Annotated in this window: 51 protein-coding genes, 1 tRNA gene and 1 other annotated feature (1 of these 53 running past the window's edge); of the genes, 36 read left to right on the top strand and 16 right to left on the bottom strand. The window is 48.2% G+C overall.

Annotation, left to right across the window (positions count from 1 at the left end; genetic code table 11):
- The 8 genes from P9B68_RS07895 to rplL all read left to right on the top strand — a co-directional run.
- Nucleotides 1–613, top strand: partial view of a DUF7674 family protein gene (locus P9B68_RS07895; protein ID WP_407932272.1) — the 3' portion only. The gene continues 188 nt to the left of window position 1, outside the view; the window shows 613 of its 801 coding nt (coding positions 189–801); its start codon lies beyond the left edge, outside the window; its stop codon occupies nucleotides 611–613.
- 187 nt (nucleotides 614–800) lie between these two features.
- Nucleotides 801–950, top strand: coding sequence for a 50S ribosomal protein L33 (gene rpmG, locus P9B68_RS07890; protein WP_054332001.1), 150 nt, complete (start codon nucleotides 801–803; stop codon nucleotides 948–950).
- Between the two features lie 20 nt (nucleotides 951–970).
- Nucleotides 971–1,207, top strand: a complete 237-nt coding sequence (gene secE, locus P9B68_RS07885; RefSeq protein ID WP_135660484.1) for a preprotein translocase subunit SecE — start codon at nucleotides 971–973, stop codon at nucleotides 1,205–1,207.
- Between the two features lie 20 nt (nucleotides 1,208–1,227).
- The gene (gene nusG / locus P9B68_RS07880) at nucleotides 1,228–1,749 is read left to right on the top strand and encodes a transcription termination/antitermination protein NusG (RefSeq protein WP_135660486.1); all 522 of its coding nucleotides are present in this window, start codon (nucleotides 1,228–1,230) and stop codon (nucleotides 1,747–1,749) included.
- A 118-nt stretch (nucleotides 1,750–1,867) separates the two neighbouring features.
- On the top strand, nucleotides 1,868–2,293 hold the full coding sequence (gene rplK / locus P9B68_RS07875) for a 50S ribosomal protein L11 (protein WP_135660488.1): 426 nt from the start codon (nucleotides 1,868–1,870) through the stop codon (nucleotides 2,291–2,293).
- Between the two features lie 60 nt (nucleotides 2,294–2,353).
- Complete coding sequence (gene rplA, locus P9B68_RS07870; RefSeq protein WP_135660490.1) at nucleotides 2,354–3,046, top strand: 50S ribosomal protein L1; 693 nt, start codon at nucleotides 2,354–2,356, stop codon at nucleotides 3,044–3,046.
- A 41-nt stretch (nucleotides 3,047–3,087) separates the two neighbouring features.
- Nucleotides 3,088–3,229: a sequence feature (ribosomal protein L10 leader region), on the top strand.
- A gap of 20 nt (nucleotides 3,230–3,249) precedes the next feature.
- Entirely contained in the window at nucleotides 3,250–3,786 is a 537-nt protein-coding gene (gene rplJ / locus P9B68_RS07865; RefSeq protein WP_135660492.1) for a 50S ribosomal protein L10, read from the top strand.
- Nucleotides 3,787–3,835: 49 nt separating this feature from the next.
- A complete protein-coding gene (rplL, locus tag P9B68_RS07860) occupies nucleotides 3,836–4,210 on the top strand; it encodes a 50S ribosomal protein L7/L12 (RefSeq protein ID WP_135660494.1) in 375 nt (124 codons plus the stop codon).
- Between the two features lie 322 nt (nucleotides 4,211–4,532).
- On the opposite strand, the gene P9B68_RS07855 is transcribed toward rplL, so the two are convergent.
- Nucleotides 4,533–5,888, bottom strand: coding sequence for a D-alanyl-D-alanine carboxypeptidase family protein (locus tag P9B68_RS07855; RefSeq protein WP_135660496.1), 1,356 nt, complete (start codon nucleotides 5,886–5,888; stop codon nucleotides 4,533–4,535).
- A gap of 152 nt (nucleotides 5,889–6,040) precedes the next feature.
- On the opposite strand from P9B68_RS07855, the gene P9B68_RS07850 reads away from it, so the two are divergent.
- The gene (locus P9B68_RS07850; protein ID WP_135660497.1) at nucleotides 6,041–6,730 is read left to right on the top strand and encodes a metallophosphoesterase family protein; all 690 of its coding nucleotides are present in this window, start codon (nucleotides 6,041–6,043) and stop codon (nucleotides 6,728–6,730) included.
- A 103-nt stretch (nucleotides 6,731–6,833) separates the two neighbouring features.
- Here P9B68_RS07850 and recG read toward each other — a convergent pair whose 3' ends face one another.
- The 5 genes from recG to rny form a co-directional block, all read right to left on the bottom strand.
- Nucleotides 6,834–8,858, bottom strand: a complete 2,025-nt coding sequence (gene recG, locus P9B68_RS07845; protein WP_277668813.1) for an ATP-dependent DNA helicase RecG — start codon at nucleotides 8,856–8,858, stop codon at nucleotides 6,834–6,836.
- Nucleotides 8,858–10,525: a DAK2 domain-containing protein gene (locus P9B68_RS07840; protein ID WP_135660545.1), complete on the bottom strand. Its 1,668-nt coding sequence runs from the start codon at nucleotides 10,523–10,525 to the stop codon at nucleotides 8,858–8,860. Before P9B68_RS07840 ends, recG begins: the two co-directional genes overlap by 1 nt.
- Nucleotides 10,526–10,700: 175 nt before the next feature.
- The gene (locus P9B68_RS07835) at nucleotides 10,701–10,961 is read right to left on the bottom strand and encodes a stage V sporulation protein S (protein WP_135660501.1); all 261 of its coding nucleotides are present in this window, start codon (nucleotides 10,959–10,961) and stop codon (nucleotides 10,701–10,703) included.
- A 125-nt stretch (nucleotides 10,962–11,086) separates the two neighbouring features.
- Nucleotides 11,087–11,854: a TIGR00282 family metallophosphoesterase gene (locus P9B68_RS07830; RefSeq protein WP_135660503.1), complete on the bottom strand. Its 768-nt coding sequence runs from the start codon at nucleotides 11,852–11,854 to the stop codon at nucleotides 11,087–11,089.
- Between the two features lie 327 nt (nucleotides 11,855–12,181).
- A complete protein-coding gene (gene rny / locus P9B68_RS07825; protein WP_167875219.1) occupies nucleotides 12,182–13,744 on the bottom strand; it encodes a ribonuclease Y in 1,563 nt (520 codons plus the stop codon).
- Nucleotides 13,745–14,343: 599 nt separating this feature from the next.
- Here rny and thrS point away from each other — a divergent pair.
- The 3 genes from thrS (at nucleotide 14,344) to P9B68_RS07810 (ending at nucleotide 17,330) form a co-directional block, all read left to right on the top strand.
- A complete protein-coding gene (gene thrS / locus P9B68_RS07820) occupies nucleotides 14,344–16,284 on the top strand; it encodes a threonine--tRNA ligase (RefSeq protein WP_135660505.1) in 1,941 nt (646 codons plus the stop codon).
- Between the two features lie 416 nt (nucleotides 16,285–16,700).
- Nucleotides 16,701–17,210, top strand: coding sequence for a DUF4358 domain-containing protein (locus tag P9B68_RS07815; RefSeq protein WP_167875220.1), 510 nt, complete (start codon nucleotides 16,701–16,703; stop codon nucleotides 17,208–17,210).
- Between the two features lie 46 nt (nucleotides 17,211–17,256).
- Nucleotides 17,257–17,330, top strand: a tRNA-Gly gene (locus tag P9B68_RS07810).
- 218 nt (nucleotides 17,331–17,548) lie between these two features.
- Here the strand turns inward: P9B68_RS07810 and P9B68_RS07805 are convergent.
- From P9B68_RS07805 to P9B68_RS07785, 6 genes are all read right to left on the bottom strand, one after another.
- Nucleotides 17,549–17,977 carry a hypothetical protein gene (locus P9B68_RS07805; protein ID WP_135656427.1) on the bottom strand — a complete coding sequence of 143 codons (429 nt, stop codon included), beginning with the start codon at nucleotides 17,975–17,977 and terminating at the stop codon, nucleotides 17,549–17,551.
- A gap of 196 nt (nucleotides 17,978–18,173) precedes the next feature.
- Nucleotides 18,174–18,416, bottom strand: coding sequence for a LexA family protein (locus P9B68_RS11730; RefSeq protein WP_135656430.1), 243 nt, complete (start codon nucleotides 18,414–18,416; stop codon nucleotides 18,174–18,176).
- A 52-nt stretch (nucleotides 18,417–18,468) separates the two neighbouring features.
- Nucleotides 18,469–18,723 carry a helix-turn-helix domain-containing protein gene (locus tag P9B68_RS07800; RefSeq protein WP_277668812.1) on the bottom strand — a complete coding sequence of 85 codons (255 nt, stop codon included), beginning with the start codon at nucleotides 18,721–18,723 and terminating at the stop codon, nucleotides 18,469–18,471.
- 183 nt (nucleotides 18,724–18,906) lie between these two features.
- Nucleotides 18,907–19,302, bottom strand: a complete 396-nt coding sequence (locus P9B68_RS07795; protein ID WP_277668811.1) for a glycosyl hydrolase family 18 protein — start codon at nucleotides 19,300–19,302, stop codon at nucleotides 18,907–18,909.
- 104 nt (nucleotides 19,303–19,406) lie between these two features.
- Nucleotides 19,407–19,745, bottom strand: a complete 339-nt coding sequence (locus tag P9B68_RS07790; protein ID WP_277668810.1) for a LysM peptidoglycan-binding domain-containing protein — start codon at nucleotides 19,743–19,745, stop codon at nucleotides 19,407–19,409.
- Nucleotides 19,746–19,974: 229 nt separating this feature from the next.
- Complete coding sequence (locus P9B68_RS07785) at nucleotides 19,975–20,676, bottom strand: FadR/GntR family transcriptional regulator (RefSeq protein ID WP_277668809.1); 702 nt, start codon at nucleotides 20,674–20,676, stop codon at nucleotides 19,975–19,977.
- 236 nt (nucleotides 20,677–20,912) lie between these two features.
- On the opposite strand from P9B68_RS07785, the gene hypB reads away from it, so the two are divergent.
- The 6 genes from hypB to ileS all read left to right on the top strand — a co-directional run bounded on the left by hypB (nucleotide 20,913) and on the right by ileS (nucleotide 30,140).
- On the top strand, nucleotides 20,913–21,584 hold the full coding sequence (hypB, locus tag P9B68_RS07780) for a hydrogenase nickel incorporation protein HypB (protein ID WP_135656436.1): 672 nt from the start codon (nucleotides 20,913–20,915) through the stop codon (nucleotides 21,582–21,584).
- 37 nt (nucleotides 21,585–21,621) lie between these two features.
- Complete coding sequence (locus tag P9B68_RS07775; protein WP_135656437.1) at nucleotides 21,622–24,306, top strand: FAD-dependent oxidoreductase; 2,685 nt, start codon at nucleotides 21,622–21,624, stop codon at nucleotides 24,304–24,306.
- Between the two features lie 4 nt (nucleotides 24,307–24,310).
- Entirely contained in the window at nucleotides 24,311–24,652 is a 342-nt protein-coding gene (locus P9B68_RS07770) for a hydrogenase maturation nickel metallochaperone HypA/HybF (protein WP_135656439.1), read from the top strand.
- Nucleotides 24,653–24,693: 41 nt separating this feature from the next.
- Nucleotides 24,694–25,746 (top strand): DUF5692 family protein, encoded by a 1,053-nt coding sequence (locus tag P9B68_RS07765; RefSeq protein ID WP_135656441.1) that lies wholly within the window; start codon nucleotides 24,694–24,696, stop codon nucleotides 25,744–25,746.
- A gap of 156 nt (nucleotides 25,747–25,902) precedes the next feature.
- Nucleotides 25,903–26,625: an MBL fold metallo-hydrolase gene (locus P9B68_RS07760; protein WP_135656443.1), complete on the top strand. Its 723-nt coding sequence runs from the start codon at nucleotides 25,903–25,905 to the stop codon at nucleotides 26,623–26,625.
- A gap of 392 nt (nucleotides 26,626–27,017) precedes the next feature.
- The gene (gene ileS / locus P9B68_RS07755) at nucleotides 27,018–30,140 is read left to right on the top strand and encodes an isoleucine--tRNA ligase (protein ID WP_135656445.1); all 3,123 of its coding nucleotides are present in this window, start codon (nucleotides 27,018–27,020) and stop codon (nucleotides 30,138–30,140) included.
- A 382-nt stretch (nucleotides 30,141–30,522) separates the two neighbouring features.
- On the opposite strand, the gene P9B68_RS07750 is transcribed toward ileS, so the two are convergent.
- The 3 genes from P9B68_RS07750 to P9B68_RS07740 all read right to left on the bottom strand — a co-directional run bounded on the left by P9B68_RS07750 (nucleotide 30,523) and on the right by P9B68_RS07740 (nucleotide 34,317).
- Nucleotides 30,523–31,689: an MFS transporter gene (locus tag P9B68_RS07750; protein ID WP_135656447.1), complete on the bottom strand. Its 1,167-nt coding sequence runs from the start codon at nucleotides 31,687–31,689 to the stop codon at nucleotides 30,523–30,525.
- Nucleotides 31,690–31,831: 142 nt separating this feature from the next.
- Complete coding sequence (locus P9B68_RS07745) at nucleotides 31,832–33,343, bottom strand: CoA-acylating methylmalonate-semialdehyde dehydrogenase (RefSeq protein WP_135656449.1); 1,512 nt, start codon at nucleotides 33,341–33,343, stop codon at nucleotides 31,832–31,834.
- Between the two features lie 176 nt (nucleotides 33,344–33,519).
- Nucleotides 33,520–34,317 (bottom strand): DeoR/GlpR family DNA-binding transcription regulator, encoded by a 798-nt coding sequence (locus tag P9B68_RS07740; RefSeq protein WP_277668808.1) that lies wholly within the window; start codon nucleotides 34,315–34,317, stop codon nucleotides 33,520–33,522.
- Between the two features lie 375 nt (nucleotides 34,318–34,692).
- Here P9B68_RS07740 and P9B68_RS07735 point away from each other — a divergent pair, with 375 nt between their 5' ends.
- The 18 genes from P9B68_RS07735 to P9B68_RS07650 all read left to right on the top strand — a co-directional run bounded on the left by P9B68_RS07735 (nucleotide 34,693) and on the right by P9B68_RS07650 (nucleotide 56,524).
- Nucleotides 34,693–35,556 carry a class II fructose-bisphosphate aldolase gene (locus P9B68_RS07735; RefSeq protein WP_135656454.1) on the top strand — a complete coding sequence of 288 codons (864 nt, stop codon included), beginning with the start codon at nucleotides 34,693–34,695 and terminating at the stop codon, nucleotides 35,554–35,556.
- Nucleotides 35,557–35,573: 17 nt separating this feature from the next.
- Nucleotides 35,574–36,590, top strand: a complete 1,017-nt coding sequence (gene iolC / locus P9B68_RS07730; RefSeq protein ID WP_135656456.1) for a 5-dehydro-2-deoxygluconokinase — start codon at nucleotides 35,574–35,576, stop codon at nucleotides 36,588–36,590.
- Between the two features lie 24 nt (nucleotides 36,591–36,614).
- Nucleotides 36,615–38,543 carry a 3D-(3,5/4)-trihydroxycyclohexane-1,2-dione acylhydrolase (decyclizing) gene (gene iolD, locus P9B68_RS07725; RefSeq protein WP_277668807.1) on the top strand — a complete coding sequence of 643 codons (1,929 nt, stop codon included), beginning with the start codon at nucleotides 36,615–36,617 and terminating at the stop codon, nucleotides 38,541–38,543.
- An 18-nt stretch (nucleotides 38,544–38,561) separates the two neighbouring features.
- Entirely contained in the window at nucleotides 38,562–39,458 is an 897-nt protein-coding gene (gene iolE / locus P9B68_RS07720; protein WP_135656460.1) for a myo-inosose-2 dehydratase, read from the top strand.
- A gap of 77 nt (nucleotides 39,459–39,535) precedes the next feature.
- Nucleotides 39,536–40,549, top strand: a complete 1,014-nt coding sequence (gene iolG, locus P9B68_RS07715) for an inositol 2-dehydrogenase (protein ID WP_135656462.1) — start codon at nucleotides 39,536–39,538, stop codon at nucleotides 40,547–40,549.
- Between the two features lie 167 nt (nucleotides 40,550–40,716).
- Nucleotides 40,717–41,736, top strand: coding sequence for a sugar ABC transporter substrate-binding protein (locus P9B68_RS07710; RefSeq protein WP_135656464.1), 1,020 nt, complete (start codon nucleotides 40,717–40,719; stop codon nucleotides 41,734–41,736).
- Nucleotides 41,737–42,003: 267 nt separating this feature from the next.
- The gene (locus tag P9B68_RS07705) at nucleotides 42,004–43,509 is read left to right on the top strand and encodes a sugar ABC transporter ATP-binding protein (RefSeq protein WP_135656466.1); all 1,506 of its coding nucleotides are present in this window, start codon (nucleotides 42,004–42,006) and stop codon (nucleotides 43,507–43,509) included.
- Nucleotides 43,506–44,513, top strand: a complete 1,008-nt coding sequence (locus tag P9B68_RS07700) for an ABC transporter permease (RefSeq protein WP_135656468.1) — start codon at nucleotides 43,506–43,508, stop codon at nucleotides 44,511–44,513. The genes P9B68_RS07705 and P9B68_RS07700 overlap by 4 nt, the downstream gene beginning before the upstream one ends.
- Before the next feature lie 20 nt (nucleotides 44,514–44,533).
- The gene (gene iolG / locus P9B68_RS07695; protein WP_135656470.1) at nucleotides 44,534–45,544 is read left to right on the top strand and encodes an inositol 2-dehydrogenase; all 1,011 of its coding nucleotides are present in this window, start codon (nucleotides 44,534–44,536) and stop codon (nucleotides 45,542–45,544) included.
- Between the two features lie 84 nt (nucleotides 45,545–45,628).
- Nucleotides 45,629–46,405, top strand: coding sequence for a 5-deoxy-glucuronate isomerase (locus tag P9B68_RS07690; RefSeq protein ID WP_135656472.1), 777 nt, complete (start codon nucleotides 45,629–45,631; stop codon nucleotides 46,403–46,405).
- A 195-nt stretch (nucleotides 46,406–46,600) separates the two neighbouring features.
- Nucleotides 46,601–47,770 carry an iron-containing alcohol dehydrogenase gene (locus P9B68_RS07685; protein ID WP_135656475.1) on the top strand — a complete coding sequence of 390 codons (1,170 nt, stop codon included), beginning with the start codon at nucleotides 46,601–46,603 and terminating at the stop codon, nucleotides 47,768–47,770.
- A gap of 452 nt (nucleotides 47,771–48,222) precedes the next feature.
- Complete coding sequence (locus P9B68_RS07680; RefSeq protein WP_277668806.1) at nucleotides 48,223–51,954, top strand: vWA domain-containing protein; 3,732 nt, start codon at nucleotides 48,223–48,225, stop codon at nucleotides 51,952–51,954.
- Nucleotides 51,955–51,997: 43 nt separating this feature from the next.
- Nucleotides 51,998–52,537, top strand: coding sequence for a signal peptidase I (locus P9B68_RS07675; protein ID WP_167875109.1), 540 nt, complete (start codon nucleotides 51,998–52,000; stop codon nucleotides 52,535–52,537).
- A 2-nt stretch (nucleotides 52,538–52,539) separates the two neighbouring features.
- On the top strand, nucleotides 52,540–53,118 hold the full coding sequence (locus P9B68_RS07670) for a hypothetical protein (protein WP_135656481.1): 579 nt from the start codon (nucleotides 52,540–52,542) through the stop codon (nucleotides 53,116–53,118).
- A gap of 66 nt (nucleotides 53,119–53,184) precedes the next feature.
- Complete coding sequence (locus P9B68_RS07665; RefSeq protein WP_135656483.1) at nucleotides 53,185–53,871, top strand: hypothetical protein; 687 nt, start codon at nucleotides 53,185–53,187, stop codon at nucleotides 53,869–53,871.
- 58 nt (nucleotides 53,872–53,929) lie between these two features.
- Complete coding sequence (locus tag P9B68_RS07660) at nucleotides 53,930–54,598, top strand: SipW-dependent-type signal peptide-containing protein (protein WP_135656485.1); 669 nt, start codon at nucleotides 53,930–53,932, stop codon at nucleotides 54,596–54,598.
- Between the two features lie 63 nt (nucleotides 54,599–54,661).
- Nucleotides 54,662–55,549 carry an LPXTG cell wall anchor domain-containing protein gene (locus P9B68_RS07655; protein WP_135656487.1) on the top strand — a complete coding sequence of 296 codons (888 nt, stop codon included), beginning with the start codon at nucleotides 54,662–54,664 and terminating at the stop codon, nucleotides 55,547–55,549.
- Nucleotides 55,550–56,101: 552 nt separating this feature from the next.
- Nucleotides 56,102–56,524 carry an Hsp20/alpha crystallin family protein gene (locus tag P9B68_RS07650; protein WP_135656489.1) on the top strand — a complete coding sequence of 141 codons (423 nt, stop codon included), beginning with the start codon at nucleotides 56,102–56,104 and terminating at the stop codon, nucleotides 56,522–56,524.
- A gap of 94 nt (nucleotides 56,525–56,618) precedes the next feature.
- Here P9B68_RS07650 and P9B68_RS07645 read toward each other — a convergent pair whose 3' ends face one another.
- Nucleotides 56,619–57,497, bottom strand: a complete 879-nt coding sequence (locus P9B68_RS07645) for a diacylglycerol/lipid kinase family protein (protein WP_135656491.1) — start codon at nucleotides 57,495–57,497, stop codon at nucleotides 56,619–56,621.
- Nucleotides 57,498–57,671 lie beyond the last annotated feature (174 nt).

Raw genomic sequence — 57,671 nt, 5'->3', positions numbered from 1 at the left:
AAGCTGCGGTGTGGAAGACGGTGAGCCGGATAAGAAGTGGAGATCGGTCTCCATCTGGCTTTACGATCCGGAGGTTGACGATATTGTCTCGGCGGAAAGCATCGTAAACGATTTTGTGGAAAGCGTCAGCGCGCCAAAACCCGTGGCCGTAAAACCGAAGAAAAAAAGAAAGAAAGACGAAGAAGATACAAACGACCCGATCTTTTTCTTTAACCGCTTTGTTGGCATTTTCCCGGAGCTGCGGGAAGAACTGAATACGGAAAGGGAAGAATACGGCGATGTGCGCGTTGTCACATTTGCGAAGGAGCATCTTGTTTCCAGAATTGAAACGCTGTGCGCGCAATCTGCAAAGCAGGATGCGATCAAGCGCTGCTGCGAATTGCTGAATGATATGTATGCCAACGGCGACATGGACGTACGTTCCATCATCACGATTGTGATACTGAACGGAATTGAAAATCCCGCCGCGATTGAAAATATGAGGTCGCTTTTCAGCGACGATTTGAAAAAGAGTTATGCGGCCGGTTTGAAATTCAAGGGAAAAACCGTAAAGCCCGAGAAAAAGAAAAAAGAAAAAGGGTTTATAGCTGACAACCTGAATAATTTGAAATAAATTAACCGGAAACGGGCAGGGGTGTCGCTCCCGTCCGTTTCCTTACAGAAAAAACTTGACATTATGATAAATCCTGTGTTATGATGAGAATACCTCATAAAGGGGTTATTTTTTTGCGCCCTTTTAAGAGGGAGGCTGGGGCCGGTTAATGGCCTAAATATTTTTCCGTATAACGGGAGGTGCCGTCATGAGAGTTAAAATTACATTAGCCTGCACAGAGTGCAAACAGCGCAACTACAACACGATGAAGAACAAGAAAAATGATCCGGACAGGCTTGAAATGAACAAGTACTGCAGATTCTGTAGGAAACACACTCTTCACAGAGAGACGAAGTAATCCGGACGGAGGGACGAAAAATGCCAGAGACGACTGAAAAGAAAGAGAATATTTTTGCGAAAAAAAGCAAGGATATCTCAAAGTTCTTCCGCGACTGTAAAAACGAGGTTAAAAAGATCATTTGGCCGACACCGCAGGCGGTTTTTAAAAACACCGGTGTCGTTTTGGCAACAATATTCATTATTGGCTTGTTTATTTTTTGTTTGGACACAGTACTCATGAACTTGCTCGGTTTGATTATGAATATTGCAAAGTAGGATAAGCGGAGGAATTTACTATGCCTGAAGACGCAAAGTGGTATGTTGTTCATACCTATTCCGGGTATGAAAACAAGGTTGCCTCCAATCTTGAAAAAACCGTGGAAAACCGCCAGCTCCATGATTTGATTCAGGAAGTCCGCGTACCGACGGAGACTGTTACCGAAGTGAAGGATAACAAACGGCGTGACGTAGAGCGAAAAATTTTTCCCGGTTATGTTCTGGTGAAGATGATTCTTACCGATGAGTCTTGGTATGTTGTCCGCAATATTCGGGGCTGTACGGGTTTTGTAGGCCCTTCCTCAAAACCGATTCCGCTTACGGATGAAGAAGTGGCGAAACTGGGAGTTGAGCAGAAAAAGGTTGAGGTGTCCTATGGCGTTGGGGATTCCGTACACATTATCGACGGCCCGCTCGAAGGGTTCGTTGGTATCGTTGAGGAAATTGACGCCGACAAGAACCGCATTCGCGTAACAGTATCTATGTTTGGGCGCGAAACACCGGTTGAGCTTGAATTGGATCAGGCTGAAGCGGTGGAATAAGAATCTATGGTAATATGCGGGAAACCGCTTATTATGAGGGGCATTGCCCCTGTGGGAGGAACGGATAAATTTTTTCGTCCGCTCCGCCATCTACCACGAATTTTGGAGGTGCAAAAAAATGGCTCAAAAGGTTACGGGCTTTATTAAGCTCCAGATACCTGCTGGCAAAGCAACCCCGGCGCCGCCTGTTGGACCGGCTCTCGGTCAGCACGGTGTCAACATCATGGCTTTTACAAAAGAATTCAACGAACGCACAAAGAATGACGTAGGACTGGTTATTCCGGTTATCATTACAGTTTATGCGGATCGTTCGTTTACTTTTGTTACAAAGACCCCGCCGGCTGCCGTCTTGATTAAGAAGGCCTGCGGAATTGAAACTGCTTCGGGTGAACCGAACAAGAAAAAGGTTGCAAAGATTACCCGCGAGCAGGTTAAGAAAATTGCTGAAACAAAAATGCCCGATTTGAACGCGGCTTCTATTGAATCCGCTATGAGCATGGTTGCCGGTACGGCACGCAGCATGGGCATTGAAGTCGTAGATTGATCACCCGGGTGGGAGGAACTTTTCTACTCCGATTTTACCACTCAATAGGGAGGAAAACCAATGAAACACGGTAAAAAATATGTTGACAGCTTAAAGCTGGTCGACCGTACAAAACTTTATGATGCAAACGAAGCGCTTGATCTTTGCGTAAAGACCGGGACATCAAAATTTGATGAAACTGTTGAAGTTCACATCAAATTGGGCGTAGACAGCCGCCATGCTGACCAACAGGTTCGCGGCGCAATTGTTCTGCCGCACGGTACCGGTAAAAAAGTCCGTGTACTTGCTATCTGCAAGGGCGACGCTGCGAAGGAAGCGGAAGCTGCCGGAGCGGAGTTTGTCGGCGCAGAGGAAATGATCCAGAAGATCCAGAATGAAAACTGGATGGATTTCGATATTTTGATTACAACCCCGGATATGATGGGTCTGGTTGGTCGTTTAGGTAAAGTCCTCGGTCCCCGCGGTTTAATGCCGAACCCGAAGGCCGGTACGGTAACACGTGAGATCGGCAAGGCAATTACAGACGCGAAAGCCGGTAAGATCGAATACCGTCTCGACAAGACTAACATCATCCACTGCTCCATCGGCAAGGTGTCTTTCGGCGGCCAGAAGCTGCTAGAAAACTTTGACGCTCTGCTTGGTGCGATTGTTAAGGCAAAGCCGGCCGCTTCCAAAGGCCAGTATATCAAGAGCTGCGTTGTTGCTTCAACAATGGGTCCCGGTATCAGAATCAACCCGAACAAGGTTGGCTGATAACAAAAAGCTTGACAGGTACCTGTGCCTGTGCTAGTATAATACTGCTGTTCTTTATTCCAAAGACAGCAGGCGCGTTCGCTTAATGGGTTTTTCCCAGCCTGCCGAGGAGAGAGCTGTTTTTACACGTTGTGTATTTACGCCCTTCCCGCGGTATGTGGGAAGGGCTTTTTATGTGATTCCAGTTGTGGAGGTGAATACATTTGCCAAGTGAAAAAATCTTAGAGAAAAAGAAACAAGCCGTGTCCGCTTTGACGGAGAGCCTGAAGAATGCATGTGCAGGCGTTATCGTTGATTATAAAGGCGTAACCGTTGCACAGGATACAAAGCTCCGTAAGGATCTGCGCGAGGCTGGCAGCAATTACATGGTTGTTAAGAACACATTGCTCCGTCTTGCTTTGAAAGAGGCGGGGATTGAGGGCCTGGACAATGTCCTAGAAGGTACGACCGCAATCGCACTCAATGCGGAAGATCATGTAGCCAGCGCGAGAATTCTGTCGAAGTTTGCTGAAAACAATAAAACCTTTAAAATCAAAGCAGGTTTCATTGATGGCGCCGCGATTGACACAAAAGCAATTAAGGAGTTAGCGGAACTGCCTTCCAAAGAGGTTTTGGTTGCAAAGGCTCTGGGCGGGCTCAATGCTCCGATTACCGGTTTCGTCACCGTGCTGAACGGCACAATGAAGGGTTTGGTTGTTGCTCTGAACGCTATTGCAGAGAAACAGGCTGCCAATGCATAAGGATCCCGATCCTATCTATAAATTTTTAAATTATTGGAGGTAACTAACAATGTCTGATAAAGTTGTAAAATTAATTGAAGATGTAAAATCCCTTACTGTTCTTGAGCTTTCCGAGCTCGTAAAGGCTCTGGAAGAAGAGTTTGGCGTTTCCGCTGCTGCTCCGGTTGCTGTTGCCGCTGCTGCTGCTCCGGCTGCTGCCGCTGCTGAAGAGAAGACAGAATTTGACGTTATTCTCAAGGCTGCTGGCGCAAACAAGATCCAGGTCATCAAGGTTGTTCGCGAAATCACAGGCCTTGGTCTTAAGGAAGCAAAAGAAGTTGTTGACGGTGCTCCGAAGCCTGTTAAAGAAGGCGTTTCCAAGGACGATGCAGAAGCAATTAAGGCGAAGCTTACTGAGGCTGGCGCAGAAGTCGAAGTCAAATAATTTGATTTTTCATGTTCAAAGCCCCTGCTGCCGAAAGGCAGCAGGGGCTTTTTTGATATAACAAGCCTAAAGTTAAGTTGCGGGTGCTTCAGCATAGCTTTAGCGGTGAATGCGCGTAAATCGGCCTCATTTCCGCTTCTGGCCCGAATTTTGCCATTGTCTTTTGTGTTTTTGTGTATTGAAAATGGAGTAGGGGGAGAGAGAAGCGGCAGCCGTAAGAAAAGCGCCAAGCGCCTTGGGTAACATCCGAAAAAATTGCTCACGCACATGCCCCCTCGGTTGTTCCGGGGGGCCGCTTATGATTTATTCGATGGCCTAAAGTTTACATATTTCTGTATTTTTTTACCCGGCGGAGATTCTTCTTTTTACGGTTATAAATCAAAGCCAAAATAATATAAATGATAACAAGCAGGACAATGATGCTTGCGACGACAATGAACCAAACCGATGTGAGAATGGATTTTACCGTATTCGCGGAGTGTAGAAGCTCGCTTCGTTCCACGCTTTCAGCAGCAACAAGATTAATCGTGGTGAGGGGCTGGTTGGCGTAGCTGAGGGTTGCCGTACCGATAACCTGCCCTTTTTTAACCGGAGCGCTGATTGTATCGGGTATATTCTTCGTGATAATGACACTGCTGGCCGAAACATTGCTCGGAAGCATTGCGGAGTAATTCTTTTCCGCGACAAGCAGCAGTTTGTCTTTATTCCATGCGTCTTTCAGCTTTACTTCACCAACCGAATCGCCGGTGCTCAGGATGCTTTTCAGTTCCAGATTGCGGAAGGCCCAGCGGAACAGCGCCGCCGTATCAAGCATTTCGCCGCGTGTTTTAATCTCCTTGCCGCTTGCGGTCACATCTGGGGCTCCTAACGCCACACAGAGGTAGGTATAGCCGTCCGCCGTCGCGGTCGAAACAAGGCAGTAACCGGATTGGTCGTGATGCCCCGTCTTAATTCCGCGGGCATAACGGTAGTAGTATTGTCCTCCTAGTGCGTTACGGTCAATTAAATAGTTGGTAGTAGAAAGCGTGCGCGCTTTGTCCGCATTCGGGCCGCCAACCGGTTTATAAGTGTAACGCGTTTGCGAAGTGATCTCGGTGAAATGAGGAAGGCTCATGGCATATTTTGTGATTTTGTATAAGTCGCGCGCTGTGGTATAATGGTTCTCATCATGAAGTCCGTGCGGGTTTGCAAAATGCGTTCCGGTGCAGCCGAGTGCCTTTGCCTTTTGATTCATTAGGTCCACAAAGGCGTCAACGTCGCCCTTTCCCACATAGTCCGCCAGTACGAGCGCCGCGTCATTTCCGCTGGGAACCAGCATACAGTTCAAAAGCTGGAACGCGGTGAGCTGATCGTCTTCCTTGATTCCGGAAAGCGAGCTTCCCGTCCCCAGCAGCTTATCGACGACCTCTTTGCTAACCGTTATTTTTGTGCCGTCAAGATCCTTGATTTGTTCGCTGACGACAATGAACGTCATAATTTTGGTAAGGGAAGCCGGTTCCCGGCGCATATCCGGGTTCTTTTCGTAAACGGCAGTATCTGTATCCAAATTGACCAGTTCAATTGCCTCGCAATTTGTTTTGAATCCAATATTAAACGTTGCGGCATGGGCCGTGACCGGCGTTAATAAAAGCAAGAAAGTCAGGAGACAAGCAGACGCTTTAAGCAGCTTTTTTTTCATGGAACTTTTTCCTCCGATGTGCTATTATATGTTTAAAGTTCAAGAAAAAATTCAATACGTGAACATGAATTAGTATAACAGCAATTCTGCAAAAGATAAAGTGCAGTTTGGAATTGTTAATAATATTGTAAGATTTTACTGGAGGTTTGAAAGTGATTTACATAACAGGGGACACACACGGGGAGATGTGCCGCTTTGAGTCTCGTGCCGTAAAAAAATTAAAAAAAGGGGATACGCTTATTGTTTGCGGGGACTTCGGCTTTCTATGGGACGGAGGCGCAAAGGAAGAGAAAAACCTGCGGAAATTGGGAAAGAAAAAATACAACCTTCTTTTTTTAGACGGTTCGCATGAGAATTTTGACCTCCTTGACAAATATCCCATAACCGAATGGAACGGAGGTCTTGTACAGAATATCAGCGGAAATTTATACCATTTGATGCGCGGGCAGGTGTATACGATCGAGGGGAAAAAGATTTTTACATTCGGCGGCGGGGAAAGCACGGAAAAGCGAATACGCATTGCCGCAGGAAAATGGTGGGAACGCGAGATGCCAAGCATGGAGGAAATGGCAGCCGGTGTGAAAAATCTTTCAGCGGTCGGTATGGCGGTAGATTATATTATTACGCATGAACCGGCGCCCCGCGTTATGACCAATACGGTGAACCCGCCGGAAAACACCAATCAGCTCGAAGCCTATTTCGAGCAGCTTGCCAAACAGGTGAAATTTGAAAAATGGTTTTTCGGCTCTCTGCATATCGACCGGAAAATAACATACCGGAATTATGCCGTTTTTGAGGAAGTCTTACCTGTGGAAGAAATACAGAAGAAAAGATACCGGTAATTTTAATTAACCCAGTCCTGGAATCCGTTGTGATTCCGAGACTGGGTTTGTTGTGTGGCAAAAAAAGCTTATGAAATTGTGTAGCGATTTTGGGCAGCAGATTTTAATCCGTTTTATTTTTAAAAAGCTGGCGTACCTCGGCACGAAGCCCGCGGTGGGCGGGGGAGCTTAACTCTGCGTCCTCACGAAGAATTTCCCGGGCTACGGCCTGCGCCTGCTTTAAAACATTCACATCCTGCGTCATGTCGGCGATTTTCAATTCCGGGAGGCCGTGTTGGCGGTGGCCGAAGAAATCGCCGGGGCCGCGCAGCTTTAAATCCTGTTCGGCAATGCGGAATCCATCGTTCGTAAGGCACATGGTTTTTAAGCGCGCAACGGTGTCTTCATTCTGTGCGTCGGAAATTAATATACAGATGGATTTATGGGCCCCACGCCCGACGCGTCCCCGGAGCTGATGCAGCTGGGACAACCCGTAGCGCTCGGCGTTTTCAATCATCATAACGGTGGCGTTTGGCACATCCATGCCGACTTCTACCACAGTAGTGGAAATTAGCACGGAGATTTTTCCTTTGGAAAAGTCCTCCATTACGGATTCCTTTTCCTTTGCCTTCATCTTGCCGTTTAGCACACCGATTTTGCAGCCGGGAAGCCATTCTTCCCGCGCTTTCTGCGCGTATTCGTTTACGCTGGCCATATCGTTCTGCCCTTCTTCGATCATCGGACAGATGATGTAGCATTGTCGGCCCGCATCGATCTGCTTCTTAATAAAGCGGAAAGCCCGCAGGCGTTTGTCCCCGGAAATGGCATAGGTGTCGACTGTCTGCCTGCCGGGCGGCATTTCGTCCAAAACCGAAATATCCAAATCCCCGTAAATCATCAAGGCAAGCGTGCGGGGTATGGGGGTTGCGCTCATGACCAGCGTGTGCGGATGGTCGCCTTTCGAGGCAAGCGCGGCGCGCTGTGCCACACCGAAGCGGTGCTGTTCGTCGGTAATGACTAGGCCCAGCCGCTGAAAAGCAATGTCCTCGGAAAGAAGTGCGTGTGTGCCGATGATAAGCTGGATTTCGCCGGATTGCAGCCCTTTTGTGATCGCCCGTTTTTTGGCTGCGGTGAGCGAGCCGGTCAGAAGTTCGGTATGCACGCCTTTTAAGAGGGAAGACAGAGTGTCATAGTGCTGCCGAGCGAGGATTTCCGTGGGAGCCATGAGTGCCGCCTGCATGCCGCCGCGGGCGGCACAGTAGCAAAGTGCCGCCGCAACCGCGGTTTTGCCGGAACCGACGTCCCCCTGAATCAGGCGGTTCATCGGATGGCTGCCCATCATATCGGCTACCGCTTCTTTTACGGCCCTCCGCTGGGCTTCTGTGGGCTTAAACGGAAGCAGGCGAAAGTATCCGTCCGAATCATCTCGAAGAAGCCTGAGGCGGTTTTCGGTGCGGCTGCGGCCTTTTAAGCGGAGAAGCCCCAGCTGGAGTATTAGAAGCTCTTCAAAGACCAGACGCCGCCGGGCAATTTCCATATCTTTCATTGCGCGGGGGCAGTGAATGTTTTCCAAGGCGTAGCGCAGGTGGCAAAGCCCGTATTTCATACGAATGGCTTCCGGAATGGGATCCTGCATCGCGTCGGGCAGCAATTCCAGCGCATTTTGCACTACGGATTCAATAATGCGGCTGGAGAGCCCCTGCGTCAGCGGATAAATCGGATGGACGCCGGGCCCCTTCGCGGCGTCGGCGAATTCGGGTGCCGTCATTTCCCGCTTTGAGAAATTTGCTTTCACCTTACCGTAAAAAATATATTGCTTTCCCTCTTTTAACATTAAGGGGATATACCGGTTATTAAAATACGTAAGCTCCATGTCGCTTTCGCCATCGCTTACTTTGACCTTGTAAAGGGTCATGCCGCCGCGTATGCGGGCTTCCGAAGGGCGCTGCAAAACGGTGGCGCGTATGGCGCAAGGGACGTCCAGGGGAGCCTGCCGGATCGACAGCGGCTCGCTCCAATCCTCGTAAGCGCGCGGATAATAACGCAGCAAAGCGCCGACGGTCGGCACGCCAAGCTTTGCAAACAGCTTGGCGCGCTTCTCGCCGACGCCTTTTAATTCCTCTATTTTTATCGAAAATAACGAACGCATTACTCTATTGAAACAATGAAATAGTAAATCGGCTGTCCGCCGTTGACAAGCGTAACCTCGGTTTCATTCGAAACCTTGCTCTTAATCCGGTTATAGGCTTCGTTTGCCTGCTTTTCGGTTACATCCGCACCGTAAATGATCGTGATAAACGAGGTGCTGCGGTTTACCATGGAGCGGGTCAGCTTCACGCAGGTGTGTACGATATCCTTTTCGATTAACTCAAGTTTTCCGTTGTTCAGCCCAAGAATATCCCCGGCTTTGATTTTATGTCCGCCGAACTCGGAATCGCGCGCGGCGAACGTAACGGTAGCGGTTTGTACGTTTCCGGCAGCTTCCATCATGTTGATGGTATTCGATTCGGTTGAGGCGTCGGGATCATAAGCCAGCATAGCGGACAGGCCCTGTGGAATGGTGCGTGTGGGCAAGATGATGACCTTGCGATCCTTTACTAGCGGAATGGTTTGTTCGGCAGCCATGATAATATTTTTATTATTGGGCAGTACCAGAACCGTTTTTGCTGGCGTCGCTTTTACCGCTGCAAGTATATCGTTGGTACTGGGGTTCATTGTTTGCCCGCCGCTGACGACATGTGTGCAGCCCAGATCGGTAAAGAGGGTTTTTAAGCCTTCCCCGGCTGCGACTGCGACAAACCCGATTTCCTCCACAGGATCAGCGGGCGTTAAAGGGGCGGAAGCCGCCTTTGCCTTGGCCTGCTCATTCGCCTCGGCCGCCTTACGGTGCTGCTCCTTCATGTTTTCGATCTTTACCGTCAGAAGCTGACCAAACTCCAGAGCCGCCTGCAGCGCGTTGCCCGGCTCTTCGGTGTGAACATGAACCTTTATGATTTTCTCATCGTCAACGACCACAACGCAGTCGCCGATGGTTTCCAAATAAGAACGCAGCTCCTGCGGGGCTTTTTTACAGTCCTCATCGCGCCCTACAATAAACTCGGTGCAATAGGTGAAACGGATATCCTGATCGAATTCCGCCGCCGCGTTGCGGAAAAAGTCGCTTTCCAGAGACGTTTCCTCCTGCGAGCCGGTTTCATTTTCAATCACTGTGCCGTCGCGGAAAACACTCAGCATCCCGTCGAAGATACAGCACAGCCCCTTTCCGCCGGCGTCCACCACACCTGCTTTTTTCAGTACGGGGAGAAGCTCCGGTGTTTTTTCAAGCGCCTCTGCGGCGCCCTTGCAGATTGCACTCCATACGTATACGGCGTCGTCATCAATTGCCGCTGCGGCTCTCCCTTTTTCGCAGGCAACACGGGAGACGGTAAGAATGGTTCCCTCCGTTGGTTTCATAACGGCCTTATAAGCGGCCTCCACGCCGACTCCAAGAGCGTTGGCAAGATCCGAGCCGCCGATTTCCTCCATACCCTCAATTCCTTTTGCAAAGCCGCGAAATAAAAGGGACAGGATAACGCCGGAATTGCCCCTTGCGCCGTGGAGCATGGCTGAAGCTGCCCGCTGGGCGACTTCGGCTGCTGTACCGCTCCCGTTTATTGTAAGCTCTTTTGCGGCAGAACTCATTGTCATAGACATATTGGTACCGGTGTCGCCATCAGGAACAGGGAAAATGTTCAATTCATCAACGGCTGTTTTATGTTTTACAATATTATTAGCACCTGAAATGATAGCGTTGCACAGGTCAGTTCCATTTATCACCATTCAGCACTCCCTAAAATTCACATATTTGCCTACTGTATATTTCATCCTAATATTATAACATAGAGCAGTTTCAGATTCAATCTTTAAATTTTAGTCGAAAAATAGGGAGAAATGTTGAAACTCTCCAAAAAAAATATCCTCACAGACGTGAGGATATGATAAGGGATCCATATTATCTTGGTTCTACAATCAGCTTAATTGCAGTACGTTCTTCATCGCCAATCACGACACTAGCAAAGGCAGGGATACAGACAATGTCAATCCCTGACGGGGCTAAGTATCCGCGCGCAATTGCAATGGCCTTGATAGCCTGATTGGCTGCACCGGCGCCGACGGCTTGCAGCTCGACGGATCCCTCTTCGCGAATGACTCCTGCAACTGCACCTGCGACGGAATTGGGGGCTGATTTTGATGATACTTTTAAGATTTCCATAGGCATCCTCCAGACTATAGCAAAATCGATAGTACCATCATAGAACGAAATGAGAAGATTTGCAAGTATTATTTACTAAAAACAATTAAATTCCTAAAATAAAACTGTAGAAACCAACGAAGCGTCTATTGAATCTGAATCCGTTCTACCGACAGGGTTTTCCCGCTTTTGTCATCGATATGAAATAAAGCGCAGTCCATCCTGCAATCTCCTTCAGCAAGCGCAAAACGGACGGGCATTTTTGTCCGCATTTTTTCAATCACCAGCTCCGGCTTTACGCCGAGGACCGATTGAATCGGGCCCGTCATGCCAAGGTCGGAAATATATCCGGTTCCATTGGGAAGAATGCATTCGTCCGCAGTTTGAACATGGGTGTGCGTGCCGAAAACAGCGGAGACGCGCCCGTCCATATAGTAGCCGAAGGAACGTTTTTCTCCTGTAGCCTCTGCATGGAAGTCAATCAAAGTAATCGGGGGAAGCTCTTTTGCAAGAAGGCGATCCGCCTCGTCAAAGGGAGAATCCAGCCCGTCCATGTAAATCGTGCCCATCAGATTGATTACACAGATCTGTGTCCTGCCCATATCTACAATACAAAGGCCCTTGCCCGGGGCGCTGGGAGGAAAGTTGGCGGGGCGCAGAAGGTATTCGCACGAATCGTACAATTCGTAGCTTTCTTTTCTCCGGAAGCTGTGATTGCCCGCCGTGATAACGTCGACGCCGCTGTCGAACAGAAACTGAACCGATGCGGGGGTAAGGCCGTTTCCGTCTGCTGAGTTTTCCCCGTTGGCTATCACCAGGTCAATTCCTTTCAATTTCTTTAAGTGGGGGAGATGTGCGCGAAGAAAACGGGAGCCAATACTGCCCACCACATCGCCGATCGCAAGAATATTCATAATGATAAGCCTACTTTCTGTACAAATGCCTGATATCACGGGCGTTTGCAGTCTTATAGAATATTGTAACAGTTTATTTTTTACAAGTAAATCCTAGAAATGCATAATCTTGATTTTGCAGGATCCTTATTTTGATAATTCATAAAATGCGTGCTGCTATGGTTGCTTAAAATGCAATCGGATAAAGTTTTTGGGTTGCCCGACCTTTAAAATACGCGGATAAATTTGTAATGGCAAAAGCCAAAGGGCTTCTCTGCATAATTTTAGGGGAACAGCCCAGTACTGTCCCCCTAAAATACTACTCCCCATAAAAGCGTGATTGAAATACTATTTCGCGTATTCAATCGCGCGGCTTTCGCGAATTATGTTTACCTTAATCTGGCCCGGATACTCAAGATCACTTTCAATTTTGTTGCAAATATCACGTGCCAAAAGTGCCATTTTATCATCGGTAATCATCTCGGGCTTAACAATTACGCGAATTTCGCGTCCTGCCTGAATCGCGAAGCACCGTTCGACGCCCTCAAACGAAGAAGCAACTTCTTCCAGCTTTTCAAGCCGTTTGATATAGTTTTCCAGATTTTCGCGTCTTGCACCCGGCCTTGCGGCGGAAATCGCGTCGGCTGCCTGAACAATGCAGGCGATAACGGTTTTCGCTTCCACGTCGCCGTGATGCGCCTGAATCGCGTGAATAACGGTTTCGCTTTCCTTGTATTTGCGAGCCACGTCAACGCCAATGTCAACATGGGAACCTTCGATTTCATGATCAAGTGATTTGCCGATATCATGCAATAGACCTGCCCGGCGTGCGATTGCCGGATCCAAACCGAGTTCGGAAGCCATCACACCAGATAAGAAAGAAACTTCCAGCGAATGGTTTAATACATTTTGTCCGTAACTGGTACGGTAACGCAACCGTCCCAGCAGTTTGATCAGTTCGGGGTGGATTCCATTCACTCCGGATTCAATAACAGCACGCTCGCCTTCCTGCTTAATGGTGGCATCCACCTCGCGGCGTGCCTTCTCGATTGTTTCCTCAATCCTTGCAGGATGAATTCTGCCGTCTGCAATCAAATGCTCAAGCGCTATGCGGGCCACCTCGCGGCGCACCGGTTCGAAACAGGAAAGGGTAATTGCCTCAGGCGTATCGTCAATGATCAGGTCAACTCCGGTAAGCGTTTCAATCGCCCGGATATTCCGACCTTCACGTCCGATAATGCGGCCCTTCATTTCATCGTTTGGCAGCGGTACAACGGAAATGGTGGCCTCCGCCACATGATCTGCGGCGCATCTCTGAATTGCCATTGAAATAATTTCCCTTGCGGTCTTCTCCGCTTCCTCGCGGGTCTGCTGTTCGAATTCCATGAGTTTGACGGCTTTTTCATGTATAAGCTCGTCTTCCAGGTTCTTTAGTAAATAGTCTTTTGCTTGATCAACCGTAAAACCGGATATGCGTTCCAGCATATCAAACTGGCTCTTCTTTACAGCTTCGGCTTCTGCAAGCCGTTCATCAGCTTGTTTATTCTTATTCGTTAGGATTTCGTCCTTGGCTTCCAGACTTTCCATCTTTTTGTCAAGGGTTTCCTCTTTTTGCTGTATGCGGCGTTCCTGACGCTGTACTTCCTTGCGGCGTTCGTTCAGTTCACGCTCGGCCTCGGTTCTTAGGCGGTGGATTTCATCTTTACCTTCCAGAACGGCTTCCTTTTTTTTCGCTTCGGCTGTTTTTATCGCGTCGCTGACAATTCTTTTCGCTTCCTGCTCAGCGGAACCGATCGTGAACTCAGCTTGCTTTTTCCGATGGCTGATACCGCCCAGAAATGCAGCTATGCCGGTAATCAACGCGCAAACAAGCGCGATGATAATACATGTCGTTAAGCTAACTGTGGTCAATCATTGGCACCTCCTTGTCTTTTTTCTTTCATATTTTTTGTTTTAATCATTTCGGATGGGTGCGTTAAGCCCATAAATGCATATTCGTGCATTATACACATAATTGTATTACGTCCAATACCCGAATGTCAAGAAATATTGATTATTATCAGAAGAATTGTCTATATAATTTCCTTATCAAGTTTTGTTGAAGATCATCATGGGAACCAAGTATAATGTCGAAAATGATAAAATTTCCAAATTGTTTCTATTGACAAGTTTGTTAACCGGTGCTAATATACAGAATACATAGAAAAATATGTTTAATGCGTTGAAGAGGAAGTCTAATTTCGAAAAATTGCACCAGAGAGCGGGCGCGTATGCTGTAAGCACCCGCAGCAATTGAAATCGGGCCACCACCTCCGAGTGCGTGCCGAAAGCGTTTGGCGTAAGGCATGCCGGTTGGCGCCGTTATCCGCCGCCACGAGGACGGGTTTCTTTGTTTTTATATTTTAAGTTAGAAGTCCGTTGAAATTGGGTGGAACCGCAAACAATCGCTTTGCCCCATGCTGTGGGGTGAAGCTTTTTTATTTTGGTAATTCATCTAAGGAGTGAAAGATATGGTAAAGGTAAGTTTGAAAGGCGAAGTAAAAGAGTTTGAAAGCGGCATTACCGTTGCTGAAATAGCGAAATCCATTGGAATGGGGCTGTACAAAGCCGCTTGTGTCGGAAAAATTGACGGTAAGGTCGTTGATCTCCGCACGCCGATTACAGCGGACTGCGAGGTGGAGATTCTGACCTTTGAGCATCCGGAGGGGAAAAAGGCGTATTGGCATACAACCGCCCACATCATGGCACAGGCGGTAAAGCATCTGTTCCCAAACGCTGCCTTTGCAATCGGTCCGGCGGTTGAAAACGGCTTCTATTACGATATTGATTTGGACCGCTCCCTTACTCCGGAGGACTTGCCGAAAATTGAAGCGGAAATGAAGAAAATCATTAAGGAAAATATTCCGATCGAACGCTTTGAGCTGGCTTCCGACGAAGCACGGGCGTTAATGGAAAAGGAGCACCAGATTTACAAGCTAGAGCTGATTGACGAACACGCCGGAAAAGGGGAGAAGATTTCGTTCTATCAGCAGGGTGATTATACGGATCTTTGCGCCGGGCCGCACCTGATAAGCACGGGCTGTGTCAAAGCCGTAAAACTGACGGCGAATACGGCCGCTTACTGGCGCGGGGACTCCAAGAACAAAATGCTCCAGCGCCTTTACGGCATTTCCTTCCCGAAGGCGAGTGAACTGGAAGAATACCTTGCAAAGGTGGAGGAAGCCAAAAAGCGCGACCATAATGTATTGGGCCGCCAGTTAGGGTATTTTACAACCTGCGACCTGATCGGGCAGGGACTGCCGATTTTGCTTCCGAACGGCGCGCGCGTAATTCAGATTTTGCAGCGCTTTGTTGAAGACGAGGAGCAAAAGCGCGGCTGGCAGCTGACAAAAACGCCGTATATGGCGAAGAGCGATCTTTATAAGCTGTCCGGGCACTGGGATCATTATAAGGACGGCATGTTTGTCCTTGGGGATGAGGAAAAGGACAGCGAAGTTTTCGCATTGCGCCCGATGACCTGCCCCTTCCAATATCAGGCCTATTTGAACAAAAACCGTTCATATCGCGACCTGCCACTCCGGTATAACGAAACGTCCACTCTTTTCCGCAACGAGGCGTCCGGCGAAATGCACGGATTGATCCGCGTGCGGCAGTTCACAATATCCGAAGGCCATTTGATGTGCACGCCCGAGCAACTGGAAAGTGAATTCCAAGGTTGTTTGGAGCTCGCAATCTTTATGCTGAAAACGCTCGGTCTGTATGAAGACGTTTCCTACCGCTTCTCCATGTGGGATCCGAACGACCGTACGAAATATATCGGTACGGAGGAACAGTGGAACGAGGCCCAGGGTATCATGCGCAAGATCCTGAACCATCTGAATATTCCGTTTGTGGAAGGCATTGGCGAGGCGGCGTTCTACGGTCCGAAGCTGGATATTCAGATTAAGAACGTATTCGGTAAAGAGGATACCTTAATTACGATTCAGATCGACCAGATGTTGGCCGAGAAATTCGGTATGGAATATGTGGATGCAGATGGCAAGAAAAAGAACCCCTATATCATTCATCGTACTTCCATCGGCTGTTACGAGCGCACACTCGCGTTGCTGATTGAAAAATATGCCGGTGCGCTTCCAATGTGGCTGATGCCGGAGCAGATCAGGGTGTTGCCGATCAGCGAGCGTTTGCATACGGATGCCGATAAAGTTGTTAAAAAGCTGCAAGCGGCCGGATTTCGGGTAACCTGCGATACCCGCAATGAGAAAATCGGGTATAAGATTCGCGAAGCCCAGCTTCAGAAGATCCCGTATATGCTCATAATTGGGGATAAGGAAGCACAGGAGAACACGGTTTCCGTGCGCAGCCGCAAGGATGGCGATATCGGGTCCATGCCGATTGATGCGTTTTTGGCAAAAGCGACGGAACAAGTAGCAACAAAAGCGATTGACTAATAATAGTAGCAAAGAAACCGGATGGATTTTCTATCCGGTTTTTGTTTACCTTTTTACCAAACCGGTTATTCTGTAATTATGTTAACTAATAGAACCGCATTTTTTTCAACCGTTTTTTTTCAACCGCCGGTCTCATAAGTTGAAAATCGGGAAAAGTTTCGAATATACCTATGTTTAATTGTTGAAAACTCTGTTGAAAATGTTGAAAAAATGAAATTCTTCGATCTCATATTCTGAAAATAATCAGTTTTATGTAAAGTAGACGCTAAAAAAACGGCATGGATGCTTTCTATAAAAATTTTTTCGTTAATTTTAAGATAATGGCTATATTTGTGGATTTTCTATGCTATAATTACTTGGATAAGTTTTTACTGTTTTTCTATGGTGCAATATACATAAATCAAGGGGGCGAGAATTTGAATAAAATCGTAATGGATAGAAAAAAATGGATGATTTTTTCGGTTCTCGTTCTAGCAGTTGCCATTGCGGTTTTCGTCAGTGTGTTTATTGTGTTTAAAAATAGAAAGGAAAATGCGAAAGGCCCCGCGCCGTCCAGGATTACGGAAAGTATTATCAGCGAAATGCATTATACCGATCTGGTTGAAGTTAGCCCGAACCAGCTTTACAGGCATTACAGTATTCCTGATGGTGTGATTTCCGACAGTTCGCTTTATATGAGCAAGTCTTCCGATAGTGCAGCAGAGCTTGCGTGTTTTTTGCTGCAGGATAAAAGTAAGTTTGAAGAGTTAAAGGATGCTGTGACGGATCACATCAATTCCAAGGCGGCGGGCTTTAAGGGATTGAATCCGACACAATACAATTTCTTGAAAAATTATGTAATTGTACAAAAGGGAAGATATGTTCTTGTCAGCGTCGGAAGTAATGCGTCGGCAGACGGGAAATTTTTTAATGATTTGTTCAAGTAAATTAATACTTGATTCTGCCGTCGGTTTATGGTAAAATAAGAAGCACGCGGAAGTGGTTCAATGGTAGAACATCAGCTTCCCAAGCTGATGACGGGGGTTCGATTCCCCTCTCCCGCTCCAATCAAAAATCCGCACCAGGTAGCCATTTTTCGGCTGTTTGGTGCGGTTTTATTTTTTTCTCTTTAAAATACGATTTTACCCGTTTAACCCGCCGACCGCTCGGCGGGCTTTTATCTTGCAGATTTAGTGCTTACCGATTCTGTTGCCGGAAACAAACGCTGGTTGTGATTTTCGTTATTCCGGATCGAAGCGGAAATAGGGATTTTCAAAATTACCCATTATCCGCATACTTTGCAGAGCCTGCTATGTCCGGCACGGTTTGCCTGCTTTATGGTTCCGTTATGTATTGCTTTTGATTTTCTTAGCGTTCTACAGTTCTTTGAGGAATGATATATATTTGTATGATCTACCCAATAAACCGTTTGGGACTGAGCAGGCGCGCTTGCTTTTTGCGCAACCGTTTTATTTTTAACAGCGGGCCTTTTGACAGTTTTTGTAGCGTTTTTTTTACCGGTAGACTTTTTGGTGACCTTTTTGACGGAAGCTTTTTTCGTTGTTTTAACTGGTTTCTTTATGGCTTTTTTAACGGTTGCCGAGGATGTGGTTTTTGGATGATAAGTAGCGCGTTTTGCCGCATAGCCCGTATTGGGCACGAAAGAAAAGCACATGATGAGACATAGAAGCAGACTAACCAATCTTGTTTTCATTTTCTTTTCCTCCAAGTAATTGATATATCGGAACGATATGCTACAATGTATTTGAGGAATTCTCTGACAGAATTTCTCTTATTGCCGCCTTTCCCTATCGCAAGTAGGGAAGGGCGACTTTTCTATTTCAAATCGGTTATGACTTGCTTTGCAATGCCGATAATCTCAGCATATCCGTTCTCAAAATCAGAGCATTTTACGACGATCGGCTGAAAATCAGGATTCTCCGGCATGAGTACGACGGTATCTCCAATTTTTTAAAACGCTTAAGCGTTGCTCCATCGCCATTAATCCGGCAAGCGACAATTTGCCCATTTTCAGCGCATGGCTGTTGATGAATCAGCGCAAGCGACCCGTCCGGGATACCTGCGTTTATCATGCTTTTTCCATGGACGCGCAAAGCAAAATATTCTTCTGGGTTTTTAACCAAGGGAGGCATATAACCTCAATATTTTCTGTAGCTAGAACAGGGGTCCCGGCAGGAATAGTGCCTACGATTGGACCATTCCAGTAATGGGGAGGATGTTATGATCATTTTCTTTATCCCAACCCATCAGGTCGGACGGAGAACATCCGAGAGCGCTGGCCATTTTTTCAATTTTATCGGACGGAATATTGCTGATAACTCCGCTTTCGTATCGCTGTATGGTTTGCCGGTTTACGCCAACTTGCTTTCCCAGGTCATCGAGAGTCAATCCTTTTTCTTTTCTTTTTCTACGGATATTGTCCCCTATCGTTCTTATCACCTGCTCTTGTTTTCTATAATAGCAAAAATCACTTATTTTGCAACATGTTTTTCAGATTAAAAAGTTACTTGACAAGGGAAGTTACGCGCACTATTGTTTGTTACGCGATAAGTTACAAAATTGGAGGCGAGAGATTGATAGCGGTTAATGAGAGTTAAACTCGGTGGGAAGGGCATCATTTCCTTATACTGGCGAAATCGCCTGCGGCGGGCCTTTCCGGTATCCCCATTCATAGGTTATCAGAATCACGAAATCGGCGATTCGGCCGTGCGCTGGATAATCGTGGGCTTCGTACAAAAGCCCCGACTGCTCCGGTTCGATTTCCGGTGCAACGGCGGTGGGAAGGAAATAACCGTTGGCGTGCATCCGCGCCGCAGCTTGCTTCAAAAAGCGATTATAGGCCATACGGTCATTCGGAAGTACGTTTTCAAAATCGATGTTCAGGCCTTTATACCCTTTTTGCCGCATGATATCGATGATATTATCCAAAAACTGTCCGGTTTTTTCAGGGTTGTTCAATAGAATCGACGCCAGATTCTCGCCTCTTGAGGTTGCGGTAAAGTTTGTGACGGCCATCATCGGAACGCCCATCTGCGATACCGCAGCTTGAAGGGCCGGGCCGTTGTCAATGACCTGCAGGCTTGCGTCCTCCTTTATTAAATGGGTAAACGGGCTAAGGTAAGTCAGATAACCGCCGTCCTTACGGACATCGGAACGGCAGCCCGCCCGAGCATGTAGATGTGCCCGTTCACGCGGATGACCGGCCTCGTCTTACTCGGAATGATGAGCAGCATGCCAGGGGCTATCCTGTTCGGGTCGTCGATTCGGTTTACCTGTATCAGGTTCTGCAGGGGGATATTATAACGCTGCCCAATCAGCCACAGCGTTTCCCCCGGCTGCACGATGTAAACGACACCTTCCAACGGGATGACCAGCGTTTCGTCCACGACCAGCACATCCGGATTATAAATCCCGTTGGCGGATATGATGGACTCCCATCGGGACGTTGTAGCTATTCGCAATCTGCCATAATAGCATAAAAAAACCAGAATATTCCTTGCAATTTATGCCCGCAGCCCCAATATGCCTACGGAAATAAAATTCCTGTGGTCTTCTTTCTTTAGGGCAGCAGGAATCAGGCGATTTAGAAGCGTACGCCAAGGGTGGTTCATGATTCTGATTTTCCGGGAAAGCATCCGCATACAGTTTGCTCTTCTTAATTTAATTTACGGGCGGCATATAATGGTATACTCAGTATATTTGTCTGTTTCCGTAAATGCAGTTGTCAAGCTGCTCATCCGTACAGCGGCGTGCAGCCTCGCGGTCGCGGGCAATAACGCATTCCGCAAGGGCACGCGTGCTGTCGGAAAGCGAATCCGCACCATAGCGGCGGCAGTACCGCAGCCAGAGCTGGGAAACAACGGGCTTAAAGGATATATAAATCAGCGGCAGGATACTGTTGCTGCCTACCACGGCCAGCTCGTGGTGGAAAGCAAAGGCCGCCTCAATCGTCTGGTTGATTGAACCGGCGGCTTCCACATTCGCGGCAAGGCGTTCAAGGCAATCCATATCCTCTGCGCTGGCGTTTTCGATTGCGGCATCCGTCGCCAGATGTTCCAGCGCGCGGCGAACCTCCAGTATGGAACGAATCTCGGCCCGGCCGAGCGTTTCGCTGTGGTATTCCATAATGGCGTTCAGCGTGCTGATATTGCCGTTCCTGCCGTAATCCGCCACGAACACGCCCTGGCGCGGGCGTATTTCAAGAAATCCCTGATGTTCAAGCTCCGTAAGGCCGCTGTTTACCACCGCGCGGCTGACCTGCATCTGCAGCGCGAGCTCCCGCTCCGGCGGCAGCCGCGTGCCGACCGAAACCTGCCCGGACAAAATGCTTTCTCGGATTTGGCGGATAAACAATTCCTTAAGGCTTGGCGCACTAAGTTTTTGAAATTCCATGGAAAAGCCTCCTTTGTGGGCAGTGGTATGACCAAGACCAAGGCGATTTTACCATACAATACAACTGGATTCAAGGAATTATAATTGTATAAAATGTTGAAATTATAACAAAATTATTGTGATTTTTTTATATTTATTATACTATCTACATATGCATAAATGGTTAGATGATTATCTGGTAAAGCCACAGCTTAGCTTTACGTCAGATCGTATTCATTCAAAAGGAGCGTGAAAGAATGAACGGATTTAAAGTTCTGCAGGTCAGGCAGAGTGTTTTTGCGGACAATGATCGTCGGGCCGAGGAGCTGAGGCAGGAGTTAAAAAAACAAAAGGTCTTTCTACTGAACCTGATGTCAAGCCCCGGCGCGGGAAAAACCACCCTTCTGTCCCGAACCATTGAAGCATTGGACGGAAAGCTGAAGGTGGGTGTGATGGAAGCGGATATTGATTCGGATGTGGACGCCAAAACCATCGAAAGCTTCGGCGCGAAAGTGATTCAGCTGCATACGGGCGGTATGTGCCACCTTGACGCAGACATGACCCGGCAGGGGCTTGAAGCACTTGGGACCGACGACGTGGAACTTGCGATTTTGGAAAATGTGGGGAATCTCGTCTGTCCGGCGGAGTTCGATACCGGCGCGGTGAAAAACGCAATGATCCTCTCCGTGCCGGAAGGGGACGACAAACCGCTGAAATACCCCTTGATTTTTTCTGTGTGCGATGTCGTAATCATCAATAAAACAGACGTCCTTCCATACTTTGATTTTGATATGGAAAAATGCAGCGCGAATATCCGGATGCGCAACCCGAAGGCAAAAATCATCCCGGTATGCGCGCGTACGGGAGAGGGAATAGACAAGTGGATCGACTGGCTGTGCAATGAGGTAACGGCATGGAGGAGCCCGTAAACGATACCGGTAACATTCTGAATGGAGGGAAGCAACAATGGCAGAATTAAGACCGAAGATTGTAAAGCTTGCGAAAATGGTGGGCGGCATTGCAGGGGCGATGAATAAGATAGACGAAAACACCCCCGAATATTATTCACTCAATGCTGTGGTAACGGATGACATGGCTGATGTGGCGCTGGCAATCGGGCTGCGTAAGCCGCGTACGTTCGAGTATGTCGTTGAAAAATGCGGCAAGTCCCGCGAAGAGACACAGAAGCTGCTGGATAAACTGGCGGAAACCGGTGTTTGTAAGGTTTGGACGGAGAAGGACGGCAAGGACCGTTACTTTGTGAATATTTTCGCGCCCGGCATGCTTGAGATGATGGTAAATAACCGCGAGCAGCTCGCAGCTCATCCGGAAATCGGCAAGGCGTTTGAGGAATACACCCGCAGGCGGCTCGCGCCGATGGCACCGCTCTTTCCGGAAGGACTTGCCATGATGCGCGTAATCCCCGTTGAAAGCGCAATCAAGGACATTCCCGATACGGAGCCGTGGGAACACCTTTCCTATTACCTTGACAAATATGATACATATAGTGTTTCGGACTGCTCTTGCCGGCAGTCCCGCCGGGTGCTGAACGAAGGTTGCGGTCATCTCGAAAAAGAAATCTGCATCCAGATGGGGACCGGCGCGGAGTATTATATTCGTACCGGGCGCGGGCGGCAGGTCAGCCGTAAAGAAGTCGAAGAAATCCTCAAATTTGCCGAGGACAACGGTTTGATGCACGAGATGCCTCATACGGACGGACTCGGCGAATCTGCGGCAATCTGCAACTGCTGCGGCTGCGCCTGCTTTTCCATGCGCTTAGCAACGCTCTTTAATACGCCGGATGGGATCCGCTCCAACTTCACCGCCGTATCCGACCCGGAAAAGTGCGTTGCCTGCGGCCAGTGCGTGGAAAACTGTCCCACCAATGCGCTCCGGCTAGGGCAGCGTTTATGTGCGAAAAATCCCGCGCCTGAACATAAGGTTCATACGGCGCGGAACCATGTCTGGCGCGAAACGAACTGGAACAAGGACTACCGCGAAAACCGCAAGGATGTTGCGGAGGAGGGAACAGCTCCCTGTAAAACAGCCTGCCCTGCCCATATTGCCGTTCAGGGATATATTAAGCTGGCGGCGCAGGGCCGTTATAGAGAAGCCCTGGAACTGATCAAGAAAGAAAATCCTTTCCCGGCTGTTTGCGGCCGTATCTGCCCGCACGCTTGTGAAAGCGAATGCACCCGTGGCAACATAGATGAGCCGATCGCCATCGATGAAATCAAGAAGTTCATTGCGGATAAGGAGCTTGAGAGCTCCTCGCGTTACATACCGCCCATGCGCTATCATCTGGGCAATAAAGTTGCAATTGTAGGCGCCGGCCCGGCGGGCCTTTCCTGCGCCTATTACCTTGCAATTGACGGTTACCGCGTTACCGTCTTTGAAAAGCAGGAAAAACTGGGCGGTATGCTCGCACTAGGAATCCCCTCTTTCCGTCTGGAAAAAGATGTGCTGAACGCGGAGATCAGCGTTTTGCGTGACATGGGTGTAGAGTTTAAAACGGGCGTCGAGGTCGGCCGCGACATCACGCTTGACGAGCTTCGACGCGAAGGCTACGAAGCGTTTTACCTCGCCATCGGCGCGCAGGGAGGAAGAAAGCTCGGTGTTGAGGGCGAAGACGCACAGGGCGTGATTTCCGGCGTCGATTTCCTGCGCGAAGTCAACCTTGGGCACGAAGCAAAGCTTTCGGGCAAGGTTGTGGTCATCGGCGGCGGCAACGTGGCGGTTGACGTGGCGCGCACCGCTGTGCGCGAAGGGGCGGACTCCGTGTCCATGTACTGCTTGGAAAGCCGCGAGGAAATGCCCGCGCTTGACGACGAAAAAGAGGAAGCGGAACGTGACGGCGTTGTGTTTCACAATAGCTGGGGGCCGAAACGTATCCTTACAAAAGACGGGAAAGTAACCGGTGTGGAATTCAAGCGCTGTGTTTCTGTTTTTGACAAAGATCACCGTTTTGCCCCGCAGTACGACGAAAAAGACACAATTACTGTCGAGGCGGATACGGTGCTACTTTCCATCGGCCAGTCCATTCAGTGGGGCGGCCTGTTGGAAGGCAGCAAGGTGAAGCTTGGAAGGGGAAACACCGCGCAGGCGGACGGCCTTACCTTCCAGACGGACGAACCGGATATTTTTGTGGGCGGAGATTGCTACACGGGGCCGAAATTCGCGATTCACGCGATTGCGGCCGGAAAAGAGGGCGCGATTTCCATTCACCGCTTTGTGCAGCCCGGGCAGACGCTGACGCTTGGGCGTGACAGGAAAGAGTACCATGCCTTTGATAAATCGAATATTGACCTGTCGAATATCAGCTATGACATGACGCCGCGCCAGCGTGCCGGACATTCCCCTGTAAAAAAAGATAAATTTGCAGATGACAGGCTGACCTTTACAGAGGAACAGCTGAAAAAGGAAACGGAGCGCTGCCTTGGCTGCGGCGCGGTGCAGGTGGATAGCTATATGTGCGTTGGATGCGGCATGTGCACGACAAAATGCAAATTCGACGCCATCCACCTTGAAAAAACCCGCCATACCGTGCCCGGCTTTTACGAAAAGCTGCCCGTTAAAATTGCGGGCAACGCCATTCGCCGCAGCGGAAAAATCGTTGCCACAGCGGTAAAGGAAAGGCTCGGAAAGGACTGATTTCATGCATGAACTCGGGATCATCAGTGCGCTTGTCCATACTGTGGAGGGAATTGTGCGGGAAGAAGGGCTGACCGAAGTCGAAAAGATCGTGATCGAGGTCGGAGAGCTTTCCGGTATTGTCCCTAGCTATTTGGAGCAGTGCTATCCCGCCGCCGTTTACAAAACCTTTATGGAGAATACGAAACTGGAGCTTGTTGTTGTGCCGGGCATTGTTAAATGCCGCGGGTGCGGACGGATTTTCAACGCCGCGGCGAATGATCTGCAATGCCCCGGATGCGGCGGCCAGGATCTGGAGATTCTTGAGGGCAATGACATGATCGTCAGAGAAATCGTCTGCCGCTAAAAACAGATGGTATATTTTATTTTATAAAGGAGGAGTTTGCTATGTTTGTGTTTTATGAAGGTGTTCCGACCATATTGGTGCTTTTAGTCTGGCTTTGTGTTTTCGTAAGCCTCTTTGCGCTCAATGAGGTGACCCGCCGATACAAATGGGTCGGTTTCAGTTTCTTTGTGATACTGCCAATTGTGCTTACGGTAATGTGGCTGACAGTTTTCCGCGACAGCGCATATATGGACTGGTTCCATCTGGCGAAAGTCTATTCCGCAACGGCCGGCAGCATCGGTTTCTGGTGTATCCGCCATGTGAAAGGGCTTTCTCAAAACAAGGCTGCCCTTTGCTTCCCTCCGCTCATTCTCGCGATCAATATCTGCGAAGCGGTAACGCGCGACTTTCAGGTCGGCCGTTACACTACCCCAGTTGTTGAATATGCCAACAATCAGATTCAGTATTACATCGGCGGTTCATGGAACTATATGAACGGAATCGCCGGAATTCTGAATATCATTACCATTACCGGCTGGTTTGGAATCTGCATCCGTCAGGAGACTGAAAAAGATAAGAGCCGCGATATGCTTTGGCCCGATATGCTCTGGTTCTGGATTATCGCCTATGACGTATGGAACTTTGCCTATACGTACAACTGCCTGCCGACACATGCATGGTACTGCGGCTTTGCGTTGCTTCTTGCGCCGACGCTTTGCGCATTCACAGTCGGAAAAGGCGCATGGCTCCAACATCGCGCGCAGACGCTGGCCCTTTGGTGTATGTTTGCCCAGACCTTCCCTTCTTTCCAGGACGCCAGCAAGTGGATGGTGCAGTCTACTGCAAGCCATGACATCGCGCAGGCCGCTATGCAAGAGGGGCTCCTTGCGGCGGACGGCTACACAATGCAGGCGGCGCCCGGCATCTACACGGTTGCTTCCGCTTCGCCGGACACGACGGCACTCTTTATCTGGAGCCTGATGGCGTTGCTCATCAATGTGGCGGTCTTTGTTTACATGATAGCCCATGTAATCAAGACAAAACGCAATCCGTATACCTCGGAGCTTTACACAGACCTTACGGCATACAGCAATATTAAAGACCTTGCCGCTTAAATGCTAACCGTAAAAAGCGCGGGAAGTCCGGATTTCCGGGCTTCCCGCGCTGCAATGAAAACCGGGAGAATTTTGGATTGACATTGCTGCCTCTTGATGATAGAGTTAATTTCAATGGAATTTTGTTGTGGAAATCATTTGGAGGGTAAAGGTTATATGCTTAAAAAGCTGACAGAAAGGATATACTTTCTTCCGGGGGAAAAAAGGACGGACAGGCCTTATTTGTATTATATAAACGGGGATACGATGAGTCTGGCGGTTGATGCGGGAAATTCAAAATGGCATGTGGAAAAATTCTATCATGAATTAAAGGAGCATGGTTTTCGGAAACCGGCGTATACCGTTCTTACACATTGGCATTGGGACCATACGTTTGGAATGCATGCAGTCACCGGGAAAACAATCGCATCTGTTTTAACAAACCAAAAGCTCAGGGAAGTCCAAAATTGGGAATGGACGGAACAGAAAATGCGGGAGCGGGAAGAACGCGGCGAAGACATTGCTTTTTGTAATCAATGTATTTTGTGCGAATATGAAAATCTGGGGGACATCACCGTTATTCCGGCGGACATTGAATTAAAAGAAAAAGTGGAGATTAACCTCGGGGGGATACATTGCGTGCTGGAACCGCATGATTCCACACATTCCAGGGATTCGCTCTTTCTTTATATCCCGGAAGAAAAAGTTCTTGTTGTCGGCGATTCGGACTGTGAGGATTATTATGGCGACGGCAAGTATGACCGGGATCGATTACTGGATTTGATCGCCTATATTAAATCATTCGATTTTACAACCTATTTAATCGGACATGATGTGCCCCGGAGCCGGAAAGAAGCGATGGACTTTTTGCATTCACAGCTTGAAATGGTGTCGGTATAGAACGGGCGCATCCGGAAAGACCAGCATATGCGCGAAAAGAAGATGATAGTTGACAATTTCCTATTCTATGCTATTATAAATAATGACAAAAGAATAGATGGAAAAACATTGACAGAGACAGTAGGCTTTCATTAAAAATCACAGCGAACCGGGGGGAGTGCAAGCCCGGCATGAGTAGATGAATTCGGAAAATCCCTCTGGAGTTGCAAGCTGAAAGGCACAGCCGAGTAAGTGAAGCCGGCTTTCCGCCGTTATCGGGAAAACATATGGTGGTATGTAAATAGGTGGTATAACAAAGTTTCGTCTTTGTCCTGTGAATACGGGGCAAAGACTTTTTTCTTTTTTAGGCAGCAAAGAATGCCAAACCAATACGAAGGATCGGAGATTGCAGTATGTACAAAAAAGTATCAACAGACTTGAATTTTGTTGAACGCGAAAAAGCGGTAGAAGCCTTTTGGGAAGAGCATCATATTTTTGAAAAAAGCCTTTCCCTGCGGAAGGACGGTAAGTCCTATATCTTTTTCGAAGGCCCGCCGACGGCCAATGGAAAGCCGCATATCGGTCATGTTTTAACCCGCGTGATTAAGGACCTTATCCCGCGCTACCGCACCATGAAGGGGTATGAAGTGCCGCGCAAGGCTGGCTGGGATACCCATGGCCTTCCGGTGGAGCTGGAGGTTGAAAAGCTTCTGCATATAAACGGCAAGGAACAGATTGAGCAGTACGGGCTGGAGCCGTTTATCAAACAGTGCAAAGAGAGCGTGTGGAAATATAAGGGTATGTGGGAGGATTTTTCCCGCACCGTTGGTTATTGGGTCGATATGGACCATCCGTACGTTACGTACGATAATGATTATATTGAGTCGGAGTGGTGGGCGCTTAAGCAGATTTGGGAAAAGGGCCTGCTCTATAAAGGCTTTAAAATCGTGCCGTACTGCCCGCGCTGCGGAACGCCCCTTTCCAGCCATGAGGTAGCGCAGGGCTATAAAAACGTAAAGGAAAAATCTGCGATTGCAAAATTTAAGGTGAAAGACGAAGATGCGTATATCCTTGCCTGGACGACCACGCCGTGGACGCTGCCTTCTAATGTGGCGCTCTGCGTCAATCCCGATGAGGCGTATGTGAAGGTAAGCTGCAACGGGGAAACCTATTATTTGGCGAAGGAACTCGCACCCACCGTCCTTGGCGAAGAATTTACCGTATTGGAAACCTATACGGGAAAAGAACTGGAGTACAAGGAATACGAGCCGCTTTATCGCTTTGTGAATCCGGATAAAAAGTGCTGGTATGTCACCTGTGACCGTTACGTAACCTTGACGGACGGTACCGGCGTGGTTCATATTGCGCCCGCCTTTGGTGAGGACGACGCAAACGTCGGCAGAATTTATGATCTACCGTTTGTGCAGCTTGTGGACGGCAGGGGGCAGATGACGGAAGAAACCCTTTGGCCCGGCGTTTTCTGCAAGGACGCTGACCCGAAAGTTTTAAAGGATCTGAAAGAGCGGGGCCTTTTATTCTCCGCTCCAGCTTTTGAGCATAGCTACCCGTTCTGTTGGCGATGCGACACGCCCCTCATTTACTATGCCAGAGAATCATGGTTTATTAAAATGACAGCGGTCAAAGAGGATTTGATCCGCAATAACCATACGGTAAACTGGATTCCGGAAAGCATCGGCAAGGGTCGTTTCGGCGATTGGCTGGAGAATGTGCAGGATTGGGGCATCAGCCGCAACCGCTACTGGGGTACGCCGCTGAATATCTGGGAATGCTCCTGCGGGCACCGTCATGCTGTCGGCAGCATTGAGGAACTGAAGGAAATGTCCACGAACTGCCCGGAAGACATTGAGCTCCACCGTCCGTATATTGACGCGGTTACCATTACCTGCCCGAAATGCGGCAAGCCGATGAAACGTGTTCCGGAGGTAATCGACTGTTGGTTTGATTCCGGCTCCATGCCGTTTGCGCAGCATCACTATCCGTTTGAAAATAAGGAATTGTTCCACCAGCAGTTTCCCGCGGATTTCATCTCCGAAGCGGTGGACCAGACAAGAGGCTGGTTCTATTCCCTTATGGCGATTTCCACGCTTCTGTTTAATAAGGCTCCGTTTAAAAATGTCATCGTGCTGGGGCATGTGCAGGATGAGAACGGGCAGAAAATGTCCAAGTCCAAAGGGAACGCGGTTGATCCGTTCGACGCGCTGAAAACCTATGGCGCGGATTCGATTCGGTGGTATTTTTACAGCAATTCCGCTCCATGGCTTCCGAACCGGTTCTACGCGAAGGCGGTGACGGAGGGACAGCGCAAATTCCTGTCCACCCTGTGGAACACCTATGCGTTCTGGGTTTTGTATGCCGATATCGACAAGTTCGACGCAACCAAGTACAAGCTGAACCTGGAGAAGCTGACCGTAATGGATAAATGGCTTCTCTCGAAGCTCAATACGCTGGTTCTGGATGTCGACCGCTACCTTGGGAATTATCAGATTCCGGAAACGGCTAGAGCTTTGCAGAGCTTTGTGGAAGAAATGAGCAACTGGTATGTACGCAGAAACAGGGAACGCTTTTGGGTGCAGGAAATGACGGAAGATAAAATCAACGCCTATCTTACCCTGTACAAGGCGCTGGTTACGGTTGCCAAAGTCGCGGCGCCAATGATTCCATTTATGTGCGAGGATATTTATCAGAATTTGGTGCGCACGGTGGATCCCGATGCACCGGAGAGCGTCCACCTCTGCGATTATCCGGTTGCCGACGAAAGCCTTATCGATAAAAAGCTAGAAGAGGACATGGAAGAGGCCGTGCAGGTGGTAACCCTTGGCCGTACGGCCAGAAACGCGGCCAGTCTCAAGAACCGCCAGCCGCTTGCAAACCTGTATATCTGCGCAGCGCATGATGTTGGCCCGCTTTACCATGAAATTATCCGGGAAGAGCTGAATATTAAGAAAGTGCATTTTGAAGAAGACGCTTCCCGTTTTACCGCATACCTTTTTAAACCCCAACTTCGGACTTTGGGACAGAAATACGGGAAAAAGGTTAATGCGATCCGCACCGCCCTGCTGGAGCTGGACGGCAGCAAAGCGAAGAAAGAGCTTGACGCCAACGGCTATTTGGCCCTGCAGATTGAAGGGGAAGAAATCCGCCTGAGTCCGGATGACTTACTCATTGAAACGGCCAAGAAGGAAGGCTTTGAATCCGCGTCCGACAATGGAATCACCGTTGTGCTGGATACGGTGCTGACGGATGAATTGGTGGAAGAAGGCTTTGTGCGCGAAATCATCAGCAAAATTCAGTCCATGCGCAAGGAAGCGAAATTCAATCTGACCGACCATATCATCGTCTATGCAACCGGAAGCCAAAAAGTGGCGGATGTTATGGCGAAAAACCGGGAAGCGATTCAGCACGATGTCTTGGCGGATGAAATCCGCCTGAATGAAATGGACGGTTTCCGCATGGAGTGGAATATCAACGGCGAGGAAGCTGTTTTCGGGGTAAAAAATAAAAATGAAGTGCTTTGATTTTGAAAGCTGCGGTTTTCTTTTCGGCCCCATTCCACCTCTTGCTTTTTGAAGATTTAACCCGCACAATATAGTGATTTATTTCATGCTGTCAGCCTGCTGGTAGGAACCGCCCTTTCCGGATTTTACCCGGAGGGGCGGTCAGCTTTTTATGGAGAGAATTGTGTGTAGGCTATAGATTTATTTCAATAACAAAGCCCCCGTCAGGATGGTATCTGACGGGGGCTTGTGTTTTCCCACTTGGAAAAAATATCAAATTCTTCCCTTGCTGGCACACTATTATTATAGATATTTTTCTTGTTATTATACGTATCTTTTTTTTGCGGACAGCAGAGAATTTTAGGAAAATAGGATCCGTTCATTTTTTATGGTTCTTTTTTCTTTATTTTGCGGCTTTATGCGCAAAATAATAAAATCGAATTGCTCCCGCAAGGCCGATTACGGTAATTCCTGCGAGTATGTAATAGGCTGTGCCAAAATTGAATTTTCCTGTGATTGTTCCGGTAATCACAGGGAAGGCAGTCATCCCAATCGCATAAACCGCCTGATAAAAACCCATTGCTGTCGAGCTCTTTCCTTTCGGGATTTCCTTCATGGCTTCACTTGTACAGAAGGAGAATAGAATTCCGGTGGAAAGCCCGGATAAAATCTGCACCGCATAAATCCATTCCACCGTCGGAAGATTCGGGGTGAGGACGCAATACGCCGCAAGGCAAAGCATAATGGCAGGTATCCAGATACGGGCTCCCGTTTTCTGCGCTGCTTTTGAAGCGGTGAAATACGAGCTGATTACAGCGGTCAGAATATAAATTATGCAGCAGATGCCGATCTGAACGCTGTTAGCTCCCCGGGACTGCGCAATTTTGGTGGTAAAGGACATGGAAGTGGAAAGCTGTACGCCTTGCTGAATGAGGGCAAGCAAGGAAAATAGAATCAGCCGCTTGTTGAAGTAGACCTCTACCAGTTCCTTTACGGGAAGCGCTTCTTCGTCCGTGTCCGCTTCCTGAATAAAGAAAGACAGGAAAAATGCGGGGATTGCAAGGAGGAAGCTTAAAGTGCAGAGCAGGTGCATTCCGTATTTTTCATGAAGCAGAGTACCGGTCAGAAAGCCAATAAGAATCCCAAAATTGTTTGCACCAACCGCTAATCCGGAGGCCTTTTGAAGCTCCTCCTTATCATAATATGTAAAAAACAGGAGCATGAATGAAATCCATGTGGCGGATGCGCAGCCCGAAAGGATGCTGCCAATCAGGTAGCCCCATTCATTCGGAAGGAGAATCCGGAACAAAGAGGCGGTGCCGGCCAGCAAAACGCCGAGCAAAATAAAGGGCTTATGCCTGGCTTTCCGGTCAGCCATCAATCCGGCTGGCATTCGCAAAGCGAGCTGGGAAAATCCGTAAGCACCTACAATTAAGCCGATCAGCGACGGGGCAGCCCCAATGGATGACAGGTATGTTGCCTGATAGGGAATATAAACATATTGCGAAAACCAGAATACAGCGATCACGGTCAGTAATAGCAATTTTTGCCGCTTATTTGATTGAAGCATGAGAACATCCCTTCCATACGGTTCATTTAAAGAGAGAAATGAGGAAAAGGGAGACTATTCCATTGGCGAATAGTCTCCCTTTCCTTTATAATTAGGGGATTGGAAAAAGAATAGGCTTATTGGTTCGTTATTGCATGGGAAATCAGATGGTTCCGTCCCATGTGCTTACATTTGTGGATTTGCTCTCTTCTTCGTCAAACCAGCGGGTAGTAACAACCTTGCTTTCCGTAAAGAAGCGGAAGCCGTCTTTTCCAAGGCAGTGCAAGTCGCCGAAGAAAGACTTCTTATGGCCTGCAAACGGGAAGTACCCTACCGGTACCGGGATACCAACGTTTACGCCGACCATGCCGCCGTCCGTATGGCGTGCGAATTCTCTGGCATAGTGGCCGTTTTGTGTGAAGATAACGGAACCGTTTGCGAACGGATTGGCGTTCATGATCTTAAGGCCTTCTTCAAAGGTCTTTACCCTTTTTACGCAGAGAACCGGCCCGAAGATTTCGCGGTCGCCGATTGTCATGCCGGGCTTTACGTTATCGAAAATGGTCGGCCCAAGGTAGAAGCCGTTTTCATAGCCTTCAACCGTCACATTTCTGCCGTCAAGAACCAAGTCTGCGCCTTCGTCAATACCCTTCTGAATCCATTTCAGGATGGACTGGCGGTGCGCTTCGTTGACCACAGGACCGAGTTTCGTGGATTTATCATAGGCCGGACCGACTTTAATTTGCTTGGCTTGTTTTACAATTTCGGCAACCAGTTTGTCAGCAATGCCTTCCTGTACAACAATAACAGGGAGAGCCATGCAGCGTTCGCCGGCGCAGCCGTAAGAAGCATTGATAATGCCGGCCGCCGTTCTCTCAATCGGAGCGTCGTTCAGAACAAGTGCGTGGTTTTTCGCTTCGCACAGGGCCTGTACACGTTTGCCGGCAGCAGCAGCGGTTGAATAAATGTGGAGACCGACTTCTGTGGAGCCAACGAAAGTGACGGCTTTAATATCCGGGTGCGTCAGAAGGATTTCCGCTTCATGGCGGGAGCAGGTAACAATGTTAATAACGCCGTCCGGCAAGCCGGCTTCTTTGTACAGTTCGGCAAAACGGAGCGCGGACTGCGGGGTAAAGGTAGCCGCTTTCAGAACGATGGTGTTTCCGCAGGCGATGCAGATCGGGGTCATCCAGCCCATCGGAATCATGGACGGGAAGTTAAACGGAATGATTCCGGCGCATACGCCGAGAGGCTCGCGGTACAATACGGTGTCGTATCCCTTGGAAGTGTCCATCAGGCTTTCGCCCATCATCAGGGAAGTTGCTGAAATAGCCTGTTCCGTGCCTTCTTTTGCCTTCAGAACGTCGCCCTGTGCTTCCGCCCAGTTCTTTCCGTTTTCCTTTGCCACCAGATAGGTAAGCTCATCCATGTGCTCTACAATCAGCTCGCGCATTTTAAATAAGATTTGTACGCGTTTTGCAACCGGGGTTGACGACCAGCCCGGGAATGCCGCTTTTGCGCTTGCAACAGCCTGTTCTACTTCATCCGGTGTGCAGCAGGGAACCTGGGCAATCACTTCGCCTGTGCTCGGGTCATAAGCATCGCTGTATTTGGAAGTTTTGGACTCCACAAATTCACCGTTAATATAAGGCTTTAGTTTTTTAACTTCGCTCATTACATAGCTCCTCCTTCAGAATGATCAAGTTTTGAGTATGTTGACAACTTTTAGGTTCATTATATCCTGCCTCGAACCAAAAGTCAAGAATTATTCAAAACTTATTCACTTTTTTTGAGAGCCTTGTTGAAAAAGCAGAAATATGACAATTGATTATGATATCAGAAAATCGAAAGCTACTTTGCAATGAGGATTCTTCCCCCGTGGTCCTCAATATAGTCGCAGATATCTTCCGGCGGATATTCGTCGGTGATCAGCGTATTTATTTTGCTGAGATTACAGTACGTAATCAGGGACACCACCCCGCACTTGCTGCGGTCCGCCAACAGGAATACCTGCTGGCTGCGCTGCACGGCCATGCGCTTGATATCCGATTCCAGAGGTGAGGAATTCGTGCAGCCGCTGGCGATGGAAAATCCGGTGGCCGCCATGAACGCCTTGCTGATATTGTAGTTTTGCAGAACCTGGGCGGCGCTGGATCCGGTAAAGGACAGCGTTTTCCGGTTCAGCGTGCCGGAAAGTGAGATAATGTTCAGATTGTTGTAGGGGATTGCGTGAATGATGATTTCGACATTATTCGTCAGAATGGTAACTTCCTTCTTGGTTCCGATATGTTCGATGATCGGGAGGGTTGTTGTGCCGGAGTCAATAAAGATGATGTCCTTGTCTTCCACCAGTTCTGCCGCGGCCGCCGCAATGCGCTCTTTTACTTGCTGATTGGATATGTTCCTTTCTTCGAAAGGCGTCAGCTCTTTTTCCGGAAGCACCGTAACGCCTCCGTAAATCTTCTTGATGTCGCCGTTTGCGAGGATTTCGCTCAGATCTCTCCGAATTGTGCTCTTCGAAATCTTGAAATTATTGCAGATTTGATCTAGTGTAACGGTTTTGTTTTCGTAAATGTACTCCTTGATTTCTTCTATCCTTTTTGATCTCATAATATAGCTCCTTATGAAATGATGAAAAACAAAAGGCATTACAGCGATAATTCGGGTATTACACGCACAGATTTCATTCCTGTGAAATGAATATATCGTTGTTTGTATTATAGTAAAGTTATTCAAAATTTGCAACAGTTTTTCAATTTAATATTCTGACGATATTCCGCTATCGAATAATAGAAAATTTATAAATCCTGTGCCCGAAGATAAAATTTGAATATTTTGATAAAGTGTAATTAGAAACAAGCACTAAATATTAGACTATTGTCAGTTTTTGGAGCGAAATTATTCTTTGATGTGCTTTTTGCACAAAAAAATAAAATATTTTAAAAATAACTATTGAAAAATTTAAAAGCATATGATAACATATAGTCAAAAATTGACCAAAACGTTACAGAGAGAAGGACGAACATGTCTATCTGCTATATGAAAGAGCTTTTAAAAGAAGCTGAGAAACAGGGCAGGGCGGTCGGGGCCTTCAGCGTGGGAAACATGGAAATGATCCTCGGCGCGGTAAAAGCTGCGGAAGAGCTTAACACGCCGATCATTCTGCAGATTGCCGAAGTGCGGTTGCCGCACTCCCCGCTGCACCTGATGGGGCCGATGATGGTGAAAGCGGCAAAGGAAGCAAAAGTGGATGTTGCGGTTCACCTTGACCATGGGTTGAAAATAAGTACTGTAAAGCAGGCGCTTGATCTTGGCTTTACTTCCGTCATGTTTGACGGTTCACGGTATGACCTTGCGGAAAATATCCGGCTTACGGCGGAAGTTGCGGCAATGGCTTCCCGCAGCGGGGCGACAACGGAAGCGGAACTCGGAGTGGTGGGCGGCAGCGAAGACGGCAGCGAGAATCATGAAATTGTCTGTACGGATCCGTTGGTTGCGAAACGCTTTGTAGGCGAAACCGGTGTGGACGCGCTTGCGGTTGCAATCGGCAACGCGCATGGGCATTACGTGGCGGCACCGAAGCTGCGGTTTGATATCCTGAAACAGATAGCGGATGCGGTCGGGATCCCGCTGGTGCTGCATGGCGGCACCGGTATTAGCCCTGAGGATTTCCGCAGATGCATTACCTTGGGAATACGGAAAATCAATATTGCGACAGCAAACTTTGACGCACTTACGGAAGAGGCCGGATTTTATTTTCAGGAACCGGGCTCACACAATTACTTTAAATTAAACGAAGCAATGGTGCGCGGCGTTTATAAAAATGTAAAACGGCACATTCAAATCTTTAATAATCAGATGCCGCTTGATCAAATAGAAAATGCTTGAAAGGAACGGAGTTAAAGATGAAATACATAGAATTTGACGCGAACCGCAAGTTTGACATGACTCTTTTAGGAAGAATTACGATTGATTTTAACCCGGTGGATTACTACATGACGCTGGCGGAAAGCACAACCTTTAAAAAATATCTTGGCGGATCGCCCGCGAATATTGCGGTGGGACTTTCCCGCCTGGGTAAAAAATGCGGTTTCTTCGCTCGCGTTTCCGATGACCGGTTCGGCGATTTTGTAACCGAGTATTTCGAAAAAGAGGGAATTGACACCTCAAGAATCCGCCGTTGCGAACACGGGGAGAAGCTGGGGCTTACCTTTACGGAAATCCTGAGCGAAACCAGCAGCAATATATTAATGTATCGCAACCAGATCGCGGACTTGCAGCTTCGCGTAGACGATATTGATGAGGAATACATAAAACAGAGCAAAGCCCTTTTAATTTCCGGAACGGCATTAGCGGCAAGCCCGTCCCGCGAAGCGGCACTAAAAGCGCTGTTCCTTGCAAAGAAAACCAATACCCCAATCATTTTCGATATTGACTACCGTCCTTACAACTGGGTATCGAAAGAGGATATGGGCATATACTATGCATTTGTTGCTAAGCATGCGGATGTGATTCTGGGTTCCCGGGAAGAATATGATTTGACTGAGCAGTTGATTGAACCCGGCCGTACCGATCCTCAGACAGCGGATTACTGGCATAAGCAAGGCGCCAAGATCGTTGTGATCAAGCACGGAAAAGAAGGCTCCACCGCCTATACCTGCGATGGCCAGAACTTTACGATCAAACCATTCCCCATTAAGATGCTGAAGGGCTTTGGCGGCGGCGACGGCTATGCTTCCGCTTTTCTGTACGGGCTGCTGGAAGGTTGGGAGGTTATCGACAGCCTCGAATTCGGCAGCGCTTCGGCTTCTCTGCTGGTGGCAAGCCATTCCTGCGCCGACGATATGCCCAGCGTGGATAAAGTAAAGAATTATATTGCGGACTGCAAACAAAAATACGGCGAAATGATAGCACGAGCTTAACGGAATTCAGGAAGGAGCGTTATTATGGGCACGATCAGAATGACAATGGCACAAGCGCTTGTGCGTTTTCTGGACAACCAATACATCTGTGTAGACGGGAAGGAAATAAAATTTGTCGAGGGCGTTGCGACGATTTTCGGCCACGGCAATGTTTGCGGGCTTGGTCAGGCGCTTGACCAGAACCGCGGAGCCCTGAAATATTTCCAGGGCAAGAACGAACAGGGCATGGCCCACTTAGCTACTGCATTCGCAAGGCAGAACAATCGGAGAAAAATCATTGCATGCTCTTCCTCCATCGGTCCCGGTGCGGCCAATATGGTGACGGCCGCCGGCTGTGCGACCGTAAACAATATCCCGCTTCTTCTGCTTCCTGGCGACACGTTTGCTACCCGGCAGCCGGATCCGGTATTGCAGCAGGTGGAGCAGCCGAGCAGCCTGACGGTAACGACCAACGACGCGTTTAAGGCCGTCTGCAAATATTGGGACAGAGTGCAAAGGCCGGAGCAGCTGATGACGGCAATGATCAACGCGATGCGCGTTCTGACGGATCCGGCGGAAACCGGTGCGGTCTGCATTGCCCTGCCCCAGGATGTTCAGGGTGAAAGCTACGACTATCCCGATTATTTCTTTAAGAAAAGAGTACACCGCATAACCCGCTCCATTCCATCAAGCGAGGAATTACAGGATGTTGTGGAAGCAGTTGTAACCAGCAAAAAGCCTCTGGTTATCTGCGGCGGCGGCGTAAAATATTCGGAAGCCGGAAAAGCGCTTCTTGATTTCTGTGAAAACTTCAACATTCCGTTTGGCGAGACGCAAGCCGGCAAGAGCGCCTGCCCGTCCGGTTCGGAATATAACCTTGGCGGAATCGGCGTGACTGGCAATCTGGCGGCTAATCAGATCGCGGACAAAGCAGATTTGGTTATCGCGGTCGGTTCCCGTCTTTCCGACTTTACAACCTCTTCCAAATGGCTTTTCAAGAATCCGGATGTCAAGTTCATTACCATCAACGCTTCCAGATTCCACGCATACAAGATGGACGCGATCAAAGCGGTCGGCGACGCGAAGGCTACGCTGGAAGTGCTTACCGAGCTGCTGCGGGAAAGAAATTACCGTTCGGCTTATAAAAATGAAATTCGGGACGCAAAAGCGGCATGGGATAAAGAAATGGAACGTCTGGCTGCGTGCTCCTATGGCGAAAACTTTAAGCCGGAGATTGAAGCCCGCAATCCTGGCAGCATCGAGGAATTTGCAGAGATGACGGGAAGCAGCCTGACACAGACGGCGGCCATCTGTGAAATCCGAAGGACGATCGCCGATGACGCAATCGTGATTGGCGCTTCCGGAAGCCTTCCGGGCGACCTGCAGAGAATGTGGACAACGGATGTGCGCGATTCCTATCATATGGAATACGGCTATTCCTGCATGGGCTATGAAATATCCGGTGCGCTCGGTGTGAAAATTGCGGAGCCGGAGCGCGAGGTTTACGCGATGTGCGGCGACGGAAGCTTCCTAATGCTGCATTCCGAATTCTTCACATCCATTCAGGAGCACCAGAAGATCAATGTCCTTCTGTTTGACAATGCCTCCTTTGGATGCATCAATAACCTTGAAATGGGCAACGGCATTGGGAATCTGGGAACCGAGTTCCGTTACCGCGAAGCTTCGGGTGATTTGACAGGCAGCTTTGTGCCGATTGATTTTGCAAAGATTGCTGAGGGCTACGGCGCGAAAAGCTATACGGTACGCAATCTGGCGGAACTGAAAGCGGCGCTGGAAGACAGCAAAAAGCAGAACGTTTCCACCCTCATTGATATTAAAATTCTGCCGAAAACGATGACACACGATTATCTGTCATGGTGGCATGTCGGAATTGCAAGCACTTCGGAGAAACCTTCCGTTTGCACTGCCTGCGAAAAGAAGAATCAACACCTCGCGCAAGCACGGAAGTATTGATAAACAGGAGGATTTAAAATGTTCGACAAAGAAAAGGTATTTTTAGGGATTGCCCCAATTGCATGGACGAACGACGATATGCCTGATTTAGGGAAGGAAAATTCTTTTGAACAGTGCATCAGCGAAGCCGCTTTGGCCGGCTTTCAGGGAACGGAAGTCGGAAACAAATATCCGCGCGACCCCGATACGCTGAAGGGCTATCTGGAAGTCAGGGGCCTTCGCATTGCGAGCGCATGGTTTAGCTCCTTCCTTACGACAAAGCCGTACGAGGAAACGGAAAAGGAATTCCTTAAGCATCGTGATTTCCTGCACGCAATGGGTGCAAAGGTCATTGTTGTTTCCGAACAGGGGCACAGCATTCAGGGCCAGATGGACACCCCGGTTTTCGACGGCAAATATGTCATGAACGACGAGGAGTGGAAGCTTTTGACCACCGGGCTTGATAAGCTTGGAAAGCTGGCCGCCGAAAAGGATATGAAAGTGGTTTATCACCATCACATGGGTACCGTTGTCCAGACAACAGCGGAAATCGACCGCCTGATGGAAAATACGGATCCGAATCTTGTATACCTTCTGTTTGATTCCGGCCATCTCGTTTATTCCGGTGAAGACGAGCTTGCCATTTTAAAGAAATATATCCATCGCATTAAGCATGTTCATTTGAAGGACATCCGTCCGGAAATTGTGAAACGCGTCAAGGAAGAGAAACTTAGCTTCCTGAAAGCGGTTCGGTTGGGTGCCTTCACAGTACCGGGCGATGGCTGCATTAATTTCAAACCGATATTCGACGTTTTGGAAGAGAACCATTACGAGGGCTGGCTTCTTGTGGAAGCCGAGCAGGATCCTGCAGTAGCAAACCCGTTTGTTTACGCAAAGATGGCGCGTGAATACATCCGGAAGACCGCCGGAATCTGATCTGTATTGTTAATTGGTGTGTTTCAATATAGTATCCGGATTTGAAGGGATCAAAGCGGAGAAAGAGAGATCGAAATATGGATAAAGTAAGGATAGGATCAATCGGATTGGGCCGCTTGGGCGCCCAGCACGCGGAAAACATTGCAACAAAAATTCCAAACGCAGAGCTGGTTGCTCTGTGCGACATGGATACCGTGAAGCTGAAGGAAACAGCGGAACGTTTGCATGTTTCCAAGACGTTTACAGACTTTGATGAAATGATTGCCTGTGACGATATTGACGCAGTCGTCATTGTGTCGCCCTCCGGCCTGCATACGGAGCAAATCGAAAAGGCACTGGCAAAAGGAAAGCATGTTTTTTCGGAAAAGCCCCTTGGCACCACGGTGGAACAATGCATACAGGCGGAAAAAGCAGTTGAGAAATACTCCGGCAAAGTGTTTATGCTTGGCTTTATGCGCCGGTTCGACGATTCCTACCGCTACGCGAAAGCAAAGGTAGACGCGGGTGAGATCGGAAATCCGATTTTATTCCGCGCTTACAGCCAGGATCCGGAGAAATTTATCGAAAGCTCCATTGCTTTTGCGGCGCATAGCGGTGGTGCATTTCTGGATATGGCCGTGCATGACATTGACCTTGCCCGCTGGTTTGTAAAGAGCGAGCCGGAAAGTGTTTATGCAATCGGCGGGTGCTATGCCCATCCGGAATTTGGGAAGTATAACGACGGGGACAATGTTTCCTGCCTGATGAAATTCCAAAACGGAGCAATGGGATTCCTGCTCGCGGGTCGTACCGCTCCGCACGGTTATAATATTGAAACCGAAATCATCGGCACAAAGGGAACCTTACGGATCGGTTCCGTGCCCCAGAAAAATCTGGTCGAGATCATGGATTCCTATGGTGTGCGCAAGGAATGCAGCGAAAATTTCCTTGAGCGTTTCCAACAGTCCTATGTGGAGGAAATGAAGGAATTCGTCGATTGTATTTTAAAGAACCGCAAACCCGACGTAACGGTGTATGACGGCAGACGTGTTTTGGAAATCGCGAATGCATGCAAGAAGTCCTTTGAAACAGGAGAACTGGTGAAAATCTGATTTGGTTTAAATGAATGGTACAAAGTTTCCTTTCGTCGCTTATTCAGACCGTAAATAATCACAAAGTTTCGGCCGGACGGCCGATTCCAACGGGTAGGAGCTTATTTCATGTAAATTGGACACAAGGGTCCTATTACATATTTAAAAAGTATTGAAAGGAGATCACTATGAAAACCAAGAGAATTTTAGCAGCACTAATGGGAGGAATCATGGTCCTAAGCATGGCCGCCTGCAGCGGCTCAAGCGGTTCCAGCACCGCGGCAAGCACAGCGGGCGAGAGTACTGCGGCCAAAGAAACCGCTAGTGCGGGTAAAGACAATTCAAACATCACAATAGGCGTCATTTTAAAGACATTGTCCAGTGAATACTGGGGCTATGTTGCCGCTGGTGTAAAGCAGGCGGAAAAAGACCTGGGTGTTAAAGTCGAATTGCAGGGACCGCCTTCCGAGACTTCTTACAATGAGCAGAGCAACATGATTGAAACCACAATTTCCGCGGGCAAAGTGAACGCGCTTGTTATCGCGCCGCTTCAGCCGGACATGGTGGTAACAAAGTTGCAGGATGCGACAATGCCGATCCTTTTTGTTGACACAGACGCAAACTATGACAAAAAAGTTGCCTTTATTGGAACCAGCAATGAAGCTGCTGCAAAAACAGGCGGCGAATATATTGCAAAGTTAATCGGCAAAGGCAAGAAAGCGGTTCTGATTGGCGGTGTACAGGGCGACACAACCTGCGAAGCCCGTATGAAGGGCTACAGGGAAGGCCTTGAAGCCAACGGCGTTGAGATTCTCGGCATACAGTATGCAAATGCAACGGCGGACAAGGCTGTGCAGGTTATGGAAAACTTCATGCAGACATACCCGCAGATTGATGCCGTCCTCTGCAACAACGACGATATGGCAATGGGCGCACAAAGAGCTGCCGCGCAGGCGGGTCGTGCGGATAAAATGAAGTTCATGGGCTTCGACGGCAATGCAACCAGCGTCCAGAGCATCATCGACGGTAAGGAAACCGCATCGGTTGCTCAGTCCCCGTATGACATGGGTTATCAAGCAGTTGTCAACGCAGTGAAGGCAGCGAAGGGCGAAACAGTTGAAAAGAACATCATTATCGAAACAAAGCTGATCGATTCCTCCAATGCGAAGGAGTACCTGGACAAACTGAACAAAATGTTAGGCAAATAAATATCTCCTCATTGCCTTGGGAAAGTTCCCTGCTGCAAAGCAGGGAACGGATTCCCGGGGAAAAGCAATAGTGATTTCATAATGTGGTAGTGGGATTCGGAAATTTCGATTTCATAGGGAATTATGGATACAATTTATTATCCTTCACAAAAAATTGTTCCATTTTAAGCAACTATACAGAAAGCAAGATCAATATTACTTTGAAAATACTGGATAAGCAGTGCTATCCAAATAATATGGGGAGGACCCTTAGAGACAGGTGAAGCTATGAGTGAATATGTAGTTGAACTGAAAAATGTTACGAAACGCTTCCCCGGTGTAGTAGCGTTAAGGGACATGTCAATTCAGATTAAACCCGGCGAAATTCATGGCCTTATCGGAGAAAACGGTGCGGGCAAGTCCACACTTATCAAAGTGCTGACGGGCGTGCATCCTGCCGATGAAGGAGATATCTACGTCGACGGCGAAAAGAAAATTTTTAAAAACCCAAACGATGCGAAAGCAAATGGAATTGCGTGCGTTTATCAGGAACTGAGTATTGTTAAGCTGCTTTCCATTACTGATAATATATTTATGGGTAATACGGTCAATAAAAAAGGAAGCCCTTTCCTTGATTACGATTATATGCATAAAAAAGCAGCGGAACTGATGGAATCTCTGGGCCAGAAAGTGGATCCCAGAAAGCTGTGCGGTACCCTTGGCGTTGGCGTGCAGCAGATGGTGGAAATCGCAAGGGCAATATCCATTGATACCAAATTGATCATTATGGATGAACCCACGTCCAGTCTAGGAGAAACCGAAGTTAAGCAATTGATGAAGACCGTAAGGATCCTGAAATCCAAAGGGGTTGCCATCCTGTTTGTCTCCCATAAGCTGGAGGAATTGTTTGAGCTGTGCGACCGTGTAACGGTTATGCGCGACGGCGAGCATGTTTTTACGGACGATATCGGTAACATAGACAACGACAGGCTTATTACAGCAATGGTGGGCCGTTCAATGGATAAGCAGTTCCCGAAAATAGAGACCAAACGCGGGTCGGAAGCGCTGCGGGTAGAGCATTTAAGCTCGGCAGGTGTGCTTCATGACGTCAGCTTTACGGCTTACCACGGCGAAATCCTTGGCTTTGCTGGTCTGGTCGGCGCAGGGCGCACGGAAACATTCCGGGCGATTTTCGGGGCGGATCCGATGGACGGTGGGGATATCTACATAGACGGGGAAAAGGTGAAGCTGAAATCCCCGAAGGACGCAATCGCCCATAATATTGCCTTCTTAACGGAAGACAGAGGCAGCCAGGGTCTTGTGCTGGCGATGGACATCCGCACGAACCTGATCCTTGCCAACATGAAGCGGTTCCAGAAGGGGCCGTGGCTTAATAAAAAGATGATCGATCAAGTCGGAGAGGACAATATCAATTCCCTGAAAATTAAGACAACGGGACTTGACGAATCGGTTGCCCAGCTTTCCGGCGGCAACAAACAAAAAGTGGTTATCGGAAAGTGGATCAACACGAGCGCAGATATCTTTATTTTTGACGAGCCTACAAGAGGTATCGACGTCGGCGCGAAAGTGGAAGTTTACAATGTTATGAACAGTCTTGTTAAGGCGGGAAAATGCGTGATTATGATTTCCTCGGAGCTTCCGGAAATTCTCGGGATGAGCGACAGGGTAATCGTTATGCGTTCCGGTCGGATTATGGCGGAAATGGACAACAAGAGCGGTCACTTTAACCAAGAAGACATTATGAAAGCTGCCTGGGGAGGTACATTGGAATGACTAAAGGAAAATTGACTATAAAAGACATTATGGGAAAGTTGGGTTCGCTTCTCGCACTCTTTATTCTGGGAGTGATTTTATCCATCGCAACCCCAAACTTCTTAACCGTCAGCAACCTTTTGAACATATTAAGACAGACAGCGGTAAACAGCCTGATCGCTTCCGGTATGCTGCTTACGTTGATCACAGCCGGTATTGACCTTTCTGTAGGCGCCAACTGTGTGCTTTGTACCTGTGTTATGGGTACGCTGGTCAATAACTTCGGCATGACCAATCCGGTGCTTCTGATTATCATTGGGCTTGCAACCGGCTTGGTAATAGGCCTGTGCAACGGCCTTCTGCTTACAAAGCTGCATTTGCCACATCCATTCGTTTCTACTTTGGGTATGAAAAACGTACTCTGCGGCCTTGCCCTGCTGGTTGTATCCAGCAAAACGGTTGCGGGTTTCCCGGACGGTGTTACCGCCCTTGGCGCAACAAACCTTTTTAAGGTTCCGGGCAAATTTTCCGGCTTCCCGCTTTCCTTTGTTGTTGTAATCCTGCTATTTATCGGATTCCATTTCTTCCTGAACAAGACGGCGCTCGGCAGACAGATTTTCTGCGTGGGCGGCAACCCGGAGGCAACCCGTCTTTCCGGTATTAATTCGGACAACGTTCTGATCTTTGTTTACGCACTTTGCGGCCTGATGAGCGCAATTGCAGGTATCGTGCTGGTTGGCCGTACCGGCGTTGCAAACCCTGCTTCCGCAATTGAGCCGTATGATACCGACGCGATCGCGGCGTGCATTATCGGCGGCGCTTCGTTCATGGGCGGCAAGGGCACCATCTGGGGCACACTAATCGGCGCGGTTCTGATTTCTACAATCCGCAACGGCTTGACCTTACTTGAAGCATCCAGCGATATCCAGTACATCGTAATCGGTCTGGTTATTATTACAGCCGTATTTATCGACGTAACCCGTGGAAGAATGGAAGCAAAGGCAAGACGTTTGGCTGCAAAATAAATTCACAAGGAGAGATACTTATGTTAAACATCGGCATCATCGGCGCCGGAAGAATCGGTAAGGTTCACGGGCAAAGCATTAAATTCCATGTTAAGAACGCTCAGGTGGCCGCGATCGCGGATTCCTTCTGGACGGAAGAGTCAAGGCAATGGGCGAAAGAGATGGGCTTCACCACATACGACGATTACCATAAAATTTTAGAGGACGCTTCCATTGACGCCGTTATGATCTGTTCCTCCACGCAGACACATGCGCCGATTTCCATTGAAGCAATCCGGGCGGGAAAACATGTTTTCTGTGAAAAGCCGGTTTCGAAGGATCTTGGGGAAATCAAGGCGGTTATGCAGGAACTCGAGAAAACCAATTTGAAATACCAGGTCGGTTTCAACCGCAGGTTTGACCATAACTTCCGTGCGGTGAGAGAAGCCGTAACTTCCGGCAAAATCGGAGATCCCCAGATTGTAAAGATTACCTCCCGCGACCCGGACGCGCCTCCGATCGAATATGTAAAGGTATCCGGAGGTATCTTCCTTGACATGACCATCCATGACTTTGATATGGTCCGCTACCTGACCGGCAGCGATGTCGAAGAAATCTACGTCAACGGCGCGGTTCTGGTTGACCCGAGAATCGGGGAAGCCGGCGACATTGATACCGCGATCATTACCATGAAGCTGAAAAACGGCGCGCTTGCCGTAATTGACAATTCCCGCAAGGCGGTTTACGGATATGACCAGCGCGCGGAGGTCTTCGGCTCCAATGGCCAGGTTGCCGTATCAAATGATACGCAGTCCAGCGCGGTAATCAGCACAACCGATGGAATTATTGGGGAGAAGCCGCTGTATTTCTTCCTGGAACGCTATATGGAATCCTTCGCCCGCGAAGTATCGGAATTTACAGAGGCGATTCTTAACGATACTCCGGTGCCTGTAACGGTTGTTGACGGACTTCAGGCGGTTCTGATTGGCATGGCAGCGGGGAAATCCTTTAAAGAGCATCGTCCGGTAAAAGTATCGGAAATTCAATTTTAAGTAAAACAAATTACAGGCTATAAGAAATCTCCCTTTCATAAGGGCGGTTCTTTTAGCCTGTAAATGATTGTGAGGGTATTTTTTATGAGTGATCTTTTTGGTTATCCTATGTTTAACGACGAAGGCGTGAAAGTGCTCACGCGTACAAACGGGGCTCATGCGGACATGATGATGAATATTACCGTGTTTCGCATGGAAGAGGGGAAAACGCTTACTTTTTCCTTCCCCACGGAAGAAATGGCGCTGCTGCTCATTCAGGGCGGAATAAAAATCAGTTGGCAGGGCAAAGACGTGACCGCCGAGCGGTCGGATTTTTTTCGGCAGGGAACAACCTGTATTCATGTTTGCAAAAATGTTCCGGTTACCGTTACTGCAATGAAGGAAAGCGAAATACTGGTACAATCTACGGAAAATGACCGTACCTTCGACAGCGCTCTCTATACGCCGGAAAACTGCGTGGAAGAAACCTTCGGGCAAAGCCAGTTTGAAGGGAAAGCACAACGTACGGTCCGCACCTTCTTTGATTATCATACGGCCCCGTATTCCAATATGGTAATGGGCGAAATTTTGGTCCCGCAGGGCGGCTGGTCAAGCTATCTGCCGCATCATCATCCCCAGCCGGAGGTCTATTATTACCGCTTCGAAAAGCCGCAGGGCTTTGGCGCCTGCTTTATCGGCGATGACGTGTATAAAATCAAAGACGGAAGCTTCTGCGCGATTCCTGGCGGCAAAACGCATCCGCAGGTAAACGCGCCCGGTTATCCGATGTACTACGTATGGATGATTCGCCATTTTGACGGGGATCCCTGGACGGACCGTATTTTCGACCCGGCGCATGCCTGGCTTTTGGGTGAAGGCTGATAGAATGCGGCATGGAAAGGGTATCTGTGCTCTTTTTAAAAAAATCTGATCCGTTACATAAAAGCAATTTTAAAAAGCATACTAAATAAGTAGAAAAACACTTGAAATGAAGCATTCGGTGTGGTATGATATTAGCGTTGAGAGATTGTTATGGTTTTAACAAATAGGTAACAAAAATTTCTAGGAGGAATCAAAATGGCACGTTTCACTTTACCAAGAGACATTTATTTTGGCCCGAATGCCCTTAGTGAACTGAAAAACTTAAAGGGCTATAAGAAAGCCTTTATTGTAACTGGCGGACAGTCGATGAGAAAAACCGGATTTCTGCAGAAGCTGGAAGATGTGTTAAAGGACGCGGGCTTACAGACTCGTATATATGACGGCGTTGAGCCGGATCCGTCGATTGAAAGGGTATACGACGGCGCCAAGGCCATGCGCGAATTTGAGCCGGATGTGATCGTTGCAATCGGCGGCGGTTCACCGATGGACGCTGCGAAAGCAATGTGGGTTTTCTATGAGTATCCGGAAAAAACCTTCGAGGACATCAAGAATCCTTTCACAATGCCGAAGCTGAGAAAGAAAGCCATTTTTGTTGCTGTTCCTTCCACTAGTGGCACAGCTTCCGAAGTTACGGCGTTTTCCGTTATCACGGATTATTCCACCGATATTAAGTACCCGCTTGCTGACTTCGAAATTACGCCGGATATTGCCGTTTTGGATTCCGATATCCCGATGACAATGCCGAAAACGCTGACCGCCCACACAGGGATGGACGCGCTGACCCATGCGATTGAAGCGTATGTTGCCTCCGCGCGTTCCGACTTTTCCGACGCGCTGGCGCTGAAGGCAATTTCAAGCATTTTTGACAATATTCTTGATTCCTACAATGGCGACGCGGAAGCACGCGGGAAAATGCATATTGCACAGTGCCTTGCCGGTATGGCGTTCTCAAATGCCCTGCTCGGTATTGCGCACAGCCTTGCGCATAAGACCGGCGCGGTATTCCACATTCCGCACGGCTGCTGCAACGCAATTCTGCTGCCGAATGTAATCCAGTACAACTCCAGAGTCTGCATGGAAAGATATGCGCAGATTGCCAGAGAAATCGGCCTTCCGGGCGCAACGGACAAGCAGCTTACCAACGCGCTGGTGGAAGCGATCCGCGAGCTGAACAAGAAGCTGAATATCGCTCAGACCTACAAGGACAACGGCGTAAAAGAAGAAGACTTTAAGGCGCACTGCCAGTCCATTGCGGAAAACGCTGTGGGCGATCCCTGCACGGCTTCCAACCCGAGAGAAACAAACGCCGAAAATATGCTTAAGGTACTTACCTGCGCATATTATGGGGAAGACGTTAACTTCTAAATTTTCTGTTTTTTTCGAATTCCATTTCTTAGAGGAAGCGCCCGGCATAAGCCGGGCGCTTTTTGCATATAGGGCCGTCCCGTACGATTTGTATGGGATGGCCTGTTTTTTGTAATTCCAAAACTTCCGGCTGCTGCGCTCTCTTCCGTGTCGCCCCCTTCCGCACCGAAATGCTTTCGGTTTTTACCTTGCTTTCCGTGCGTGCAGGGGGGGGATTATTTATAATCACGGAAATGAAAGTAAAGAAAATTACAGCATTCCATGGTATTAAAAAATTGCGGAACAAAAATATTTATAAAAAAATTAAAAAATTCACTTCTTTTAAATTTGTGACTGGGGCGTGACCGAAACATAATATAATCTTTTCAAAGAAGTTTACAAAATTATACAATTTTTTTAGTAATTTATGGAATACTATGTTTTCATACCGAAGGAAAAGGAGCGGTGGCTAAATGAACGCAATGAAAAAAATTCAGCTACGCACAACCTCGCTGGTTCTGGAATTAGCAATACTTGTGGGCTGCTTTTACTGTAAGGGAGGGTTGAATGCATTTGGTTCCGCTTTGGATTCCAAGCACGATTCCGGTCATCCGGCTCCAATTGTTTACGACACGGGCAAACCCGAACAGGTTACAATGCATAAAACCGTGGACAGCGCAGCGGATCGCGTTTTCGATATCCATCTGGGAGTGGAAGCAAGGAAACAGATTGTATCGGAAAAGATTCCCTGCGATATTGTATTAGTGCTTGACCGCTCCGGCAGTATGGAAGATCCGATGGATGCCGGAAAATTGAAGCCTGTAAGCGGCGTCCCGACAGATCACAGCAAAATGTATTACGTGAATGTGTCGCAAGAGCGTCATCTTGCGAAGTATGAAAATGGAGCATGGTACTATTATTCTCCGGAATATAATAATTCTTTCCGTTGGGTAAAGCTTAATAAGCCCAACCGCTATCAATTTTATGAAGGAGATTCGAAAATTGCTTCTTTGAAGTCGGCCGCGAAAACATTCGTCAGCCAGGTTGCCGCTTCTTCACCGGACAGCCGCATCGGAGTGGTTGCTTTTGGAAGCAACGCCGTTTTCGCTTCCAATCGGGGCAGCCGTTATCTGCTTAGAACGGGAGAGGAAAAGTCGCTGAAAGCGATTAATGACGGAATTGATAAAATTGAGATTGGCGGTGCGACCGCATCGGATTATGCCTTTTCTTATGCCCAGGATTTGTTGAAAAATGAAGCATGGTGGGAAGATGTTCCAACAGAGGATAACCGCAGAAAGATTGTGGTGTTTTTTACGGACGGCGAGCCGAATCATTCGAACGGTTTCGATCAGGATGTAGCGGATAAAACCATTTACGCGGCGGATCAGCTGAAAAGCGACTTCGATGCGATTATCTACTCGATCGGCGTATTTGGTGATCTTTCCGGTTCCCGTTTGAAGAAGGTAACGGGCTTTATGGAGGACGTTGCCTCTGAGGATAAAAATACGGGAGAAAAGCTGTATTACCCGGTTGTGGGCATGGAGACCATCGGGGATGCGTTTAACAAAGTCCAGGAAACGGTTGGCGGGCTTGCCGGCGTACAGGTTCGGGATTATATTGACAACCGTTTTTCGCTGGTTTTAAGTACCCTTCCAAAAGGCGCGACGGTTCATAAGGATGAGCATGGACAGTATATTTGCTGGTCCGGTTTGACAATTGACAATGACCACCTGTTTTCGAAAACCTTCCAGGTGCGTGCAAAGAATTCGACCGGTGGAAAGGACTATATCCCCACCAATCAGGCAGAATTCTCAGGGGTGTATTCCGACGGGGAGCTGTTGTATCAATTCCCGGAACCAAAGGTTCGTATTGATAAAGTACCGGCAACGGCCGGCCTGACCGCTACGAAAACCTCGAAGCTGAAGGATTGGGACGCGCGAAAATATCAAATCGACTTGACCGCGACGGCACAATCAGAAACAGAGGAGATCGAGAGCGACCCTTGTGACATTGTTATGGTTCTAGACTGCTCCGGAAGCATGGCATGGCATATGTATTCTCCGGAAAACGACCCGGATACTTCCAAGTCCTATTTCATTTACCGAAGCGGTGCAAATGCTACGGAATGTCATTATCAGCTTGTGCAATACTGCAAAAAAGGCTGGTACCAATATCAAGATTATTGGCGGTATCATGACCGGGATGGCTGGTATTATGATGACTATTCCGGCAACGTAAGGGTAACGCCGGCCGTCGACGGCGACGGGGCGCTCAATCAATATCAGTTCTTTACACAGGAATCGCAGACAAGAATAGAAGCCTTGAAATCCGCGGCAAATACTTTTGTCAGCAATGTCCTGAAGAAGTCGCCGGGCAGCCGTATTGCGGTGGTTTCCTATTCAAATGAGAAGGATACCAAGAACCTTACCGATGGTTTGGTTTTGGTTTCCGATACGGATTCGGATAAAATCGGAGCCGCGATAAACGGGCTGAGCGCCGGGGGCTCCACTTATTCCAACAAGGGCCTTGAGGAAGCAAGGAATATTTTTGATACCGACGAGGTTGCGTCAGACAATAAACGGATGGTTATTCTGTTTACCGACGGCGAGCCGGGTTACAGCGGGTTTGATTCTTATGACGGTTACAAAACGGCTGCCGCAACCATCGACCAGGCGGAAATCCTGAAAGGAAATAAAGGCGAGGAAATAATCAGCCACACGTATTTCAATGATTTTCAGAGTGATAAAGCGGCCAGCGGGCTCGGCTGTGGGGCAACGGTTTACACGATCGGCGTGTTTTCCGGAGTTACCGGGGGGAGAAAGGCTTTGGACGATGAATGTATGAGCCGGATCGCCTCTTATAAAGAAGGCTCCAAAACAGAAAAGCTCTATTATTCAGCAAGCAATACCGCCGCTTTGGAGAATATTTTCACCGTTATATCGCAGGAAATCGGAAATATCTCCAATGCTACGATTACCGATGTGCTTGACCCGCGGTTTGATTTATGCGACGAAGTAGGAAACGTGCTTTCCAGAAGCGGAAAGCATGCGGTATACGGCGCACAGGCTTCGTATGATGCAGACCAGGGTTGTTGGCAGATTACGTGGAGCGGCACTTCGATCGGAGTCGGCACATGGGAGAATAACAAATTAACCGCTCCCGGCTGGCAGCAGTCTATTCAGATTCAGGCAAAAAATGAGTTTATAGGCGGAAATGATATTCCGACCAATATCCCCTCCATGTCGAAAATAACAATCGATGGCGATTCAAAGCTCTTCGGAAAGAAATCGCCGACAGTCAATGTGAAGCCGGTTTTCTATGCGGGCAATGATCACACAATTATTTTCCGCGGGGAAAATGTACCGGATGTCCAAATCGATCCTTATAAAGTGCCCGGGCAGGATCTGTTCTGCGGCCAAGAGGAAACAGGGGCTTTCCGTTATCAATGGTATAAAGTGGCATGGGAGAATAATTCGTGGGTTCAGAAGGATGCCCTCGGCGTTTCTTCTGATTCACCCGCTTTCCCGTCTGGAATCACACCCGACGACAGCGCGGACTATATGCTTGCCGTGACCTTCTATCCTTCCAGTAACGGCGCGGATTCCAAGGAAAACTGTACGGATGTGGGCCATCCCAGCGGTCGGGTTGCGCAAAACACCCTGAATACGACGGTTTTGACCGATAAAACGGCACCCAACGGAATCTATGCTGTTCAGGTAGTGAAAGGGCAGCTTCAAATCAGCAAAACGGTCAATGACAAATATCCTGCTCCGGACAGCGTCAAAGCAAAGCAGAGCTTTGTATTCCGGGTTGAACGCCGGAACCATCTGGATGACCCGAAGCCGGCGGAGACCTTCTACGAAGTGATAACTCTGTCCGGTAATGACCTTTCTGCAAGCAAGACCATCACCGGATTGAAAAAGGGTTTCTATAAGGTAACGGAAGAAACCGGGGACGCATGGCGCTATACCCTGAGTTCTGTTGTGAACAACGATCCGGAGAGCAGGCAAAACAAAGATATGCTGTATATCGGCAGAGAGGAAGCTCCCCAGTCGTCGGCACAAAAGGCTTATTTCGGCGCCGCTCCCAATTCCTATGGGGTACCGGAAAAACAGGCGGAAATCGAGTTCTTCAATCATCTTAAAAACGGCAAATGGCTCGGTGATACAACCGTAAAGGTGAATACGGTTCATCCCGCCGGATAAATCTCCGCAGGGGTAAATCAAGGAAACGATTACGGAGGATAACGTGAAAAAAGCATCAAAGATATTCGATAAAATTTTCTCTGCCATTGCCCTGCTGATCGTGCTGGCTGCGGCTGTCATCGTCGCGGGCCCCAGAATCATCGGTTGGCAGCCGTTTGAAGTGCTCAGCGGGAGCATGGAGCCAACGTATCCCGTCGGCAGCGTCATTTATGTGAGCAAGGCCGACCCGCAAAGTGTGAAGGTAAACGATCCAATTACCTTTTATCTGAGCGACGGTACGACGGTTGTTACGCACCGTGTAATAAAAATTGACGCAGAAAACCAGTTGTTTTACACGAAGGGCGATGCCAATAAAGATGCGGACGCAGGGCCCACGCCCTACTCACGTCTGATTGGAAAACCGCGGTTTTTCATTCCGGGCATGGGATTTTTTACCTCTTATGTAAATACCCCAAGGGGCCGGATTATAACGGCAACGGCTTTGGTGTGCTTGGTCATCATCGCTTTCCTTCCCGGTCTGCTTATGAAGATCGGCCGTAAAGAAAGCAATACCAAAGCTGACAATCGGTCCAAGGAGGGATAATGATGAAATTTCGTATTAAAAAATTCACTTCGAAGATTTCTTCCCTTTCCATTGCGCTGGTTCTCGTTTGCACGATCGCCGCAGGCGGTACAACAGCCTATATGCTGGCGAAAACAGGTTCAAAGACCAATACGTTTATTAAAGGGGACGCGAATATCGAAGTCAGCGAACCGGGGGATGGGAACTATACCCTTGACTGGAACAACCGGATCGCCAAGGAAGTTTATGTTACAAATGACAACAAAACAACGACGAATGCGATTCCGGTTTACGTCCGCGTAAGGCTGGTGCCGATTGTCAGGGATGCGGATGGAAACGGAACCGGTGATTCGGTACAAGTGGAATATCCGGATCTGAACACGGCCAATTGGGAACAGCATGGCGATTATTATTACTATAAAGGTGTCCTGCAACCCGGAGAAACCACAAAGGCTTTGATCAAAACAGCATGGATTAAGGACGGAATCCCCTCCGGTAAAACGGTGGAGATTCAAGTAATCGCTGATTCGATTCAAACGGTTGGCGGCGTTTCGAAAGAAGCGTGGGGGTTGCTTTACGGCAACGGCACTTGGCACTCTTAATTTTGTTAGTCTGCTGAGCATTCAGCTTAATAAATATCCATTATAATTTTTAGGAGGATAATGAAAATGCAGAAGAAACTTGTAATCGGTTTAACATCCCTTGCTCTTACGGCGGCGGTTGCTGTAGGAGGAACCATGGCTTTGATGACAGCGAAAACAAATGAGGCGAACAACGTTTTCACCGTCGGCGGCGGGGCAAACGGCCTTACAGGCGAATTAAAGGAGCCTCTTTTCGACCACGTTAATTTCTCGGTAAACCCGGAAAAGATTCCCGACGGTCATGTGATGGGCTCCACCATGGCGACCAATTTTACAGCGGGCACGGTCATTGACAAAGATCCGGCTGTTTTGAACACAACCACCCCGGATACAACGCCGAATAAGCCCGATGATCAGAAATCTTCCACGGCATGGGTAGCAATTAAGCTCGAATATACCGGCGAAGCGAACTCCTATGCGGCAATCGACAAATTTGCAGAGATTGCATTCAATACGCAGGACTGGGTAGCAAAGGATTCCACCAATACCGTTTTCTTTTACAAGGTTCCTCTTGCTGCGGGTCAGAAAACAACTCCGCTGTTTAGCAATGTTACGATTGATAGAGACGCGATCGGCCAGAGCAACCAGGCTGCGGATCTTACCAAGCTTATGAAGAGCTTTAACATCAAGGCCACCGGTTATATGGTTCAGCGCGCAAATGTAGCGGATCTGGAAGCTGCCAAAACAGCATTCCATGATGCATACGGCATCTAAACACGGCGGATTTTGAACGGCGCGGGCGTCTGCCCCGCGCTCCCTGGGAGGGACGAGAATGAACAAAAAAATAGCCATTATGATGACCTCGGTCATAGTCGCGGGGGCAATGGCCGTCGGATCGACGCTCGCTTATTTTACCGACAAGGGTACGGCAACGAATATTGTAACGATGGGCGATGTACGTATCAAACTGACGGAAACGAAAAATGGAGATCCGGTGGAGTCGGGGTTAACATTTAATAATGTTATGCCCAAGGACGTTATTGCAAAGGATCCAACGATTAGCAATATCGGGGACCACGACGCGTATATCCGCTGCAAAATCAACATTAACCAAGGATCGGATAATGTGGCTGCGTTAACGGATGAACAAAAGCAGCAGGTGCTGGACGGCCTTAATATCGATAAGCAGTACCTCGACGGTGACCCTTCTAAGCCCGCATGGGTACTGAATCCAGCCGATGGCTATTACTATTATCAAAAAGTGTTGCCGAAAAAGACAGAACAGGGATCCGTTTCCGTGAATTTCTTCACACAGTTTACGGTACCGGAAAAATGGGGCAATGAAATGGCCGGTAAAACATTTACCATCGGCATTACCGCAGAAGCCATTCAGGCGGATAATTTCGCTCCGCATAAAACAGGCTCTGTGATAGACGGTTGGAAATATACCGATAGCACCGATGTTCCGGTTATGTCTGCGCCGGCCTCAAATCTTGTGTAACCCATAAAATGCAACGTGGAAAAGCGGAGAAACCGGCTGCCATGTTAAAGAGGGAATGCTGCAATGAATAGCAATATAATAAGAAAATGGAATCGGATTGCACTCATCTCAATAGCAGTTGCGGCCCTAACGGTCTGCAGCTCACTTACTGCTTTTGCCGCGGCTGCAACTTCGCCGATAAAGGTGATTTACAGCGGAAACAGTACGGCATCCCAGAGTGTTTCCGTAAATCCTACGGTTTTAAACACATTTACCGATCTGATGCCCGGTCAGACAACGGATCGGCAGGATATTCTCATTCAAAACAACAGCAGCCAGAAGATTCAGGTGTATTTTCACGCGGATCCTACAGCGAATATTTCCAATCAGGAGATCTCCAAGAAGCTTCTGGATACATTAATCTTGAAGATCACGTTTAAGCTGGATGATAACACAGCGGAGCAAACGCTGTATGAGGGTCCTGCCTCCGGAAAAACGGGTACGAAGGATATTGTCACCAACCCGATTGCACTAGGATATGTTTACGGAAATTCAACCTCCGGCGTTATTTCCGCAACATTAACGGTTCCCCAGACCATGGGGAATCAATTCCAAAAAGCCTTAGCGAAAATTGCATGGAACATTCAATTTGATGTTCCGTCGCCCAGCAGCAACACTCCAGGCGGTGGCGGCGGTGGTGGACACGGCGGTTACGGTGGCGGTGGAACGGAACCGGTCGCGGTGCCGGAAAATGAGAGCATTGACCCGGATTCTATTCCCCATACGGGTCCGGAATCCTCTTCCCCGTCATCGTCGGCGGTGGAGATAATCGGCAATGACGATATCCCGCTTTCCCACCCGCCAAAGACAGGAGAAAACGCTTTTTATCTTTGGCTGGTTGTGATTGCTGCACTAACTGCCGCGATGGTTTTTCTTATTACAAGAAGAAAGATAAAATCGCAAACCAAATAAAACGAGAAATAAGCCTCTGTTATGGATTCAATCCGTAACAGAGGTTTTTCTTGTATAACGAAAACTCCCAGATATGCCGGGAGTTCAAAAAAGCTTTCGCGGCGACCCAAAATGCGAGCTAAATCTTTTCCGCAATCCTCTTGTTTCGGTTTCAAAGCAAAAATAAGCATCTTCCACGAAACGAGAAGGGCTTTGGCAGGCAGCGGCGCAGCCCCCTCCCGTATGAATCCCCTTCCGCACCGAGGTGCTTTCGATTTTTACCTTGCTTTGTGTACGGGAGAAGGAGGTAGTAGGAGAGCAAGAATTGTTGCAAGTGTAAGCCCTCTAAGCGTCTTGAGACGCCGCCAGTAAAACAGGGCTTTGCTCGCATAGGAACCCCGGCTGTGTGGGGGTAACTCATCATTAATTTTAGCACTCTAAATCTTAGAGTGCTAAAATTAATAATTCTGTAATAAATCGTATAATAATTTTTCATAAACATAAGATATAGTATGAACTGTAAAAGGGAGCAAGGCTCCCGGACAGTAATTCAGTTTTTAGGAGGTTTTGATTATGTTTGATTTAATGCCGTTTGGACGTAGGGAAAACAGCTTATTCAATTACATTGATAATATGGAGAAAAACTTCTTTGGCGATTTCGCGCGGAGTTTTTCGACCTTCCGTACCGATGTAATTGATGAGGGCGACCGCTATGTGCTCAAAGCAGAGCTGCCGGGATTCAATAAAGAAGATATCAAGATTGATATTGAAGGCAGTTATTTGACAGTAAGCGCACAGCACAGCGACGATACCGAGGAGAAGAGAGAGAATTACGTACGCAGGGAACGCAGATACGGCTCATTCGCCCGCAGCTTTGATATTTCCGATATCAAGAGCAATGAGATTACAGCGGAATACACAAATGGGATCCTTTCACTCAATCTTCCGAAAAAGGAAGGAACTGTGCCGGAGAGCCGCAGAATCGAAATCAAGTAATCCATTCATCAATGAAAAGGACCGCTTGAATGAAAATTCAAGCGGTCCTTTTCATTGTACCGCGAAAACTCCCGGCTGCGCGGGAAGCGTTCTTTTAAACGGTTAAAATATTAAGCGCGCGGTTTTTATTTGTTATACGCACTTCGCGCAACGAACCCCCGAATTCGCCGTCGAGCGTCCATGGAATATCGGTTTCGGATACAATATGCAGTTTATCCGTTTTAAAGGTGTAAATAAAATTGCTGTCTGCTTCCTGATGAAGAAGGGAATTGATAATCATTTGGCGCTCAATCAGGTTTTTTGCGCTTTTCACCAGCGTAACTTCAAACAGACCGTCATCCATGAAAATATCCTTTTTATTGTTTATCTGGAACCCGCCCACCGAAGAAGAATTCGTAATCATACCGAATGTAAAATCGTCTTCAATTGAGCCCCCGGAGTGTTCGACGAGGATATGATACGATTTTATATTGGGGAGCTGTTTGATCCCTTCTAAAATATAGGCGATCCGACCCAATATATTTTTGGCCTGCTGCGGCGTTTGATAGGAAACTTCTGTAAAAGCGCCGAAAGCCGCGACATAGGTGAAATACTTCTCGTTAAACAAACCAATGTCACAGGCAAAGACAGAACCGTTCATAATTTCCTCCGCGGCTTCAAGGGGATTTCTTGAAAGACCGAGGCTTGCGGCAAAGTCATTTACCGTTCCGCCTGGAATATATCCGAAAAGCGGGCGGGATTTCAATTTCATATATTCGTTCACGGCTTGGTTCAGAGTGCCGTCCCCGCCGCAGCATACGATCAGATCATATTGTTCGTCGTCCTCCTTCAAATTATTTTCGGACGGGTGCGTTGTGCGGGTGGTGACAGAAAAACATTTTTTTGTAAATAAATCAATGATGTCCAGCAGGTAATTTCGGATTTCCGATTTTCCGGCATGCGGGTTAATAAGAAAGAGTATCTTTTTCTTCATTTCAATCACCTGTTCTCTCTGTTGCCCATTATTTTAGAGTCTGTTAACACAAAAAATTGCATCTATAATCATAGCGAAATAGATGAAACCACAGAACATAATATCAAGTTTATCATAACGCGTAAAAATTCTTCGAAAACGTTTTAGGCGAAGAAAATAACGTTCAATTTCATT

The sequence above is a fragment of the Caproiciproducens galactitolivorans genome (genome assembly GCF_029266045.1).
GTDB classification, from domain to species: Bacteria; Bacillota; Clostridia; order Oscillospirales; family Acutalibacteraceae; genus Caproiciproducens; species Caproiciproducens galactitolivorans.
The sequence above is the reverse complement of the archived record's forward strand: the minus strand, read 5'-3'. Positions and strand labels throughout refer to the sequence as shown.

Bases quoted from the DNA above. Each gene is read 5' to 3' on its own strand.
- iolG (WP_135656462.1), top strand. From the start codon at position 39,536: ATGGATAAAGTAAGGATAGGATCAATCGGATTGGGCCGCTTGGGCGCC.
- P9B68_RS07645 (WP_135656491.1), bottom strand. From the start codon at position 57,497: ATGAAGAAAAAGATACTCTTTCTTATTAACCCGCATGCCGGAAAATCG.
- iolC (WP_135656456.1), top strand. From the start codon at position 35,574: ATGAAATACATAGAATTTGACGCGAACCGCAAGTTTGACATGACTCTT.
- P9B68_RS07670 (WP_135656481.1), top strand. From the start codon at position 52,540: ATGAAATTTCGTATTAAAAAATTCACTTCGAAGATTTCTTCCCTTTCC.
- rplA (WP_135660490.1), top strand. From the start codon at position 2,354: ATGAAACACGGTAAAAAATATGTTGACAGCTTAAAGCTGGTCGACCGT.
- secE (WP_135660484.1), top strand. From the start codon at position 971: ATGCCAGAGACGACTGAAAAGAAAGAGAATATTTTTGCGAAAAAAAGC.
- P9B68_RS07835 (WP_135660501.1), bottom strand. From the start codon at position 10,961: ATGGAAATCTTAAAAGTATCATCAAAATCAGCCCCCAATTCCGTCGCA.
- P9B68_RS07650 (WP_135656489.1), top strand. From the start codon at position 56,102: ATGTTTGATTTAATGCCGTTTGGACGTAGGGAAAACAGCTTATTCAAT.
- P9B68_RS07770 (WP_135656439.1), top strand. From the start codon at position 24,311: ATGCATGAACTCGGGATCATCAGTGCGCTTGTCCATACTGTGGAGGGA.
- recG (WP_277668813.1), bottom strand. From the start codon at position 8,858: ATGCGTTCGTTATTTTCGATAAAAATAGAGGAATTAAAAGGCGTCGGC.
- P9B68_RS07795 (WP_277668811.1), bottom strand. From the start codon at position 19,302: ATGATGGCCGTCACAAACTTTACCGCAACCTCAAGAGGCGAGAATCTG.
- iolE (WP_135656460.1), top strand. From the start codon at position 38,562: ATGTTCGACAAAGAAAAGGTATTTTTAGGGATTGCCCCAATTGCATGG.
- rplL (WP_135660494.1), top strand. From the start codon at position 3,836: ATGTCTGATAAAGTTGTAAAATTAATTGAAGATGTAAAATCCCTTACT.
- P9B68_RS07690 (WP_135656472.1), top strand. From the start codon at position 45,629: ATGAGTGATCTTTTTGGTTATCCTATGTTTAACGACGAAGGCGTGAAA.
- P9B68_RS07735 (WP_135656454.1), top strand. From the start codon at position 34,693: ATGTCTATCTGCTATATGAAAGAGCTTTTAAAAGAAGCTGAGAAACAG.
- P9B68_RS07855 (WP_135660496.1), bottom strand. From the start codon at position 5,888: ATGAAAAAAAAGCTGCTTAAAGCGTCTGCTTGTCTCCTGACTTTCTTG.
- thrS (WP_135660505.1), top strand. From the start codon at position 14,344: ATGGTAAAGGTAAGTTTGAAAGGCGAAGTAAAAGAGTTTGAAAGCGGC.
- P9B68_RS07750 (WP_135656447.1), bottom strand. From the start codon at position 31,689: ATGCTTCAATCAAATAAGCGGCAAAAATTGCTATTACTGACCGTGATC.
- P9B68_RS07765 (WP_135656441.1), top strand. From the start codon at position 24,694: ATGTTTGTGTTTTATGAAGGTGTTCCGACCATATTGGTGCTTTTAGTC.
- iolD (WP_277668807.1), top strand. From the start codon at position 36,615: ATGGGCACGATCAGAATGACAATGGCACAAGCGCTTGTGCGTTTTCTG.
- rplK (WP_135660488.1), top strand. From the start codon at position 1,868: ATGGCTCAAAAGGTTACGGGCTTTATTAAGCTCCAGATACCTGCTGGC.
- P9B68_RS07745 (WP_135656449.1), bottom strand. From the start codon at position 33,343: ATGAGCGAAGTTAAAAAACTAAAGCCTTATATTAACGGTGAATTTGTG.
- P9B68_RS07655 (WP_135656487.1), top strand. From the start codon at position 54,662: ATGAATAGCAATATAATAAGAAAATGGAATCGGATTGCACTCATCTCA.
- P9B68_RS07805 (WP_135656427.1), bottom strand. From the start codon at position 17,977: ATGAAAACAAGATTGGTTAGTCTGCTTCTATGTCTCATCATGTGCTTT.
- P9B68_RS07710 (WP_135656464.1), top strand. From the start codon at position 40,717: ATGAAAACCAAGAGAATTTTAGCAGCACTAATGGGAGGAATCATGGTC.
- P9B68_RS07740 (WP_277668808.1), bottom strand. From the start codon at position 34,317: ATGCCTTTTGTTTTTCATCATTTCATAAGGAGCTATATTATGAGATCA.
- iolG (WP_135656470.1), top strand. From the start codon at position 44,534: ATGTTAAACATCGGCATCATCGGCGCCGGAAGAATCGGTAAGGTTCAC.
- P9B68_RS07775 (WP_135656437.1), top strand. From the start codon at position 21,622: ATGGCAGAATTAAGACCGAAGATTGTAAAGCTTGCGAAAATGGTGGGC.
- rpmG (WP_054332001.1), top strand. From the start codon at position 801: ATGAGAGTTAAAATTACATTAGCCTGCACAGAGTGCAAACAGCGCAAC.
- P9B68_RS07665 (WP_135656483.1), top strand. From the start codon at position 53,185: ATGCAGAAGAAACTTGTAATCGGTTTAACATCCCTTGCTCTTACGGCG.
- hypB (WP_135656436.1), top strand. From the start codon at position 20,913: ATGAACGGATTTAAAGTTCTGCAGGTCAGGCAGAGTGTTTTTGCGGAC.
- P9B68_RS07830 (WP_135660503.1), bottom strand. From the start codon at position 11,854: ATGAATATTCTTGCGATCGGCGATGTGGTGGGCAGTATTGGCTCCCGT.
- ileS (WP_135656445.1), top strand. From the start codon at position 27,018: ATGTACAAAAAAGTATCAACAGACTTGAATTTTGTTGAACGCGAAAAA.
- P9B68_RS07700 (WP_135656468.1), top strand. From the start codon at position 43,506: ATGACTAAAGGAAAATTGACTATAAAAGACATTATGGGAAAGTTGGGT.
- P9B68_RS07785 (WP_277668809.1), bottom strand. From the start codon at position 20,676: ATGGAATTTCAAAAACTTAGTGCGCCAAGCCTTAAGGAATTGTTTATC.
- P9B68_RS07680 (WP_277668806.1), top strand. From the start codon at position 48,223: ATGAACGCAATGAAAAAAATTCAGCTACGCACAACCTCGCTGGTTCTG.
- P9B68_RS07760 (WP_135656443.1), top strand. From the start codon at position 25,903: ATGCTTAAAAAGCTGACAGAAAGGATATACTTTCTTCCGGGGGAAAAA.
- P9B68_RS11730 (WP_135656430.1), bottom strand. From the start codon at position 18,416: ATGCCTCCCTTGGTTAAAAACCCAGAAGAATATTTTGCTTTGCGCGTC.
- P9B68_RS07685 (WP_135656475.1), top strand. From the start codon at position 46,601: ATGGCACGTTTCACTTTACCAAGAGACATTTATTTTGGCCCGAATGCC.
- P9B68_RS07660 (WP_135656485.1), top strand. From the start codon at position 53,930: ATGAACAAAAAAATAGCCATTATGATGACCTCGGTCATAGTCGCGGGG.
- P9B68_RS07705 (WP_135656466.1), top strand. From the start codon at position 42,004: ATGAGTGAATATGTAGTTGAACTGAAAAATGTTACGAAACGCTTCCCC.
- nusG (WP_135660486.1), top strand. From the start codon at position 1,228: ATGCCTGAAGACGCAAAGTGGTATGTTGTTCATACCTATTCCGGGTAT.